This window comes from Acidovorax sp. BL-A-41-H1 (assembly GCF_051942715.1).
In genome coordinates this window covers 55,426-111,813 of record NZ_JBPVJQ010000008.1, presented here as the reverse complement: position 1 = coordinate 111,813, position 56,388 = coordinate 55,426, and the positions used below count along the sequence as shown (strand labels likewise).

Annotated in this window: 50 protein-coding genes, 2 pseudogenes and 1 riboswitch (2 of these 53 cut by a window edge); of the genes and pseudogenes, 30 read left to right on the top strand and 22 right to left on the bottom strand. The window is 64.2% G+C overall.

Going from position 1 to position 56,388, the window contains the following annotated elements:
• From ACTPOI_RS22725 to ACTPOI_RS22715, 3 genes are all read right to left on the bottom strand, one after another.
• On the bottom strand, positions 1-685 hold the start of the coding sequence (locus ACTPOI_RS22725) for an NYN domain-containing protein (protein ID WP_440113125.1). The gene continues 824 nt to the left of window position 1, outside the view; the window shows 685 of its 1,509 coding nt (coding positions 1-685); it begins with the start codon at positions 683-685; its stop codon lies beyond the left edge, outside the window.
• A gap of 72 nt (positions 686-757) precedes the next feature.
• On the bottom strand, positions 758-1,720 hold the full coding sequence (locus ACTPOI_RS22720; protein ID WP_252661117.1) for a Bug family tripartite tricarboxylate transporter substrate binding protein: 963 nt from the start codon (positions 1,718-1,720) through the stop codon (positions 758-760).
• A 111-nt stretch (positions 1,721-1,831) separates the two neighbouring features.
• Entirely contained in the window at positions 1,832-2,263 is a 432-nt protein-coding gene (locus ACTPOI_RS22715) for an Lrp/AsnC family transcriptional regulator (protein WP_015015737.1), read from the bottom strand.
• A gap of 209 nt (positions 2,264-2,472) precedes the next feature.
• Here ACTPOI_RS22715 and ACTPOI_RS22710 point away from each other — a divergent pair, with 209 nt between their 5' ends.
• Entirely contained in the window at positions 2,473-3,552 is a 1,080-nt protein-coding gene (locus tag ACTPOI_RS22710; protein ID WP_440113121.1) for an IS630 family transposase, read from the top strand.
• 60 nt (positions 3,553-3,612) lie between these two features.
• Positions 3,613-3,828 (top strand): annotated as a pseudogene (locus ACTPOI_RS22705) (IS3 family transposase); the annotation flags it as partial.
• A gap of 52 nt (positions 3,829-3,880) precedes the next feature.
• Here the strand turns inward: ACTPOI_RS22705 and ACTPOI_RS22700 are convergent.
• The 7 genes from ACTPOI_RS22700 to ACTPOI_RS22670 form a co-directional block, all read right to left on the bottom strand.
• The gene (locus ACTPOI_RS22700; RefSeq protein ID WP_440113118.1) at positions 3,881-4,663 is read right to left on the bottom strand and encodes an HAD-IIB family hydrolase; all 783 of its coding nucleotides are present in this window, start codon (positions 4,661-4,663) and stop codon (positions 3,881-3,883) included.
• A 2-nt stretch (positions 4,664-4,665) separates the two neighbouring features.
• Positions 4,666-6,543, bottom strand: coding sequence for a beta-galactosidase (locus ACTPOI_RS22695; protein WP_440113115.1), 1,878 nt, complete (start codon positions 6,541-6,543; stop codon positions 4,666-4,668).
• A 29-nt stretch (positions 6,544-6,572) separates the two neighbouring features.
• Positions 6,573-7,559 carry a glycosyltransferase family 2 protein gene (locus ACTPOI_RS22690; RefSeq protein WP_440113112.1) on the bottom strand — a complete coding sequence of 329 codons (987 nt, stop codon included), beginning with the start codon at positions 7,557-7,559 and terminating at the stop codon, positions 6,573-6,575.
• Positions 7,560-7,950: 391 nt separating this feature from the next.
• Entirely contained in the window at positions 7,951-9,966 is a 2,016-nt protein-coding gene (locus tag ACTPOI_RS22685; RefSeq protein WP_440113109.1) for a hypothetical protein, read from the bottom strand.
• A gap of 3 nt (positions 9,967-9,969) precedes the next feature.
• A complete protein-coding gene (locus ACTPOI_RS22680) occupies positions 9,970-12,504 on the bottom strand; it encodes a DUF7657 domain-containing protein (protein WP_440113106.1) in 2,535 nt (844 codons plus the stop codon).
• 3 nt (positions 12,505-12,507) lie between these two features.
• Positions 12,508-14,133, bottom strand: a complete 1,626-nt coding sequence (locus ACTPOI_RS22675) for a peptide chain release factor 3 (protein ID WP_440113103.1) — start codon at positions 14,131-14,133, stop codon at positions 12,508-12,510.
• A gap of 123 nt (positions 14,134-14,256) precedes the next feature.
• Entirely contained in the window at positions 14,257-15,033 is a 777-nt protein-coding gene (locus tag ACTPOI_RS22670; protein WP_440113100.1) for an SDR family oxidoreductase, read from the bottom strand.
• 188 nt (positions 15,034-15,221) lie between these two features.
• Positions 15,222-15,301: riboswitch (S-adenosyl-L-homocysteine riboswitch) on the top strand.
• Positions 15,302-15,369: 68 nt separating this feature from the next.
• On the opposite strand from ACTPOI_RS22670, the gene ahcY reads away from it, so the two are divergent.
• The 4 genes from ahcY (at position 15,370) to ACTPOI_RS22650 (ending at position 19,392) form a co-directional block, all read left to right on the top strand.
• Positions 15,370-16,806, top strand: coding sequence for an adenosylhomocysteinase (ahcY, locus tag ACTPOI_RS22665; protein WP_440113098.1), 1,437 nt, complete (start codon positions 15,370-15,372; stop codon positions 16,804-16,806).
• A 167-nt stretch (positions 16,807-16,973) separates the two neighbouring features.
• Complete coding sequence (locus ACTPOI_RS22660; RefSeq protein ID WP_440113095.1) at positions 16,974-17,972, top strand: TlyA family RNA methyltransferase; 999 nt, start codon at positions 16,974-16,976, stop codon at positions 17,970-17,972.
• Positions 17,969-18,820: a methylenetetrahydrofolate reductase [NAD(P)H] gene (gene metF / locus ACTPOI_RS22655; RefSeq protein WP_094291648.1), complete on the top strand. Its 852-nt coding sequence runs from the start codon at positions 17,969-17,971 to the stop codon at positions 18,818-18,820. Before ACTPOI_RS22660 ends, metF begins: the two co-directional genes overlap by 4 nt.
• A gap of 95 nt (positions 18,821-18,915) precedes the next feature.
• Positions 18,916-19,392 (top strand): septal ring lytic transglycosylase RlpA family protein, encoded by a 477-nt coding sequence (locus ACTPOI_RS22650; RefSeq protein WP_440113212.1) that lies wholly within the window; start codon positions 18,916-18,918, stop codon positions 19,390-19,392.
• A gap of 74 nt (positions 19,393-19,466) precedes the next feature.
• Here ACTPOI_RS22650 and ACTPOI_RS22645 read toward each other — a convergent pair whose 3' ends face one another.
• Positions 19,467-20,354 (bottom strand): 23S rRNA (adenine(2030)-N(6))-methyltransferase RlmJ, encoded by an 888-nt coding sequence (locus ACTPOI_RS22645; RefSeq protein ID WP_252659824.1) that lies wholly within the window; start codon positions 20,352-20,354, stop codon positions 19,467-19,469.
• A gap of 287 nt (positions 20,355-20,641) precedes the next feature.
• On the opposite strand from ACTPOI_RS22645, the gene ACTPOI_RS22640 reads away from it, so the two are divergent.
• The 6 genes from ACTPOI_RS22640 (at position 20,642) to erpA (ending at position 25,522) form a co-directional block, all read left to right on the top strand.
• Positions 20,642-22,597: a serine/threonine protein kinase gene (locus ACTPOI_RS22640; RefSeq protein ID WP_440113090.1), complete on the top strand. Its 1,956-nt coding sequence runs from the start codon at positions 20,642-20,644 to the stop codon at positions 22,595-22,597.
• A 204-nt stretch (positions 22,598-22,801) separates the two neighbouring features.
• Positions 22,802-23,233: a 50S ribosomal protein L13 gene (gene rplM / locus ACTPOI_RS22635; RefSeq protein WP_026437700.1), complete on the top strand. Its 432-nt coding sequence runs from the start codon at positions 22,802-22,804 to the stop codon at positions 23,231-23,233.
• 11 nt (positions 23,234-23,244) lie between these two features.
• Positions 23,245-23,637, top strand: coding sequence for a 30S ribosomal protein S9 (gene rpsI, locus ACTPOI_RS22630; protein WP_011804080.1), 393 nt, complete (start codon positions 23,245-23,247; stop codon positions 23,635-23,637).
• 155 nt (positions 23,638-23,792) lie between these two features.
• Complete coding sequence (locus tag ACTPOI_RS22625; RefSeq protein WP_063461957.1) at positions 23,793-24,503, top strand: DUF6776 family protein; 711 nt, start codon at positions 23,793-23,795, stop codon at positions 24,501-24,503.
• 194 nt (positions 24,504-24,697) lie between these two features.
• On the top strand, positions 24,698-25,096 hold the full coding sequence (locus ACTPOI_RS22620; protein ID WP_094291643.1) for a bactofilin family protein: 399 nt from the start codon (positions 24,698-24,700) through the stop codon (positions 25,094-25,096).
• 60 nt (positions 25,097-25,156) lie between these two features.
• A complete protein-coding gene (gene erpA / locus ACTPOI_RS22615) occupies positions 25,157-25,522 on the top strand; it encodes an iron-sulfur cluster insertion protein ErpA (protein ID WP_056414289.1) in 366 nt (121 codons plus the stop codon).
• Positions 25,523-25,622: 100 nt separating this feature from the next.
• Here the strand turns inward: erpA and ACTPOI_RS22610 are convergent, their stop codons facing one another.
• Positions 25,623-26,732, bottom strand: a complete 1,110-nt coding sequence (locus tag ACTPOI_RS22610) for an anhydro-N-acetylmuramic acid kinase (RefSeq protein WP_440113083.1) — start codon at positions 26,730-26,732, stop codon at positions 25,623-25,625.
• A 37-nt stretch (positions 26,733-26,769) separates the two neighbouring features.
• Complete coding sequence (locus tag ACTPOI_RS22605) at positions 26,770-28,140, bottom strand: peptidoglycan DD-metalloendopeptidase family protein (RefSeq protein ID WP_440113080.1); 1,371 nt, start codon at positions 28,138-28,140, stop codon at positions 26,770-26,772.
• 203 nt (positions 28,141-28,343) lie between these two features.
• Here ACTPOI_RS22605 and tyrS point away from each other — a divergent pair, with 203 nt between their 5' ends.
• A complete protein-coding gene (gene tyrS / locus ACTPOI_RS22600) occupies positions 28,344-29,576 on the top strand; it encodes a tyrosine--tRNA ligase (protein ID WP_440113077.1) in 1,233 nt (410 codons plus the stop codon).
• 104 nt (positions 29,577-29,680) lie between these two features.
• Here tyrS and ACTPOI_RS22595 read toward each other — a convergent pair whose 3' ends face one another.
• A complete protein-coding gene (locus ACTPOI_RS22595) occupies positions 29,681-30,682 on the bottom strand; it encodes a LysR substrate-binding domain-containing protein (RefSeq protein WP_094291639.1) in 1,002 nt (333 codons plus the stop codon).
• Positions 30,683-30,818: 136 nt separating this feature from the next.
• Here ACTPOI_RS22595 and ACTPOI_RS22590 point away from each other — a divergent pair, with 136 nt between their 5' ends.
• Both ACTPOI_RS22590 and ACTPOI_RS22585 read left to right on the top strand, forming a co-directional pair.
• Positions 30,819-31,394 carry a DUF2917 domain-containing protein gene (locus tag ACTPOI_RS22590; protein WP_440113074.1) on the top strand — a complete coding sequence of 192 codons (576 nt, stop codon included), beginning with the start codon at positions 30,819-30,821 and terminating at the stop codon, positions 31,392-31,394.
• A gap of 105 nt (positions 31,395-31,499) precedes the next feature.
• Positions 31,500-31,892, top strand: a complete 393-nt coding sequence (locus tag ACTPOI_RS22585) for a DUF2917 domain-containing protein (RefSeq protein ID WP_440113071.1) — start codon at positions 31,500-31,502, stop codon at positions 31,890-31,892.
• Between the two features lie 153 nt (positions 31,893-32,045).
• Here the strand turns inward: ACTPOI_RS22585 and ACTPOI_RS22580 are convergent, their stop codons facing one another.
• The 3 genes from ACTPOI_RS22580 to ACTPOI_RS22570 form a co-directional block, all read right to left on the bottom strand.
• Entirely contained in the window at positions 32,046-32,360 is a 315-nt protein-coding gene (locus ACTPOI_RS22580; RefSeq protein WP_440113068.1) for a hypothetical protein, read from the bottom strand.
• 569 nt (positions 32,361-32,929) lie between these two features.
• Entirely contained in the window at positions 32,930-33,415 is a 486-nt protein-coding gene (locus ACTPOI_RS22575; protein ID WP_440113065.1) for a hypothetical protein, read from the bottom strand.
• 42 nt (positions 33,416-33,457) lie between these two features.
• Positions 33,458-35,380 carry an IPTL-CTERM sorting domain-containing protein gene (locus tag ACTPOI_RS22570; RefSeq protein ID WP_440113062.1) on the bottom strand — a complete coding sequence of 641 codons (1,923 nt, stop codon included), beginning with the start codon at positions 35,378-35,380 and terminating at the stop codon, positions 33,458-33,460.
• Positions 35,381-35,977: 597 nt separating this feature from the next.
• Here ACTPOI_RS22570 and ACTPOI_RS22565 point away from each other — a divergent pair.
• A complete protein-coding gene (locus ACTPOI_RS22565) occupies positions 35,978-36,358 on the top strand; it encodes a hypothetical protein (RefSeq protein WP_440113209.1) in 381 nt (126 codons plus the stop codon).
• Between the two features lies 1 nt (position 36,359).
• Here the strand turns inward: ACTPOI_RS22565 and ACTPOI_RS22560 are convergent.
• Positions 36,360-36,482 (bottom strand): annotated as a pseudogene (locus ACTPOI_RS22560) (TetR family transcriptional regulator); the annotation flags it as partial.
• 251 nt (positions 36,483-36,733) lie between these two features.
• Between ACTPOI_RS22560 and fabF the strand changes: the two are divergent.
• The gene (gene fabF / locus ACTPOI_RS22555) at positions 36,734-38,014 is read left to right on the top strand and encodes a beta-ketoacyl-ACP synthase II (protein ID WP_440113059.1); all 1,281 of its coding nucleotides are present in this window, start codon (positions 36,734-36,736) and stop codon (positions 38,012-38,014) included.
• 28 nt (positions 38,015-38,042) lie between these two features.
• Here the strand turns inward: fabF and ACTPOI_RS22550 are convergent, their stop codons facing one another.
• A complete protein-coding gene (locus tag ACTPOI_RS22550; RefSeq protein ID WP_440113056.1) occupies positions 38,043-38,441 on the bottom strand; it encodes a BLUF domain-containing protein in 399 nt (132 codons plus the stop codon).
• 138 nt (positions 38,442-38,579) lie between these two features.
• On the opposite strand from ACTPOI_RS22550, the gene ACTPOI_RS22545 reads away from it, so the two are divergent.
• The 3 genes from ACTPOI_RS22545 to ACTPOI_RS22535 all read left to right on the top strand — a co-directional run bounded on the left by ACTPOI_RS22545 (position 38,580) and on the right by ACTPOI_RS22535 (position 41,885).
• On the top strand, positions 38,580-39,335 hold the full coding sequence (locus ACTPOI_RS22545) for a Crp/Fnr family transcriptional regulator (protein ID WP_440113053.1): 756 nt from the start codon (positions 38,580-38,582) through the stop codon (positions 39,333-39,335).
• Positions 39,336-39,502: 167 nt separating this feature from the next.
• Positions 39,503-40,921 (top strand): bifunctional UDP-N-acetylglucosamine diphosphorylase/glucosamine-1-phosphate N-acetyltransferase GlmU, encoded by a 1,419-nt coding sequence (gene glmU, locus ACTPOI_RS22540; RefSeq protein WP_440113050.1) that lies wholly within the window; start codon positions 39,503-39,505, stop codon positions 40,919-40,921.
• Positions 40,922-41,102: 181 nt separating this feature from the next.
• On the top strand, positions 41,103-41,885 hold the full coding sequence (locus ACTPOI_RS22535; protein ID WP_440113047.1) for a sensor histidine kinase: 783 nt from the start codon (positions 41,103-41,105) through the stop codon (positions 41,883-41,885).
• Positions 41,886-41,911: 26 nt separating this feature from the next.
• Here the strand turns inward: ACTPOI_RS22535 and ACTPOI_RS22530 are convergent, their stop codons facing one another.
• On the bottom strand, positions 41,912-42,964 hold the full coding sequence (locus tag ACTPOI_RS22530) for a sensor domain-containing diguanylate cyclase (RefSeq protein ID WP_094291630.1): 1,053 nt from the start codon (positions 42,962-42,964) through the stop codon (positions 41,912-41,914).
• Positions 42,965-43,114: 150 nt separating this feature from the next.
• A complete protein-coding gene (locus ACTPOI_RS22525; RefSeq protein WP_440113205.1) occupies positions 43,115-43,612 on the bottom strand; it encodes an Lrp/AsnC family transcriptional regulator in 498 nt (165 codons plus the stop codon).
• Between the two features lie 129 nt (positions 43,613-43,741).
• Between ACTPOI_RS22525 and glmS the strand changes: the two genes are divergently transcribed.
• Complete coding sequence (gene glmS / locus ACTPOI_RS22520) at positions 43,742-45,667, top strand: glutamine--fructose-6-phosphate transaminase (isomerizing) (RefSeq protein WP_440113043.1); 1,926 nt, start codon at positions 43,742-43,744, stop codon at positions 45,665-45,667.
• A 3-nt stretch (positions 45,668-45,670) separates the two neighbouring features.
• Here glmS and ACTPOI_RS22515 read toward each other — a convergent pair whose 3' ends face one another.
• The gene (locus tag ACTPOI_RS22515; RefSeq protein ID WP_440113040.1) at positions 45,671-46,582 is read right to left on the bottom strand and encodes a LysR family transcriptional regulator; all 912 of its coding nucleotides are present in this window, start codon (positions 46,580-46,582) and stop codon (positions 45,671-45,673) included.
• 154 nt (positions 46,583-46,736) lie between these two features.
• Between ACTPOI_RS22515 and ACTPOI_RS22510 the strand changes: the two genes are divergently transcribed.
• The 9 genes in view from ACTPOI_RS22510 to ACTPOI_RS22470 are tightly spaced (at most 46 nt apart) and all read left to right on the top strand, a layout consistent with a single transcriptional unit that may run on beyond the window.
• Positions 46,737-48,401: a DUF1302 domain-containing protein gene (locus ACTPOI_RS22510; RefSeq protein ID WP_440113037.1), complete on the top strand. Its 1,665-nt coding sequence runs from the start codon at positions 46,737-46,739 to the stop codon at positions 48,399-48,401.
• Between the two features lie 14 nt (positions 48,402-48,415).
• Positions 48,416-49,768, top strand: coding sequence for a DUF1329 domain-containing protein (locus ACTPOI_RS22505; protein ID WP_440113034.1), 1,353 nt, complete (start codon positions 48,416-48,418; stop codon positions 49,766-49,768).
• Positions 49,769-49,781: 13 nt separating this feature from the next.
• On the top strand, positions 49,782-50,816 hold the full coding sequence (locus ACTPOI_RS22500) for a WD40/YVTN/BNR-like repeat-containing protein (RefSeq protein ID WP_440113031.1): 1,035 nt from the start codon (positions 49,782-49,784) through the stop codon (positions 50,814-50,816).
• Complete coding sequence (locus tag ACTPOI_RS22495) at positions 50,813-53,212, top strand: efflux RND transporter permease subunit (protein WP_440113028.1); 2,400 nt, start codon at positions 50,813-50,815, stop codon at positions 53,210-53,212. The genes ACTPOI_RS22500 and ACTPOI_RS22495 overlap by 4 nt, the downstream gene beginning before the upstream one ends.
• Positions 53,213-53,231: 19 nt before the next feature.
• Entirely contained in the window at positions 53,232-53,729 is a 498-nt protein-coding gene (locus ACTPOI_RS22490) for a nuclear transport factor 2 family protein (RefSeq protein ID WP_431150927.1), read from the top strand.
• 4 nt (positions 53,730-53,733) lie between these two features.
• Positions 53,734-54,897 carry an alpha/beta hydrolase family protein gene (locus ACTPOI_RS22485; protein ID WP_440113023.1) on the top strand — a complete coding sequence of 388 codons (1,164 nt, stop codon included), beginning with the start codon at positions 53,734-53,736 and terminating at the stop codon, positions 54,895-54,897.
• A 46-nt stretch (positions 54,898-54,943) separates the two neighbouring features.
• Positions 54,944-55,885: a VOC family protein gene (locus ACTPOI_RS22480; RefSeq protein WP_121421369.1), complete on the top strand. Its 942-nt coding sequence runs from the start codon at positions 54,944-54,946 to the stop codon at positions 55,883-55,885.
• Between the two features lie 9 nt (positions 55,886-55,894).
• Entirely contained in the window at positions 55,895-56,245 is a 351-nt protein-coding gene (locus ACTPOI_RS22475; protein ID WP_440113020.1) for a Rieske (2Fe-2S) protein, read from the top strand.
• A protein-coding gene (locus ACTPOI_RS22470) for an FAD-dependent oxidoreductase (protein ID WP_440113017.1) crosses the window boundary here: on the top strand, positions 56,242-56,388 show its 5' portion. It continues 984 nt past the right edge of the window; only the first 147 of its 1,131 coding nucleotides appear in the window; the start codon lies at positions 56,242-56,244; its stop codon lies off the right edge, out of view. The genes ACTPOI_RS22475 and ACTPOI_RS22470 overlap by 4 nt, the downstream gene beginning before the upstream one ends.

The following is a 56,388-nucleotide window of genomic DNA, read 5'->3' as shown; positions in this document are numbered from 1 at the left end:
TGGCCTCCTTGAGCACCGAGGCCCAGATCTTGCCGGTGTCGCCGCGCTCGGACAGCAGGGCCTCGAAGGTCTCGGCCGCCAGCTCCACGCCCTGGGCGCGGCGTGCGTCCTGGCTTTCCTTGCGGCTGCGCTCCTCCTCGGGGCTGCGGCGGGGTGCGGGTGGCGGGTTGCTGCCCGGGCTCTGGCGGCGGGCCTGGGCGCGCTGGTTTTCGCGCACCAGGTCGTCATAGAAGATGAACTCGTCGCAGTTGGCGATCAGCAGGTCGGACGTGGACTGCTTCACGCCCACGCCGATCACCTGCTTGTTGTTCTCGCGCAGCTTGGACACCAGCGGGGAGAAGTCCGAGTCGCCGCTGATGATGACGAAGGTGTTGACGTGCGACTTGGTGTAGCAGAGGTCCAGCGCGTCCACCACCAGGCGGATGTCGGCCGAATTTTTGCCCGACTGCCGTACATGCGGGATTTCGATCAGCTCGAAGTTCGCCTCGTGCATGGTGGCCTTGAAGCCCTTGTAGCGCTCCCAGTCGCAATAGGCCTTCTTGACCACGATGGAGCCCTTGAGCAGCAGGCGCTCCAGAATGGGCTTGATGTCGAACTTTTCGTACTGCGCATCGCGCACGCCCAGGGCGACGTTTTCAAAGTCGCAGAACAGAGCCATGCTGATGCTGTCGGAGGGGGATGCCATATCGTGTGTGAGTTCCGTTCAATGCTGCGGATCATCACACGGAACGCATTGCCCCCTCCGAAGGGAGTGGCCTCAGGTGGGTTTGGCCAAGCCCAATTTCTCTACCAGCGCCTTCTCGCGGGTGAAGGTGTCCTGCGCAAACTTCTTGTACGCCGACGTGCTCATGTACATGGGCACCATGTCGTAGCGGGCCAGTGCGGTCTTGTAGCTGTCCTGCTCCATGGCCTGCTTGAACGCATCGTGCAGGCGCTTGACCACTGCATCGGGCGTGCCCTTGGGTGCGCCGATGCCAAAGGGCGAGTTCTGCACCAGATTCAGGCCCAGCTCCTTGAGCGTGGGCGCGTCGGGGAACTTGGCCAGGCGCTCGGCGCCCCAGGTGTTGAGCACGCGCAGCTTGCCGGCTTCGACCTGCGGTGCAAAACCGGTGGAGTCGGCAGCCGCCATGATCTGCCCGCCCAGGATGGATTGCATGAGGTCAGCGCTGCCCTTGTAGGGAACGTGCAGCAGCTCCAGGCCCAGCTGCTGGGCGATGAGCTCCATGGTCAGGTGCGGGCTGGTCATGGTGCCGGTGGAGCCGTAGCTGAGCTTGCCGGGGTTGGCCTTGGCCCAGGCCACGAAGTGCGTCCAGGTCTTGAGTGGCGAGTCGGCGGGCACCACCAGGCCAAACGCGTAGCCAGTGACATTCAGCACGTAGCTGATGTCTTTGACCGGGTCCCAGTTGATCTTGGTGGTGTAAGGGAGGCGGAACACGCCCAGCGGAATCTGCGCGACGGTGTAACCGTCAGCAGGCGACGTCTGCAGCGCCTGGGCAGGCAAGGTGCCGCCCGCGCCGGGCTTGTTTTCCACAATCACGGTCTGCCCGAGGATCTTGCTGGCGTTGTCAGCCAGCGCGCGCATGGTGATGTCGGTGGGGCCGCCGGCCGGGAAGGCGATGACCAGCTTGATGGGTTTGTTGGGAAAGCTCTGGGCCTGTGCCAGGAATGCGGGGGCAGCCAGGCTGGCGGCTCCCCATTGGATGATCTGGCGACGTTGCATGGCGGGGCTCCTGAAAAGCAAAAACAAAGACTTCGCCATTGAACTGCAGCCCTTGCTGCGAGGGCATGCGGAAACCCCCTAGCCCATGTCGCCAAGGCGCCACCGGGATGGTCACGCCTTGTAGGTCGAGAGCAGGATGCTGGTCTCGGTGTTGGCAATGCCCGGCGTGAGGCGGATGCGGCCCAGGGCTGCGTCAAATGCTTCCAGGCTCTCGGCGCGCACCTCGGCCACGATGTCCCAGCGGCCGTTGGTGGTGTGCAGCGTGCCCACCGTGGGCTCGCCGCGCAGAGCGCGGATCACGGCGGGGGCGGCATTGCCTTCGACCGCAATGCTCATCCAGGCGCGGATGCGCTGGGGTTCGGAATCGGGCCGCAGGCGCACGGTGTAGCCGGTGATGACGCCGCTCTCCTCCATCTTGTGCAGCCGGTTCTGCACCGTGCCGCGCGACACGCGCAGCTTTTGCGCCAACGTGGCCACGGGGGTGCGCGCGTCGGCACGCAGGATGCTGATGATTTCGCGGTCGGTGTCGTCGAGTTTGGTCATGGTGGGTCTTGCAACTGTCAGATCGGCAATTTTCAGCGCATTTTGAACAATCATGATGCTATTGAATAGCATGAGCTGTTCAGAAAATGGTGCCTTCTTTGCTGGGGTTGCGGGCGAAAACTTGAACTACTAGTGTGGTGTCTCAGAAGTAATTGGAATTATTTCCGCGAGTGTTGATCCCAGGAGTTTCCTTGGAGGAGACTACGCCGATGGCCCACACTGGACGCCCCGCCACGAAGCTGCAGATCACCGATGCCGAGCGCCAAGAGCTCCAGGCGCGCTTGCGCGTACGCAAGGCGCCAGCAGACGAGAAGCTGCGCATGCGAATTGTGCTGGGCTGCGCGGATGGAGAGTCGGGCGCTGTGATTGCCCCGCGCTTGGGAACGACGGTGCAAACCGTCTCCAAGTGGCGGCGGCGCTACCAGGCGTACCGCCTGGCGGGTTTGACCGATGCACCGCGCACGGGCCGCCCCCGCAGTGTGGGAGATGAGCGGGTTCAGCACATCGTGGACAAGGTTCGTCACAGCAGGCCTACCAACGCCACGCACTGGAGCGTGCGCCAGATGAGCCGAGAGGCGGGCGTATCACCGGCGACGGTGCAACGCATCTGGCATGCGTTTGGTCTGAAGCCGCATTTGCAGGAGACCTTCAAGCTGTCCACTGATCCTCATTTCGTGGACAAGGTGCGCGATGTGGTGGGGCTGTATATGGCACCACCTGATCGCGCCTTGGTGCTGTGCGTAGACGAGAAGAGCCAGATCCAGGCCCTGGATCGCACCCAGCCAGGGTTGCCACTGACGTTTGGCAAACCCAGCACGCGCACGCACGACTACAAGCGTCACAGCACAACGTCGCTGTTCGCAGCGCTGGATGTGGCCACTGGCAAAGTCATCGGACAGCTCAAGCGCCGTCACCGCAGCCTGGAATTCCTGCAGTTCCTCAAAGCCATTGATGCACAGGTGCCGGGCGACCAAGACATCCACCTGATCATGGACAACTACGGCACGCACAAGACGCAGGCCGTGCGGGCGTGGCTAGCAGCCCATCCCCGCTATCACGTTCACTTCACGCCAACTTCCGCGTCCTGGCTCAATCTGGTCGAGCGCTTCTTCAGCCAGCTCAGCGAGCAGTGGATCAAGCGCAGCGCCCACACCAGTGTCGCTCAGCTGGAGCAAGCCATCCAGGCATACATCGACCGTCACAACGAAGACCCCAAGCCGTTCGTGTGGCGCAAAAGCGCCGACACCATCCTGGCCTCTGTCGCTCGCGCTGCTGGTTCGATTATTTGATACTTATTTCTGAGACGCCACACTAGTTCAGCCGAGGCGATTCACCCGCTCGATGTCCCCAAGGTCTGCTCGCCGGACAACGCGGCGTGCTAGGGCTTCTTCGGTAGGCTGAAGAATGAGCTGTTCTATCCTCGGGACTGGAAGAGCGTCACGATCGAACAGTTCATTGAAGTGGTCGACTCGTACATCCGTTGGTACAACGAGAAGCGGATCAAGATCTCTCTTGGCTCTTTCAGCCCCATCGAATACCGGGTGAGCCTTGGACTTGCGGCATAAAACCAGTCCGAGTTTTCTTCCGCCCCCGAGTGGTAAAGGCCCGCCTGTCGCCTTACCGGCCCGCGAGGATCGCCCGCGCCACTTCGGCAAACCCCGCGCCCCGTTCGCCCTGCGTCACATAACGCGGCAGGTGTGTGAGCTGCGGCACAAACCGCGCGATGTTGGCTACGCCCACGCTGTGCGGAAAATGCTTGAACATGAGCTGGTCGTTTGTAGAGTCGCCCACGTAGACCCACCGGTCGATCTCTGCATCAAGGTCACGCCCGAACAGCTCGCGTACGATCCATCGTGCCCCCTCCAGCTTGTTGTGCGTGCCATACCAGCCATTGATGTGAATGCTGCTCACTGTGGCGTTCATTCCGGCCGCTTGCATCAACGCTACGCAACGGTCGATGTCAGTCTGAGGCATTTGGGTGAACTCGCTGTGGTCGATGGCGATATCGCACTCGCGGCCTCCAGAGTCGGTGGCGCGAGACGCGCCTGGGACTCGACGTTCGATCTGCTTCAGCACTTCTTGCATGCGGACGAAGTTGGCTGTGCGAGTAGCCGCATCTTGCTGGTGGAGCTTCTTAAGAGCGCCCTCGGGTCGCTGGACCAGTGCAACAGCACCGTTCTCCGCCACGATGGCGTCAACGGGCCATGCCAATGCGAAAGGCTCGCTCCAACCGACGGGGCGGCCTGTGATAGGGATGACACGCAGATCATGGTTCGAGAGGTCATGGAGAGCTCTCAAGGCCTCTTCTGTTATGGAGCCTTCCGTCGTCAGCGTATCGTCGATGTCTGTGAGAACGCCGACTATGCCGGAGCGTTTAGGCCATGAGGAAAGTGGTTGCATTGCTACTGTGCCGCGAACTCAATGATGGCTCTATAGAAGCGGTCAGAGCCGTCTGCCGTATTGTCTGGCCTGAGTTCCATGCGATTGACCCCTTGTTCCGGTCCTTTGAAGCGCGCAGGAACCACGGAAAAGTAGTATGGGCTGATAAAGCGCGCCCCTGCTTTCAAATGGGATTGCATGGCCGCGAGGTGTACGCCTTCGCGTTTCCATTGCTGCGGGTTGAATTCAGGCACGCCATAACCCCTGATTCCACGCTGAGCCATGAAGTCGCGCAGCCATGCACTGTCGGTCGCTCCGCCGTACATGTTCAACCCATGGTTCCACGGAGCGTTTCCTTCCAGCGTTTTGCCCACTGCAAATAGCTGCGGATTCCATGAAGAGTTGACGTTCGGCACGATTTGGTGTGAGAACAACTTGCTGGCAGGAAGTCCTGCCTTAAGGGCCTGCTCGCGAAAATATTTCAAGAACTGAAAAACCTGAAATTCCCTGAACAGGTTCCACTCACGCGCCAAAGGGTTGTAGTACACATCCTGAAGTGGTCTCGGCTGATCCAGCCACGAACGAACACCCGATAGGGTAGCGGCAGCCTTGAGTGAGGCAATCTTTTTGGGCTTTGCAGACGGTGGCGCTGCTTGGTCACGAGCGACCACTACAAATTCGACCTCTGCTACTTGGTACGGAGTGCCTTGCGATTTCGCGATGACCTGAGCTATGTGTCTGCCGGGTTTGATACGGGTGAAGTCGAGGTCATATCGGAAACCCGTGCTCGGTGTGGTGATGGACGCTTCTGCTCGGTACACATCCAATCTGTTGAATCCGTAAGCTATCGGGCCGACGTATTCGCTATCGACGTGCAACTCCAACTGCTGGATTTTTTGCAAAGGATCCCAAAGCCACCCCGCGATAGGCAGCGTGCCATCTGCGAATGCATCGTAGTGTTCTCCAAAGCTGCCTAGTTTTTCCTTACGTATGTCTTTCGAAGGGGCGGGTACCTCCTCGAACTTGGCGTAAGTCGACCCCATAGTGGCGTTCAAACTATCTACGCTCTTGTACTTCGCAGCGAGCCACTTGCGAAAGTCAGTGATGGATGATGGACTGTAGTCTGTGACTTGAATGCCTTGATAAGCACCCATTCCGTTTTCGAAATCGGGAAACATCTGATGCAGTTCCCCCGCCAACGTGTAGGCTACTACTCGGTCCTGCACGGACTTCGGCAGCGCTTTGATTTTCTCGGCTACATAGCCGAGCGCTTGGAATCGGTAATGATTGACGGGGATTGCAGGGTTGGTGGACAACGTGTACGGCTTGATTTGGTAGCCAAAGTAATTCAGCTCCAGAGGCTTTCCATCGCGTAGTTGCAGCATGTTCTGCGAATCCTTGCTCAACTCTTCGGAAATAGGACCGAGAGAGTCAAAATGGTCGGCAGCAAGGTACACAACAACGGGACGCTGAACTTTGCGCAAGATGCTTAGAAAATCATCTACTCGGGTCGGATCGATCTCCCAGCCACGCGGCGTCTTCTGATACAACGCGAGCAATTGCAGCGTGGCTGTGTAGCCGACCTGAACGGCCCCTTTTGGTCCACCCGGCTCCAATGTGTTTAGCAGGCGATTGACGGCACTCGCCCCATCCAGTTTCGATTTACGGCACAACGCGTAGGCGTCGGCAAGTGATGTGATGCTTTTGTTCGACGCGGCTTCGTCACACAGATGGATGCCTTCCACAATCGGTGCGATGACGAGCGGCTCCTTTCGTAGTTCCTGGCCCGCAGACTCAGCGACTGCTGTAAAGCCTGACAGGGCTGCGATCAGAAGAATGGCGGCACGTTTACAGGGATTATACCGGTATACGCCTGTTCGGAATTCACGAAAAAAAAACATGGGATTGGCTGAGCCTGGACGTAAGGTCGCTACGGAGATGTGGAGCCGAGGGCTCCTTGTACTGAGGCTTCTAGGGCTTGACTTACTGGTTCGGTCGGCACATTACTGACGTCATAGTGCAAGAAAGCAATAAGAAATTGAATGCCGATAAGTATTGGTAGGGCGGCTAGCATAACGGTCCCACTGGTAGCTGGATAACTGGAGTGCGTACTGTTGAGCCAGTGAACGGTTCCGAACACTGTTCCAGAAACGAGGAGAAGAGATCCGAAAAGACTGTAGAGAGTCCCAATGTTGAAGTCTCGAATCAGATAGTTGTAGAAATATCGTCTCCAAAGTCTCGACAAATGTTTGCGCAGAAACTCAGGAAGTACTTTGCTTATCTTTAGATTAGATTCTTCATCGGCATAGACGGAATCCATCGGGACGTCCTTAACAACCGCTCGGACAGTATTCAATCGAAAGAGCATGTCCGTCTCAAAAAAGTAGCGACGCTCAAGTTTGTCCAAGGGTAGTTCTGCCAAAACGCAAGTGCGGACGGCCGTATAGCCGTTGGTGGGGTCCATGACGTTCCAATACCCGCAACTAAGCTTGGTGAGGAATGACAGCACAGCGTTTCCGAACAGCCTTATTGGAGGCATCCCTTGAACTGACTCAGGGCGGTAGAAACGATTCCCCTTGGAGTAATCCGCTTGGCCTCGTTGCAAAGGCCTTACGAACAAGGGGAGCAATCGCGGGTCCATTTGTCCGTCGCCATCAATTTTGACAACGATATCGAAGCCTTCCGACATGGCGGCTTGATATCCCGTCACGACCGCCCCTCCCACGCCTCGGTTTTCGGGGTTATAGAGCACGCGTACACGTGGATCATGGTTGTGTTGTTCGACGAAGCGGCCGCTACCCTCCGGACAGGCGTCGTCGACCGCATAAATTCTTTCGACTTCAGGTCCTATGTCGGCAATTACGCCCAGAACATGTTGAGTGACTTTGTAGCAGGGGATCACGACAGCAATACGCACGGGGTGGACCTTTCAGGATGCTTGGGCGGCGACGGCGATGCCTGCAAGTATCAAACCGCCTCCAACAAGGGTAGCCCAGCGAATGGGTTCGCCTAAGAACAGCCAGCCAAGCGTTGGGACGATGAGAAACGCGAGTCCCATGAAGGGATATGCCAAGTGCAAGGGGGCATGCCTCAGCACCCAGATCCATGCTAGCGTAGTGGCTCCGTATAAAGCCAATGCAGTTATGAGCCAACCGTTGAAAACCCAATGCTGCCATGTGGCAACTTCGGGAATGGTTAGTGCCGCTTTTTTGAAAAGCATCTGCCCCAGAGATATCCCGAGGACACAAACGATGGTGATGCATGCGAGGACTGGAGTCATTTTCTAGGGCTGTTTATATTGGTTAGATCTACTGCGGCTCGTTCAGCCGGTAAGAATTTATCGCTCTGCCGTGGTGGATGTACTGGTACGCAGCCTCCGCAAGCGTGGACCGGAGCAGTTCCGCACTTTCCCAAATCACATAGGTTCCTTTTGGGCAGTGGAACGTGAGTGTCAGTTCCCCTGGGCCCGCTGGACGCAACTCTGCATTTCCGGAAATTGCATATGTTTGCGGCACTCCATTTGCTTTCAGTTGGAGTGCCGCATCCGGTCGATACCACTCCTGCAATGTGTAAGCGTTGGAAAGGCTCAAGGTAGCCTTGCGGCAGTCACCATCCTGAGTCAGCGGCTCATCCGGCGGTTCTATGGCAAAACGAAAGCGCCATATCGCATCCAGCGTGTGGTCTGGGCTCAGCGCAGGGACATCAGAAGGGTGTAGCGGAATATGCAATTGAAACGGAGTTTCCTCAATTCGCCAGCGCAGTCCGTCGGTGTTACTACCACGTTGCGCTCGCGCGGCTCCCATGGATTTGCTGTCTAAAATTACTTCCGTTGGACCTGGGCGGTAAGGGTCCATGGCCCAATTTTCATTTTCCAATGAGTATTTTGTGAGGGCTAGGGGTAATGCAATAAGCGCTGCAGCCAATCCGATCCGTGAAATAAACCACTGCCAAGTAAATTTGTCGTCTCCTCCACCGAGAGATTTTTCAGATCTACTCAGTAATATGGCGACACTCTGTCCCGCCAAAAGTATGAGCCACGGCTCCATAAAGAAGAGGTTGTAGCGACCGTTGTATAGAACAGGTGTGAGCTGCAGCGCCATGGAGAGCGCGCCGGTCAGCAATAGCGCGAAGACAACGAGCGTTCGTGGCGTTTGGCCGCATGTGGCGATCCATTGGCTACTTGTTCCACTTCGAATTTTGCGCAGAGCCCGACCGCAAAGGAGGAAGGCCGCTGCACTGATCACTATCCATTCGAAAGTACGCAACGTACGCAACTTGGGTGTTATCCGAAGTTCTGGGGTGCTGTAAAGAAGCCAGGATTTCAGCTTGAACGCAAAGAATTTTAAATTGTCGCTCAAGGAGGTATTTTCGATGATGTTGATGGCAACACGTCGATTGATTGAGTCGGAAAGTTGTTTGAGAGGGTTGCCCAGCGTCTCCGGCGCAACCGCGCGGGGTGTATGGCCAGCGTCATAACTGAACCCTGAGAAAACTGGTTCGAGCCCCATTTTGAAAGGACTGACACCGTAGTAGAGCCCCGTACCTGCGCCGGTGGAGATACCCCAAAACCCAAAGCACACACCGTTTTTCAGTACGATGGTCCCTGGCAACAGCAAGGCTGCCAGTAATGCTACGCATAGGTGTTTGTTGATGACGTCTCGTACGCTCTGTATGGAGATCGTTTGGTGCGTAGTCTTTCGGAGACACCAGCACGCAGCAGTGACCAGTATCAATGCACATACGGCGAAAAATTGCAGCACGGGGCGAGCCAACAAGGTGATTGTAAGTCCCGTTCCACCCCAAAACAGCCAAAAGAAACGTCGATGGTTACCAGTTATGTACTCGATGCTTGACGTTATCCAGAGCATCAATCCAAACAGGAAAATTGATTCCGTGAGGACTTGCGGAATGTAGCGGCGAAACTCCGGGTAGTACGCTAACAGCGCAGTGGAAACGATCCCGGCCCACATCCCGCCTAAGCGGGTGGCGCTGCGCCACATGAGCACAATGCACGCAAGAAATAGCACGCAGTTCACGAGTTGGATGGTGGCCACATCGGCCCCCCACAAGGCTGGCCATATATAGCCTAAAGGTGCGACATGCAGGCTCGATGGATCTTTCGTCAGGAAACCCCATGGATCGTCCATCAACAGCCGAGCGTTAGGGAGATACACCCAACGAGCATCTCCGTTCAGAGGCGCATCAGGTGCTGGAAAGAAGCGAATAAGTTGCTTGACGGCGACCAACAGTGTCCACGCAAGCCAGATCAAAGGGGCATGCTGAATTATGTGTAGCGAAGATGGGATGGAAAAGTACTTTGGCATCAGTCAACGAGTGCGTATGGCGAACCAAAACACGCCTCCATACTGCCCCTGTTCTTTGAGGTAAGGGCTGCCTCGCAGCAACTTGGCGTCAGGCTCCAAAGCTGCTAAGCGTTGCGCTCCGGTCTGGGTGAAGTCAAAACGCTGAGGGTCAATCTTGATATCAACAGAGTCCAATTGATTTGTTCGAACTTCGAATGTGCGTTCGCCTGGAAGCGCGCCGAGTTCAATGCCCAAATGCTGGTAACGGTTAACGGTATTCCATTCCGCGGCAGGCAGGCCCAATCCTTCCCAGAAACTACGCTGTGGGTAATAGAGAACACCATTGATAGTAGGGACTCCTACCGCTGCAAATGTCATTGGCCCTACTCCCCAACCACCAATGACGAGTGTGCGAAGGGGTTTTGAGGTTGGCGGGTCTATAGCCATTGGCATAGCACCAGAACTTAGATTGACCGACCTTGGAGCTCGTGACACCGGGTTGAACGCAATAGTTGAAATCACGTTCAATATGAGGATCATGCAAACCGCTGTGCGCACTTTTCCACGCATCATCCACCACGAAACGAAAAAACCAGCGAGCACTAGCGACCACAAAAACGGTGGACTATTATTGGCAAAGAGCTCCTTTGGAAAAAATTGCAATCCAATAAAAACCAGCAGTGCACTACCGCAAGCAATAGCGAAGTCCATACAGGTGCGGATGCCCGATACACGCACTGTCGGCGAGTCCGGCCGGGCGTTGGGCGTGAGGATTGCGAGAAGCGCTGTGCACGCTAATCCGATCGCTAAATCTAGGCGGCCAGACGGTACACGGCTCCAGAACGTCGCTTCTGCGAGCCACAAAGGAATGCCGAGGAAGCGAAAAACCGTCCATGCTGCAGCGAAAGCGAGGCAGGCGAACAACGCCCAGCGGGCGTTGATTGAACGCCTGCAGTAGATCAGCGCTAAGACGAGGAGGGGAAGTGGAAACAGTAGGTAAGAGCCGATTTCACTCTGGTTGGAATGAGGGCCTGCCCCAAAGGTCAGTGTCTCCGGGTTGGTGTAGCCGCGTAGTGCCCACAGCCAACTGATCTCACCCCCCTGCAGGGCTTTCCGTGCGCCGGGATAGGCAGTGGACCGAATTTTCTCGACTGCATCCGCTGTATCTATCCACCAACTTCCTAAGAGTGTGGCAACTACCAGTAAAGCAACGCTGAAACTGAGCCATTGGGCTTTGCGAAACTGTAATTCTTGTCGATGGTCCAGCAGCCAGCCGATAGCCAATAGCACAAAAAAAGTGCCCACCGTAATCTGCCATGGTGGGTACAGGACCAATACCCATCCAGCCCCAAGCACGCCCGTGACCGCGCCCAGGACAAGTGCTTTTGCCAAGGATTTGTTCCTAAGTGCTGACGCAGTAGTAACGAATAGCGCCAATGGGAAAAGCGCTGCGTAGAGTGGCCAATGAGACCAGCCTGCAGCATAGGGAGCGGTACAAAACGCAGTGGAAAGTGCGAGGTTGAAGCCATAGTTCCCAGGGCGTAGCAAGTTGAGCGCTTGCCATAGAAAAAAAAGACAGGCGAAGATAGGAAACTGCCAATGCCAGCTCAATGCTTGTCGCAGCGGCAGCAGAAAATAGCCCCAAGTTGCTGGACGCGCCAATGCAGCCGGCTGGCTGATTGGTACGCCGGTCATACCCACCACCCCCATATTCTGGCCTTCGATACCGATATTGGAGTTGACTATCGGGAAGCGCGGCGAATGGTTCCATTGAGCGAGCGTGTTTGCGGCAAGGACGCCCCATTCGTCTGAACGTATATCGCGCAACTTGAATAGTCTTGCGTCGCTCCCGTTGAATTCCATCACGCCCAAGCCGAATGGACCCTGCGGGCCTTTGCGCAGAAGTTGAAGCGAGCTTCCGGTGATGCCAAAGGCAACCAAGAGTACGAAGACGGTGCCAATAGCAATTCCCGTTCTCTGCGGGTGCCGGCCAACCCAGTGCTCCAATCCTTTTCCCCATCGGCGAAGTGGTGGAGCGTACGAAAGTGCTATCGCAGCGAGTACGAGCGCCAAGAGGATCCAGTGTCGGCTCTGCGGTTTGTCCACCTGAACTCGCGGCGTTTCGCCACCCCAGGCTGGAAGTTTGATGGCGCGGCCCTGGTCAAAGATCGCACTGACCTCGACGAGATGCGTGCCACTTGGCAATGACCCTTGCAGGGGGATGTCCGTCGAAAAACCGGTCATTGCACCTGGAACGCCAAGCGCTGCTTGCACGTCTTTTCTCTCGGATAACGACAGGATCTCTACTTCGTAGTGGCGGCCGTGGATGAAAACCTGTAACTTCTCGGGCGCACGCCGAGTGACTGAATCCCAACCCCAGCCCTCAATGTGCAATTGGTTGAGCGAACGGTCATAGCGCGTAGCGTCAATTGTTCCTTGAAATTCGTGACCGGCCTTGTCACTTGCGACCGCCAAACCACAAATCGATAGAAAACAGAAGAACAACGGAATGAGATACCGGAGGGCGAAAAGACTCCTTTCGTGCACGATACGTCGCATCCCCTATGCACCCTGCAAAGCCAACCCCGCATGCTCCCGCAGCGGATGGAAATGGATCTTCGGAAACCGCTCCTGCGCCAGCCGCACGTCGTAAGGTGAGGTGCACAGGTAGGCCAACGTATCCGCCGCATCGTGCGCCAGGCGCAGCGGGTAGGCATCGGTGAATGCACGCAGGTCGGCCGCGTTGTCGGCGGTGATCCAGCGGGCGCCCGTGTACTGGCAGCCTTCCAGGCGCACATCAGCGTCGTATTCGGCCTTCAGGCGGTGCTGTACCACTTCAAACTGCAGCTGGCCCACGGCGCCCAGCAGCATGTTGCCGCCGGCATCGGGCTTGAAGACCTGGATCGCGCCTTCCTCGCCCAGCTGGGCCAGGCCCTGCTGCAGCTGTTTGGTGCGCAGCGGGTTCTTGAGCACCACGGTCATGAACATCTCGGGCGCGAAGAAGGGCAGGCCGGTGAACTGCAGGTTGGCACCGTCGGTGATGGTGTCGCCCAGCTGCACGCCGCCGTGCGTGGTGAAGCCGATGATGTCGCCCGCGTAGGCTTCTTCGACCGCTTCTCGGCGCTGGGACATGAAGGTCACGACCGAGGTGGGCCGCAGCTCCTTGCCGGTGCGTTGCACCTTGAGCTTCATGCCCGGCGTGTATTTGCCCGAGGCCACACGCACGAAGGCGATGCGGTCGCGGTGGTTGGCGTCCATGTTGGCCTGCACCTTGAACACCACGCCCGAGAAACCTTCGTCTTCGGGCTGGATGGTCTTGACAACGGGCTGCTTGTTGACTTCGAGCGTACTCACGCGCGGGCCAGGGGGCGGGGCCATGTCCACCAGGGCGTCCAACACCTCCATCACCCCGAAGTTGTTCACGCCGGAGCCGAAGAACACGGGGGTGAGCTTGCCGGCCAGGAAGGCCTCATGGTCCCAGGCGGGGGATGCGCCGGTGGCCAGCTCCATGCTGTCCATGGCGGCGTCGAATTCGGCACCAAAGCGGGCGCGCAGCGTGTCCACGTCGGTGAGCGGGATGGACTCGAAATCCTGCGGGCGGCGTTCGCTGCCGGACTCGAACACGGTCATCGTCTTGGTGCGCAGGTTGATGATGCCGCCGAAGCTTTTGCCCTGGCCCACGGGCCAGGTCATGGGGCAGCAGGGCATGCCCAGTTCGCGCTCCACCTCGTCCATGATGTCCAGCGGGTCGCGCACTTCGCGGTCCATCTTGTTCACGAAGGTGATGATGGGCGTGTCGCGCTGGCGGCAGACCTCGATCAGGCGGCGGGTTTGTGCTTCCACACCGTTGGCTGCGTCGATCACCATCAGCGCCGAGTCCACGGCGGTGAGCACGCGGTAGGTGTCTTCCGAGAAGTCCTTGTGGCCGGGCGTGTCGAGCAGGTTGATCACATGTTCGCGGTACAGCATCTGCATCACCGAGCTGGCTACCGAGATGCCGCGCTGCTTTTCGATTTCCATCCAGTCGGATGTGGCGTGGCGGCTGGCCTTGCGGCCCTTGACGGCACCGGCGATCTGGATCGCGCCCGAGAACAGCAGCAGCTTTTCCGTCAGCGTCGTTTTACCGGCGTCGGGGTGGGAAATGATGGCAAAGGTGCGGCGGCGCCGGGTTTCGGGGGCGTGGGACACAGGGGGATTCCAAGAGGGCTAGGGCCCGCTGCGGCAAGGGCTGCGGCAGTGGGCGCGACAGGCGCGGTGCGCCGAATCGCGGGATTTTACCGGGCGGGCATTCTGGATTCCCCGGGGCGGGTCTCAGCCAGTGGGGGCCTGCGTGTGGCGGGCGTACATCTTCTGCATGCCGCCGATCCAGCGCTCGTAATCCTGCCCCTTGTTGCGGAAGTACTGCGCCACCTCGGGGTGGGGCAGTACCAGAAAGCGCCCGTCCAGCATGGCGGCCAGCACGTCGCCCGCCACCTGCTCAGGGGGGAGGATGCCGTCGTGCGAGGCCGATCCGCCGTCGCCCGTGACCATGGCCGTCTGCACCGATTGCGGGCACAGGCAGGCCACGCCCACGCCCTTGCGGCCGTAGGCGATGCGCAGCCACTCGGCAAAGGCCACGGCCGCGTGTTTGGTCACAGCATAGGGGGCCGACTCGACGATGGTCAGCAGCCCGGCGGCCGAGGCTGTGACGAGGAAGAAGCCCTCGCCGCGCTCCACCATCTCGGGCACCACGGCGCGCGCTGCCCACACATGGGCCATGCCGTGGATGTTCCACATTGCGTCCCACAGCGGGTCTTCGAGTTCGATGCCGCCCGGGCGGCCCAGGATGCCCGCGTTGGAGATGTAGGCGTCCACGCGGCCATAGCGTTCGCGCGTGGTGGCCACCAGGGCCTGGATGTCGGCCTCTTTGGAGACATCGCAGCGCACGGCCAGGCCCCCGATCTCGTCGGCCACGGCCTGGGCGGGTTCCAGGTGCAGGTCGGCCACGACGACGGCGCGTGCGCCCTCCTGTGCAAAACGCCGCGCGATGCTGCGGCCGATGCCGCTGGCGCCGCCGGTGACGATGACGACCTTGTCCTTGGGGTCCATGCTGTGCTCCTTGATGGCGCTTTTGAAAGAGCATCAGTGTCAGGGGCTCCGCCAACCCCGGCAGCCGCACAGGTGACATGGGTGGTTGGCATGTTGCCGGCGTGAAAGAGCAAGGGCGAGTGAGAGCGGGGCGGCCCCACCCGCAGCCGGGGATGTTTCCCCGCCGGGCACTTGCTTTTATAATCCGCCGATCCGAGGAGCGTTGCAGCGCCCCCAGCACAGGCGGGGCGTGAGGCTCGGAGTCACCCAGCAACGACGCTCATCCACTTCTCGTGTGGTGAGCCTTGTCACTCCCCCGACCAGTGGTTTTTCAAACATGCTTTGGAGCACACCACCATGAACGCACGCGTCAACGCCCCGGTCAACACCGACTGCATCATTGCCGACATCGGCCTGGCCGATTGGGGCCGCAAAGAGATCCGCATCGCCGAAACGGAGATGCCCGGCCTGATGGCCATCCGCGAGGAGTTCGCGGCCAAGCAGTCGCTCAAGGGCGCCCGCATCACCGGCAGCCTGCACATGACGATCCAGACCGCCGTGCTGATCGAAACGCTGCAAGCTCTGGGCGCCGATGTGCGCTGGGCCTCGTGCAACATCTTCTCCACGCAGGACCATGCCGCCGCCGCTATCGCTGCCACCGGCACGCCCGTGTTTGCCGTCAAGGGCGAGACCCTGGCCGAATACTGGGACTACACCCACCGCATTTTTGACTTTGGCCCCAAGGGCACCGCAGGCGAAGGCCCCAACCTGATCCTGGACGACGGCGGCGATGCCACGCTGCTGATGCACCTGGGCAAGAAGGCCGAGAAGGATGCGTCCGTGCTGGCCAACCCCGGCAGCGAAGAAGAGCGCATCCTGTTCGCCGCCATCAAGGCCAAGCTGGCCGAAGACAGCACCTGGTACAGCCGCAAGAGCGCCGAGATCATCGGCGTGACTGAAGAGACCACCACCGGCGTGCACCGCCTCAAGGAAATGTCGGCCAAGGGCTCGCTGATGTTCCGCGCGATCAACGTGAACGACTCGGTGACCAAGTCCAAGTTCGACAACCTGTACGGCTGCCGTGAGTCGCTGGTGGACGGCATCAAGCGCGCTACCGACGTGATGATCGCCGGCAAGGTGGCCGTGGTGGCCGGCTACGGCGACGTGGGCAAGGGCAGTGCCCAGGCCTTGCGCGCCCTGAGCGCCCAGGTGTGGGTGACCGAGATCGACCCCATCAACGCGCTGCAGGCCGCGATGGAAGGCTTCAAGGTTGTGACCATGGAATGGGCGGCCGACAAGGCCGACATCTTCGTGACCACCACCGGCAACCGCGACGTGATCACCTATGAGCACATGGCTGCGATGAAGGACCAGTCCATCGTCTGCAACATCGGCCACTTCGACAACGAGATCCAGGTCGCCAAGCTCGAAGAACACTGCCAGTGGGAGGAAATCAAGCCCCAGGTGGACCATGTGATCTTCCCGGATGGCAAGCGCATCATCCTGCTTGCCAAGGGCCGTCTGGTGAACCTGGGCTGCGGCACGGGCCACCCCAGCTTCGTGATGTCCAACTCGTTCGCCAACCAGACCATCGCCCAGATCGAGCTGTTCACCCACAGCGACTACTACGAAAACGGCAAGGTCTACGTGTTGCCCAAGCACCTGGACGAGAAGGTGGCGCGCCTGCACCTGAAGAAGGTGGGCGCCATGTTGACCGAGCTGAGCGACGACCAGGCCGCCTACATCGGCGTGCCCAAGCAAGGCCCTTACAAGCCCGATACGTACCGGTATTGATGGGCGGACCAAAGGGGCGCAGCCCCTTTCGGTTTGGTTCTGACGCTTCTGTTATCGCAGCCTCTGCGGTAGTGTGTCGCTGCTCGTTGGTGCTATATAAATGATAGCTTATGGCGCTTGATGGTATTGCGCTAGAGGCTGTTTTTAATCATAAAAGGATGGGCGCCATGCGCGCAGATGTGTTTTTGGTGGAGCGAGGGCATGCCGCCACACGCTCGCAGGCCCAGCGCCTGATTGCGTCGGGTGTCGAATGGCGCCTGTCGCCGCTCGCGCCCTGGCAGAAGGTGGCCAAGAATGGCGACGACATCCCGGCCATTGCCGAGGTGCAGTTGCTCGACGGTGCCGAGGCCAAGTACATCTCGCGCGGCGGGCTCAAGCTCGAAGGCGCGCTCGATGCCCTGGGTCTGAAGGTCCAGGGGCTGCGCTGCCTGGACGTGGGGCAGAGCACCGGCGGCTTCACCGATTGCCTGCTGCAGCGCGGTGCCGCGCAGGTGATCGGCGTGGATGTGGGCCATGACCAGCTGCACGAGCGGCTGAGGAACGACCCGCGGGTGGTGTGTGTCGAGGGCGTGAACGCCCGCTCGCTGACGGCCGAAGCGCTGCAGCAGGCCTGCGATCTGGCGCTCTCGGAAGTCATCGAGCTGGAAGAGGACAACGAGACCCAGCCCGAGGCCCCCTACAGCTGGATGCGCAACGGCGGCCAGGTGGACGAGGACTATGACGACAGCGACGATGCCAAGGAAAAGGACATCGAAGCCTTCAAGGCCGAACGCGCCGAGCTGGCCAAGGCGCGCGCACAGGGCACGCTGCCGGTGGAGCGCCGCCGCCGCGCCGACCGGGAAGATGTCGATATCACGCCCGAATTTGGCCTGGTGACGGGCGACCTGTCGTTCATCTCGCTCACACTGGTGCTGCCCGCGCTGGTGCCGCTGCTGGCGCCACAGGGCGACCTGGTCATGCTGGTCAAGCCGCAGTTCGAGCTGCAGCCCGGCCAGGTGGGCAAGGGCGGTATCGTGCGCGACGAGGCTCTGTACGCCGTGGTCGAACAACGCATCCGCGATTGCTGCGCCACCGTGGGCCTGGCCGTGCTGGCGTGGCTGGACAGCCCCATCCAGGGCGGCGACGGCAACCGTGAATTTTTTATCCATGCTAGGAGGGCTGCATGAATGCTGCCAATGCACAGGGCACCGGTTTCCCTGTGAGTTTTGAGTTCTTCCCGCCCAAGACGCCCGAAGGCGCCGACAAGCTGCGCGTGGCCCGCCAGCAGCTGTATGCGCTGCACCCGGATTTCTGCTCGGTGACCTACGGCGCCGGGGGCTCCACGCAAGAAGGCACCTTTGGCACCGTGCGCGAAATCCTGGCCGAAGGCGTGGGCGCCGCGTCGCACTTCTCCTGCATCGGCGCCACGCGCCAATCGGTGCGCGAGCAGCTCGCCACGCTCAAGGCCATGGGCGTCAAGCGCCTGGTGGCGCTTCGCGGCGACCTGCCCAGCGGCTATGGTGCGGGTGGCGAGTTCCAGTACGCGAGCGACCTGGTGGCCTTCATCCGCGCCGAGACAGGGCGCGACTTCCACATCGAGGTGGCGGCCTACCCCGAGGTGCACCCCCAGGCGCGCTCGCCCGAGGCCGACCTCAAGGCCTATGTGGCCAAGGTGCAGGCCGGGGCGGATTCGGCCATCACCCAGTATTTCTACAACAGCGACGCGTACTTCCGTTTTGTCGAAGACACGCAGCGCCTGGGCGCGGACGTGCCTGTGGTGCCGGGCATCATGCCGATTGGCAGCTCCACACAGCTCATGCGCTTTTCCGACGCGTGTGGCGCCGAGATCCCGCGCTGGATCCGCCTGCGCCTGCAGGGGTTTGGCGATGACACGGCCAGCATCAAGGCCTTTGGCCTGGATGTGGTGACCGACCTGTGCGACCAGCTGCGCAGCGCGGGCGTGCCCGCCTTGCACTTCTACACCATGAACCAAAGCGCCGCGACGCTGGAGATCTGTCGCCGCCTGGGGATCTGATGGGTTGGGGTGGCCTGCCGCTGCCCGCCCGCTGTGGGTCCCTGCAGGGGCTTGCCGGGCATGCGGCGTGTGTGGGGTTGTTGTGGGCCCTGGTGATGGCCCCCGCGCTGGCCCAGGGGCTGTCGGCCGAGGCCGATGCGCTGGCCCCCCACCTCCTGACGGTGCCGGGCGAGGCGATGCTGATCGACCCCCCGCCGCCACCGCCGCTCCCGCTCCCGGGGGCAGATGCCTCGTCCCTCGGGCTGGTTACGGCCGACGAGGTGGGTCTGGCCTCGTGGTACGGCGCGCAGTTCCACCGGCGGCGCACAGCCAGCGGGGAGCGTTTTGACATGCGTGCGCTCACGGCGGCGCATCCCACGCTGCCGTTTGGCTCGCGGGTCTGCGTGCGCAGCCAGGCCACGGGGCGCACGGTGGTGGTGCGCATCAACGACCGGGGCCCCCATGTCCGCAACCGGGTGATCGACCTCAGCCGTGGCGCAGCCGAGGCCCTGGGCATGATCGGCCTGGGGCTCAAGCCGGTGGAGCTGTTTGCGCTGGACGAGGATGAAAAGGACTGCCCGGCGGCGCCTTGAGGAGGGCATTCTGGCCCGCGTGTTCACGGCCCATGGCTGGCGCCGGGCGGCGCAGCACCGCAGGGTGGGGCGCCTCAGCCGCCGGATTCGAGCGTGTGCGTGGCGTGTTTGTCCTGCGCCAGCAGCTCGGTCATCTGCGGCAGCGCGGCCTTCAGGGCCGCCTTGAGCGTGTAGGGCGGGTTGATCAGGAACATGCCGCTGGCGGGCAGGCCGGGGCGCTTGGTGTCGCCGGTGACCGTTTCGGTGATCTTGCTGGACTTGACGGTCAGCGTGGCGTGCAGCCAGCTTTTGCCCGCCTTGGTGGCCAGGGTCTTGAGGCGCCGGGGCAGATCATGGGCCTCGGGGCGCGGGATGATCGGGTACCAGAACGCATAGGTGCCCGTGGCAAAACGCTTGAGCGAATCGGCCGCCATGTCGAGCACCTTGGCATAGTCGCTCTTGATTTCATAGCTAGGATCGCACAGTACAAGCGCGCGGCGGGCCGGTGGGGGCAAGAATTTCTTGATGCCTTCAAACCCGTCTTCGTGCAGCACGGCCACCTGGCGGCCTGCCTCCAGCTGGGCGACATTGCCCGCCAGGGAGCGCAGGTCGGTGGGGTGCAGCTCGAACAGCTTGAGCTTGTCGTGGCTGCGCAGCAGGCGCTGGGTGATGAAGGGCGAGCCGGGGTAGACCCGCAGGGTGTTGCCCTGGTTGAAGGCGTTCACCATGTCCACATAGGCCTGCAGGGCCGGGGCGAGGGCGGGGGTGGTGGGGGCAAACAGGCGGGCGATGCCGTCGGCGGCTTCGCCGCTGGTGCTGGCGTAGTCCCCGTCCAGCCGGTACAGGCCTGCGCCTGCGTGGGTGTCCAGCACGGTCAGGGCCGCGTCTTTCTCGGTGAGGTGTTGCAAGGCGGCAATCAAAACCGTGTGCTTGAGCACATCGGCATGGTTGCCCGCGTGGAAGGCGTGGCGATAACTGAACATGGCCCAATGGTAACGAGTGCGCCCCTTGGTGCGCCTTTTTTGTGGTGCCACCCGCCCAGGCGGGGTGCCCTGGGGGCTGCTTGGGTGTATCTTTCCAGGCCACGGCACAATCCGAACCGCCGGTTGGCCACGAGCGTGATGTTTTTGGCAGACAGGTCGGCATTTGTTAGCCATTTGTTTCGAAATCGCCCCCTGCCATGCCGCATGATCGCGCCTGCGGCGGTGCTGGCGCTCCGTTGCGCTCTTGAACCGCCTTCGACACCGCAAGCACGCCACGTCCTTTGACCATGACCGAAAGCCTCCGCCAAGCCCCTGCCACTGGAGTCAGCCATGTCGATGCGCTGCCCCCCGGCTCCCGGCTGGCCGAATTCGAGATCCTGGCGCTCCTCGGGGTGGGGGGGTTTGGCATGGTCTACAAGGCGTTCGACCACTCCTTGCACCGGGCGGTGGCCATCAAGGAATACATGCCCTCGGCCCTGGCCGGGCGCTCCGAAGGGCAGTCGCTGTGGGTGCGGTCCTCGTCCGACCAGCAGACTTTCCAAGCCGGCCTTGCCTCGTTTGTGGGCGAAGCGCGCCTGCTGGCCCAGTTTGACCACCCGTCGCTGGTCAAGGTGTTCCGGTTTTGGGAGGCCAACAACACAGCCTATATGGTGATGCCGCTCTACAGTGGCATGACCTTCAAGCAGGCACGGGCGCAGATGCGCACGCCCCCGCCCGAAGCCTGGCTGCGCAAGCTGCTGTGGTCGGTGCTGGACGCTCTGCGGGTGCTGCACGACGGGAACACGCTGCACCGCGATATATCGCCTGACAACATCTTTTTGCAGGACAACGGCCCGCCGGTGCTGCTGGACCTGGGCGCGGCCCGGCACGCGATCAATGACCAGGACCGCAAACACACGGCCGTGCTCAAGGTGAACTACGCACCGATCGAGCAGTATTCCGACGGCGACGAGGAGCTGCGCCAGGGGCCGTGGAGTGACCTTTATTCGCTGGCGGCCGTGATGCACGGCTGCCTGGCCAACGACACCCCGCTGCCTGCCACGCTGCGCTCCATCCGCGACCGCATGGTGTCGTTCCCCCGCATCGCCAAGACCGTCAAGCGGCAGTTTGGCGTGGAGTATTCGGCGCCATTTGTGGCCGCGATTGCGCAAGCACTGGCACTGCGGCCCGAAGACCGGCCGCAGAGCATTGACGCTTTTCTCCAGGCCATGGAGATGACTTCGCCGCCGGACGATGTCCAGCATTTTGATTTCCGCGCCGAACTGGGCGACATCTGGGTGGAGCCTGCCGACCAGCCCGGCCCCGGCTTGCTCACGCCCACGGTGGATGTGACCTCAGCACCGCGCATCGTGGCCGAGATGCAGGCCCAGGCGAAACGCGCAGAGACCTCCGAAGCGGCGGCCCCCGTAGTGGTGGACAGCGGCGTGGGCCGTCCCGCGACGGATCCGGGCGCCGACACGGTCATGCTGGGCGGCCCCGACACCGTGTTTGCCGACCCGGGGGACACGGTGTTCATCGACGCAGGCGACACCGTGGCGGCCGATGATTCGCGCCATGAGGGTGCAGCCCACCACCGCCGACATGGGGGCGAGCCGCGTGCCCTGCCGCTGGAGCGCGACACTGTGCGCGCTGCGGGCAAAACCGCCAGATCCAAGCGGCGGTCACCCCTGGTCGCGGGGCTGGTGGTGGCCGTGCTGGTGGTGGTGGCCTCTGCGGCCGGCCTGCGGTGGATGCAGGGCAACAAGGCGCCCCACGACGACATCATTACCGAGATGGCCGAGCCGCCCGCACCGCCTGCGGCGCCCGCTTCGGCAGAGGTTGTTCTCACAGAAACTGCCGCCGCTGCCATGGAAGGGGCTTCCAGTCCGGCCGGCCTGGCGGCGGCAGGTGCGGCTGCAGCGGCGTCTGCTGCATCCCCCGCCTCTGCCGCGGCATCGGCGCCCCGGGGGGCACCCCGCACAGCCAAGCGCACCGCGCCGGAGCCCGTGCCGACGCCCATCGTGGTGCGCGAGGAGCCTGAGCCACCGCCGCCGCCGCCCGTGGTGGCCGAGCCCAAGCCCAGGCCACCGCCGCCACGCGTTCCATCGCCCCAGGAGGCCTGTGCCGACGCCAACTTCCTGTCGCGCCCCATGTGCATCCACCAGGAATGCCAGAAGCCGTCGCAGGCCGGGCAGCCCATCTGCGTGGAAAACCGCCGCCGCTACGAAGCCGAGGAACAGCGTCGCCGCCAGACGCCCAATTGACTGGGCTTGGCGGGTTTTTGGCGGGTGTCCGGGTCACCCCGGGCCCGTCGCTTGCGCTCACAAGAGACTAATTCGTATAATCGAGGGCTTCGCAGCGCTTTTGTGGTCCCGCGGCGAAGATCAAGCGCCACCTAAGAGGCTTCCGAAAGAGGAGCACCGACCGTGGAAAAGGACCCGCCAAACCCTCTTTCCAAGAGAAAACTCATGACAACTACTTTCAGCGCAAAGCCCGCTGAGGTCGTGCACGAGTGGTTTGTGATTGACGCGACCGACAAGGTCCTCGGACGAGTAGCCAGCGAAGTTGCTCTCCGTTTGCGCGGCAAACACAAGGCCATTTACACGCCTCACGTCGATACCGGTGACTTCATCGTCATCATCAACGCAGCCAAGCTCAAGGTCACCGGCACCAAGTCCCTGGACAAGGTGTACTACCGCCATTCGGGTTACCCCGGCGGCATCACGGCCACGAACTTCCGCGACCTGCAAGCCAAGCACCCCGGCCGCGCGCTGGAAAAGGCTGTCAAGGGCATGCTGCCCAAGGGCCCCCTTGGTTACGCAATGATCAAGAAACTCAAGGTGTACGGTGGTGCAGAGCATCCCCACACCGCCCAGCAGCCCAAGGCTCTGGAAATCTAAGGAGCCTTGAGATGATTGGTGAATGGAACAATGGCACCGGCCGTCGCAAGTCCAGCGTCGCCCGCGTGTTTCTGAAGAAGGGTTCCGGCAAGATCACTGTGAATGGCAAAGACATTCAGCAGTATTTCGGCCGCGAAACCTCGATCATGATTGCCAAGCAACCGCTGGCGTTGACCAACCATGTCGAAACCTTCGACATCCAGATCAACGTGCACGGTGGCGGTGAATCCGGCCAGGCTGGCGCTGCCCGCCACGGTATCACCCGTGCCCTGATCGACTACGACGCAACGCTCAAGCCCGCACTGAGCCAAGCTGGCTTCGTGACCCGCGACGCCCGTGAAGTCGAACGTAAGAAGGTCGGTCTGCACTCTGCACGCCGCGCCAAGCAGTTCTCCAAGCGTTAAACCTTGGCCCTGCCGGGATGCCGCCCTGTGCGGCATCTGCTGCAAAGCATCCCCGGGGTGCTTTACAGAGAAAAACCGCCTTCGGGCGGTTTTTTCGTTTATGGTGCGCTCTTTTCTTTTGGGGGCTGTATGTCCAAGACACGCCTGTTGACCCTATGCGCTTTCGCCTGCTGCGCCGTCGGCTGACCATCAGTGCCCCCCGGGTGGCCATCCGCAGCGCCTTGCCCTGGCCCTTTCGCTGGCTGGCGCTGGCGGTGGTGCTGGGCTTTTGTGCGGCAGTCGCGCTTTGGGCGTTCGAGTTCGGCAAATCCATCGCCGGGCTGGACACCGTATCGCGTGATGAGGTGCACCAGATGAAGGCCGAAATCACCCGCCTGCGCGATGAGGGCCAGGAGCGGCAAACGGTGGCATTGACCGCCGAGAGCCTGCTGGCCACCGAACGCGCCGCCAAAGAGAGCCTGATGGCCCAGGTGCGCCAGCTGGAGGCTGACAACCGGACGCTGCGTGAGGATTTGGGTTTTTTTGAAAAACTGATCCCGGCAGCCAAGACCGATGGCCTGGCGATCCGTGCCCTGCAGGCCGAGGTGCTGGGCGGGATGCAGCTGCGCTGGCAGGTGCTGGTCATCCAGGCGGCCCGCAATGCGCCCGAGTTCAATGGCCGCCTGGAGCTGGTGCTGGCAGGCACCCAGGATGGGAAGCCCTGGACCCAGACCCTGCCGCCCCAGGGGCAGCCCTTGCAGGTCAAGCAGTACCGCCGCATGGAGGGTGTCCTCGATCTGCCGCCCCATGCCGTGGTAAAAACCGTGACCGCGCGCGTGCTGGATGGCGCCACCGTCCGCACCACGCAGACCATGGCCATCGAGTAAGAGACAAAGGGTGGCGGCCTTCGCCGGTGGCCCCGCGCCACTGTCGCAACCGGTGGGGCCCGCCGTGCTCCCGCCTCAGGTGTGCCAGTGACCCTGTGCAGGGTGCGTAGGGTGGTGCCAGCCAATAGCTTCGGTTTTCTCGTTCATCCGCATGTGGGCCGTCCGGCCTGCGCGCTTTTTCAGGAGTCCTGCCCATGTTTTCGCGTAAGAAGCAGCCCCCCATCAAGAGCCTGGTTGCGCAGGGCACCAAAATCGAAGGCAATGTGCTGTTTGCCGAGGGCATGCGCATTGACGGTGAAGTGGTGGGCGACATCCGTGCGGGGGCAGAGCAGCCCAGCATCTTGGTGATTTCGGAAACCGCGCGGGTGGAGGGGGCTGTGCATGCCGACCACGTGATCATCAACGGCCAGGTGCTGGGTCCCGTGCATGCGGGTGAGCTGCTGGAGCTGCAGCCCAAGGCGCAGATCACTGGCAACGTGCACTACAGGGCGCTAGAGATGCACCAGGGCGCTGTGATTGCCGGGCAGTTGTTCCCGACGGCCGTGCTGGTCGAGGAAAAGCCCCCACTGAAGTTGGCGTCAAACAATCCGTGATCTGAATTCCCGAGCGGTTTGCAGTAGTATTAACCCCAAATACCGAACCCGGAGTACCCCATGAGCGCCGTTGCCGACAACATCCAGACCGAAATGCCCGCCCCGATCCTCTTCACCGACAGTGCTGCGGCCAAGGTGGCGGACCTGATTGCCGAAGAAGGCAACCCTGACCTGAAGCTGCGCGTGTTTGTGCAGGGTGGTGGTTGCTCCGGCTTCCAGTACGGCTTCACGTTTGACGAAATCACCAACGAAGACGATACCACCATGACCAAGAATGGCGTGTCGCTGCTGATCGATGCGATGAGCTACCAGTACCTGGTCGGTGCCGAGATCGACTACAAGGAAGACCTGCAGGGCGCCCAGTTTGTGATCAAGAACCCCAACGCCACCACCACCTGCGGGTGCGGCTCCAGCTTCTCGGCCTGATAGGCCTTAGGGCGGGCTGGGAGGCCGATGCCCTGGATGCACCAAAGACAAAAACCGCCTTCGGGCGGTTTTTTCATGGTGGGGGGCTTCGCTGCTGCGCTCAGGCCGGGTACACCGCGCCCAGCACGCGTGCGCCCGCTGCGCCGGTCACGCTGGGCAGGTTGCCAGGGGCCTGGTGCATTGCCTGGCGCGCCAGCCAGGCAAAGGCGGCGGCTTCGACCTGCAGCGCGGGCAGCCCCAGGGCATCGGTGGCCACGACCTGCAGCGTAGGGCACAGGGCCTGCAGGCGGCGCATCAGCTGGGCGTTGAGCGCACCACCCCCACACACCGCCAGGATTTCGCTATCTATTTTGTAGCTATCAACGCATGCTGAGCAGGCGGTAGCAGTGAATTCTGTCAATGTGGCCTGCACGTCGGCGGGATTGGCGTGCCCGAAGGGCTCCAGGTGGGTGGCCAGCCAGGGGGGGTTGAACAGGTCGCGCCCCGTGCTTTTGGGTGGCGGCTTGTGCAGAAAAGGCTCCTGCATCAGCGATGTCAGCAGGCCGGGCAGCACCTGCCCGGTGGCGGCCCAGGCGCCGTCCCTGTCGAAAGGCTGGCCAGTGTGCAGCTGGCACCAATGGTCCATCAGCGCATTGCCAGGGCCGCAATCAAACCCCAGCACGCAGCCGTCCGCGCCGAGCACGCTGAGGTTGGAGATGCCGCCAATGTTCAGCACCAGCACTGTTTCGTCCGGGCGCCCGAAGATGCCCTGGTGGAAGGCGGGCACCAGCGGCGCACCCTGGCCGCCCGCTGCCACGTCGCGGCTGCGCAGGTCGGCCACCACGGTGATGCCGGTCCGCTCGGCGAGCAGGGCGGGGTTGAGCAACTGCAGGGTGTAGCCCGTGCCGTCGAATTCCTGGGGGCGGTGGCGCACGGTTTGCCCGTGGGCGCCGATGGCGCGGATGGCATGGGCAGGCAGGCCGCTGCGCTGCAGCAGTGCCTGCACCACCTCGGCATAGGCGCGCGACAGCGCGTTGCCAGCAAGGGCCGCCCGGTGCAGTTCATTGTCGCCGGGGGTGTTCAGGGCCAGCAACTCGGCGCGCAATGCGGGTGCAAAGGCGGCGCTAGCGTGGTGCGTCACCCGCATGCGCAGGCCAGAGAAGTCGGCCAGCACCCCGTCGATGCCATCGAGCGAGGTGCCCGACATCAGGCCGATGTACAGATCGGACATGGCCTGACGGGTGGAGTGCGTCGTTGGTAAGTCGGGATCAGTCTGCGCTGGCCTGCTCGATGAGCGCAGCGGCGTTCAGCTGAACACGCATGTTGGCCGCGAGGCGATCAAACGCAGGGCGTGCGGCGGCAGACACCGGTGCTGCGGCTTCGCTCTGGGCCACGATGGTCATGGGGTCCTGGTGCACACCATTGACGCGGAACTCGAAGTGCAGGTGCGGGCCGGTGGCCCAGCCGGTGGCGCCCACGGCGCCCAGGGTCTGGCCCTGCTCGACCGACTGGCCCTGGCGCACGTCGATGCGGCTCAGGTGGGCGTACACCGTGACATGCTGGTTGCGGTGCTTGATGAACACCACGTTGCCGTAACCGTTCTGCACGCCCGCAAATTCCACCACGCCATCGCCCACCGTGCGCACGGCGGTGCCCGTGGGGGCTGCAAAGTCGGTGCCCAGGTGGGCGCGCCAGGTTTGCAGGATGGGGTGCAGGCGCATCTTGAAGCCGCTGGTCACGCGCGAGAACTCGACGGGCGAGGCCAGATAGGCGCGGCGCATGCTTTCGCCGTCCAGCGTGTAGTAAGCGCCCTTGGTGGCGCCGGGCTCCTGGAACCACACAGCCTGGTGGGTCTTGCCGTTGTTGACGAACTCGGCGCTCAGCACGCGGCCGCTGGACAGGGGTTCGCCGTCGGCTTCCAGGGTTTCATACACCACCGAGAAGCGGTCGCCCTTGCGCAGCGAGCGACGGAAATCGATGTTGCCCGAGAACAGTTCGGCCACCTGTACAGCCACGGCGTCGGGGATGTTCGACGCGTCGGTGGCGGCGAACAGCGAGCTGTGGATGATGCCGCCCGCCAGCCGGCTGTTGGTCGTCATCTTGGCGGTTTCGATGCGCGTCGCAAACTTGTTGTCGCCTGTGCGCTCGACGATCAGGCGGCGGAAGTTGCCGCTGTCGTCCGGCACCCAGCGCACGGTCAGGCGCACCAGGCGGTGGTCGTCGGTGGTCTCGGCCGACACGCTGCGGCCGGTGCGGCCCAGCACGTTCTGGCGCACGGGGGTATCGCCACGCATGAAGGCGGCGGCGGCCGGGTCGGCCACGCCCAGGCGCTGCAGCAGGGATTCGGGGGTGTCGCTGGAGCGCACCTGCTCGGAGCGGAACAGCGAGAAGCCCGGGGCGTCCAGCTCGCCCAGCACCAGGTTCTCGGCCAGCGATTCGACGGGGTAGCTCACCATGCGCACGGGCAGCTCGGCCGGATCGGGCGCGAAGGAAGCCACAGCGAAGGCGCCACCACCACCCGTCAGCAGGACGGCGGCAACGGCGGCGGTGATGCGTTTGGGGTGTTGTTGGATCGTGCGGGACAGTCGGTCAAGCAAAGCGGTGCTGGCGGTGCGGACCGTGGTGAGGCCGTGAATCAAAGGTCTATCCCCAGGGTGATTGCGGATCCATGGCACACCCCCGGTGCGAATACGGGGCAGGGCCAGGAGCACAGACTGTCAGGCTGCAGCCATCCGACAGGTTGATAAAAACAGGTCGAAACGGCGGGCCCACTAGAATCCGCCTCTGCAATGTGGGCTGAAGTATAGCGGCGCATGCTGTCTAGACATCCCAAAAAACCCTTATGAATCAATCTGCTGTTACAACAACCCCGGTCTCCGATGGTGTAGGACGGGCCCTCGAAATCTCGCTGCGCGGCGTGCAAGAACTGCTGCCACAGGACGAATGGGTCAAGAAGCTGGCGCGCTCGGAGGCCACGGGCCAGCCGCTGCGCATCAAGCTGGGTCTGGACCCCACGGCCCCCGACATCCACATCGGCCACACGGTGGTGCTGAACAAGATGCGGCAATTGCAAGATCTGGGCCACCAGGTCATCTTCTTGATCGGCGACTTCACCAGCCTGATCGGCGACCCCTCGGGCCGCAACAGCACGCGCCCGCCGCTCACGCCCGAGCAGATCAAGGTGAATGCCGAGACCTACTACAAGCAGGCCAGCCTGGTGCTGGACCCGGCCCGCACCGAGATCCGCTACAACAGCGAATGGAGCGAACCCCTGGGCGCCACCGGGATGATCCAGCTGGCCGCCAAGTACACAGTGGCACGCATGATGGAGCGCGACGACTTCCACAAGCGCTTCACCACCGGCCAGTCCATTTCAGTGCACGAATTCTTGTACCCGCTGATGCAGGGTTACGACTCGGTGGCTTTGAAGAGCGACCTGGAGCTGGGCGGCACGGACCAGAAGTTCAACCTGCTCATGGGTCGCCACCTGCAGCAGGAATACGGCCAGGAGCCGCAGTGTGTGCTCACCATGCCGCTGCTGGTGGGGCTCGATGGCGTGGACAAGATGTCCAAGTCCAAGAACAACTACATCGGCATTGCCGAAGACGCGAACACCATGTTTGCCAAGGTGCTGTCGATCAGCGACACCCTGATGTGGGACTGGTTCACCCTGCTGTCGTTCAAGAGCCTGGCCGAGATCGCCGCGCTCAAGGCCGAGGTGGAGGGCGGGCGCAACCCCAAGGACGCCAAGGTGATGCTGGCCAAGGAAATCACCACGCGCTTCCACAGCGCGGCCGCCGCCGACGCTGCTGAGCAGGACTTCATCAACCGCAGCAAGGGCGGCGTGCCCGATGAAATCCCCGAGGTGAGCCTGTCCGGCGCACCACTGGGCATTGGCGCTCTGCTCAAGCAGGCCAACCTGGCGCCCTCGGGCAGCGAGGCCAACCGCCTGATCGACGGCGGCGGTGTGCGTGTGGATGGCAGTGTGGTCAGCGACAAGGGCCTGAAGCTGGCCGCTGGCACCTACGTGGTGCAAGTGGGCAAACGCAAGTTCGCACGGGTCACATTGGCCTGATTTATTGAGCTGAATGGGCCTTCGCCGCCCGCTGGATAAGTGATAATTGCTATAAAAATAGAAGCAAAAGCGCCGAGCCTGTACAGGCCGGCGCTTTTTTCTTTTCAGGCCCCGTCCAGGTTGTCGTTCAAATCCGGGTCGGGCACATCACCAATCGCCTGGCGGGTGGCCTCGGCCTGCACCTGCAGCCAGGCGCAGAAGGCCTTGATCTCTGGCCGATTGACGCTGCGCGGCCCCACCATCAGCCAATAGGACAGTGGCGAGTCGATGCGGTGGCCGGGCAGCACTTCCACCAGGTCGCCCGCAGCCAGGGCATCGGCAATCAGCGGCATGCGGGCCAGTGCCAGCCCCTGGCCCGCCAGCGCGGCCTGCACGATCTGGTGGGCGTAGTTGAAGTAGAGCCAGCGCTCAGGCTGCAGTTTGGTCAGGTCGCGGGTGTCGAACCAGCGGCGCCAGCTCAGATATTCCAGATAGTGTGTGCGATGGGCGTCGCCCGCCTCGATCAGGGTGAACTGCGCTACATCGGCGGGGGTGCGCAGCGGTTTGCCGCTCTTGAGCAGCCAGGGGCTGGCCACCACGGCCAGTTGCTCGCCAAACAGGCGGATGCCGCCCTGCGTGGCCCCGGCGGGCATGGCATAGCGCAATGCCAGGTCCACGTCCGAGGTTTCCAGATCGACCTGCACGTCGCTCGCATCAATGCGGATGTCGATACCCGGGTTGTCGCGCTGGAACTCCTCCATGCGCGGAATCAGCCACATCGACGCAAAGCTGGCCCAGGTGGTGATGGCCACGCTGCGGCGCCCGGCCGTCTGGCGCACCAGGCGCACGGCAGCGTCCATGCGCTCCAGCGCCGGGCCCACCGCGCGCTGCAGTTGCGCGCCCGCGCTGGTCAGCTCCACCGCGCGCGTGTGGCGCAGGAACAGGGGCACGCCCACTTCTTCTTCCAGCGCCTGGATCTGGCGGCTCACGGCCGACTGGGTGAGCGCCAGCTCGTCGGCCGCAGCGCGGAAGTTCAGGTGCCGCGCCACGGCCAGAAAGGCGCGCCAGTGGCCCATGGCCACCGGACGGGTGCGCAGGACAGCGGGGGAGTATTCGGCTGAGGCCATGGCAGGGCTCCCGGAGAGTATTGATTCATGCGTTGATGGAATGAATAGCGTACCGCGTTTTCATTGGACTGTGTGTGGCGAAAGGATCACTATTCATGCTCCAAAACACCTGTTTTCCCACTCTAAGGAGCCTGTCATGTCTGCCCGCAACGTTCTGGAATCGCAACAATCCGTGCAAGCCGCCGTGGCTGGCCGTTCTGCGGCCGGTTGCTGGAAACTGACCCCCGGCCGCGCCCTGTCGCTGCACCCGCGCGAGCGCAGCGTGCTGGAGATTGCCCGGGGCCGGGTCTGGCTCACGCTGAGCGGGGCCTTGCCCCGCCACCAGCCGGCCGACATGCCCGCAGATTTGTTCCTTGGCGTGGCCGACCACCTGCTGCAAGCCGGTGACCGCCTCGACATCGCAGCGGGCCAGCATGTGGTGATGGAGGTCTGGACCCCGGCGGGCTCGCCCGGCGAGGACGTGGCTTTCCATTGGCATGGCGCCCCTGCCCCGGTGCCCGCGCAAGGCCGGTGTGCCCTGCGGCCCGGTGCCGAATGGGAATGTGGCGTGGTCCAGCCCCTGCGCGACCTGGTGCAGGCACTCGCCCAGGGTGGGCGCGCCGTGGGGCTGGCGGGGGGCCAGGCGATCGGCGCCGGAGGGCGTCTGGTGCTCGGAATCGCCCGCTTTGCTCTCATTCGGATAGCGGCACCACGCGAAAGCAAGCCCGCTTGAGACCGACATGCAAGAAGAGCATCAATTGGTGCATTCCTTTTCATTGGACGCTGCGGCTAGCACAGAGCACCATAGAGTCCATCAAGGGTAAACCCGGAGATTCATATGACCACCTCGCAGATTTTCAAGTTCTTTTCCACCGCTGCCACGGCTGCTGCCGCCCACGGTGTCAGCACCTTGCTGCCAGGCAAGGCCCTCAGCCTCACACCCCGCGCGCCCATGGCCCTGCGCATTGCCGAAGGCCAGGCCTGGGTCACGCTGGATGCGGGCCCCTACGGCACCGGCGCCGAAGCTGGCGACGTGTTCCTGCACGCCGGCCAGACTTTGTGGGTGGCCGCCGGCCAACACGCCGTGGTCGAGCCCGTGGGCCAGCAGCGCCTGCAATACCGCTTCACGCGCACGCCGGTGGACGTGGCCAGCACCGCCACCCCCTGGTGGCGCCGCGCGGCTTTTGGCAGCCCGTCGGTGGCGGTGGCCAGCGACGCCTGCTGCGCCTGAGTCTTTGTGAAAAGGGGGCGATCAGCGATGGGCTGGTGGCCCTGGCCGTTTCTTGCAGCCTCTTTCAGAAAGAGCTCAGCGCCTGGGACATCACCCCACCAGCGCTGCAAGCTCTGGGGGCCACTCCAAGCCCCCGCAATCTTTTCGTGCAGTTCAGCGAAAGAGTGAGAAGCAGACACTGAGGTTTTCGCCCGAGGCAATGTTGCTTGCAACATCCACGGTCACCAGCAGGTCGATGATGTTGTCGCGTTTGACGGTGGCTGCCATGCTCCGGCCCGGGCTGCTTCGGATGTCCAACAGCACGGTGGAGTCCAAGCCTCCCGGCGGCTGGTCGAAGAAAATAAAGTACGACCGCGTCTGTCCCCCTCCATACGCCGACGTCACGGTGTAGCCGTTGCCGCTGATCCGTGTGGCGGGCGCCAGGGTGTTCGAGAGCGGGTCTGTGACTGAAAAGCAGCCGTGGCGCATGACAGATACACCCGCCACAGCGCCCTGCGGCCCCGCCGGACCTGTGGCTCCTGTCGGGCCAGCCGGGCCAGAGGGCCCTGCTGGGCCTACAGGGCCTGCTGGACCCGTGGCACCTGCCGGGCCCGTCGGGCCTGTAGCACCGGTTGCCCCTGTCGAGCCGGTGGCTCCTGCGGGGCCTGCTGATCCGGCGGAGCCTGTGGCACCGACTGGACCGGCGGGGCCCGTCGCTCCGGTATCTCCCTTGTCCCCCTTTTCCCCGGGGTCACCTTTGTCACCTTTCGGCCCCTGGGATGCCAGCGGGTTGCAGCGGCCCAGGGCGCCTGTGGCGTCGTGGCACACCATGGTGGTGCCGATGGCGGGGGTTGCTGGCAGGTTGGGCAAGCGCACCTCGCCTCCTGGCAGCACCTGCAGCGCGGGCGTTCCGGGTGCGGAGTGGATGACCACACGGCTCCCGGCGGCGGGCGTGAGGGTCATGTCGGCTGCGCCAGCGTGCGTGGCCACGATGCCAAGGCAAAGGACAAGAGAGCGGGAGAGTTGTCGAAGCATGGAATCGATGAATCTCGGTAAGGTCAATGTTGTGCGGGTTTCCTGCGCCGCCGGGTTGCCAGTGCGAGCACGGCTGGCGTGAGCAAAGCCAGCGTCCAGGGGCCCAGCATGGGCACCGGAACGGGCGCAACTGCGCTGCCGCCCAGCGGGATAGGGCCCGCAGGGCCGGCCAAAAGGCAGCCAGGGCTGGCAGTGCGCAGTACCTGGCCGCCGCTGGCATGTGTGGGGTTGGCCCATGTCCACTGTCCAGCCAGTTCCACCCGGCCCCCATTCAGGGACAGCGACGCCCCGGCCGATGCGGAGACATCGCGCGCTGCCAAAAGCGCACCACTGGCGCCCAAGGCCAGCGAGCCGCCATTCACGGCAACGTCCGTGCAACCCAGGTATACCGTGCCGCCGCCCAGGTCGGCCGCAGTGCCGGGAGGCAGGGCCCAGTCGGCCCTGGTGGGTGCAGCGGTGGTGAGAAGCAAGGCGGCGATGGCGCCCGCATGCAATAGGGATTTGTGCATGAAATGGGGCTCTAGGGCTTATGTAGAAAGCGTAAGACGCTCTTAATTGAGGAGTGACTCCCGCAGTCGGCGCGAGGCCGTGCCCGCTGCGAGCAACGACAGCAGTACCAGCGCCCAAGGGCCGAGAGCAGGGATGGCCTGCGCACCCGTTGGGGCGGCTGCCAGCAGGGCGGGCAAACCTGGGTCGGCGATCTGGCCGTCGGCGTTGCCGTCGCTGTCGCCTGCGCCGCCATCGGTCAGGGTGAAGGTCACGCTCAGGCCATCGGGTGCGATTGCCGCGCCTGGCAGTGCATACCAGTGCGCCGCCGCGCAGGCCGCAGCACCAGTGCAACCCAGGCCTTCTGGGCTGGCGCCGTACTTCAGGTAGACGGCGCCTGGCGGCACCGGCTGGGTGTAGCGCACGGTGACATTGGCGCTGGCGCCCGGTGTGCCGCCTGCCAAGGTGAGTGCGAGCGGGGCAAAGTCCGAGCGAGCACCCGCAGGCAAAGGCGCAGGCAGACTGCCGCCGAAAGCGGCAGACTGGACCTGCCAGCCGCCCGAACCCGCTACTTGCACGCTGCCCTTGCCCGTGCCAACAGCGGCCCAGGGAGCGCTGCACAGGCCAGAGTCGCTGCCGCCGTGGGTGCCTGCGCAGGTCCAGGTGTATCCCCCGGCGGCCGATTGCACCGTGCTGGCCGAGCCCGCGCTGCAAAAATCTGTGCTGGGAGTGGTGATGCTGGGGCGACCGGCCGCAGCGCCGCAGGTGCCGTTCACCGACTGTATGAAGCTGAAACCCATGTGCTGTGCAGTGCCGTGTGGCGTGATGACCTCCACGGTGGCCGCGCCTGCCGCATGGGCAGGGGTGGTGGCGGTGATCTGCGTTGCACTGTCCACCGTGAAGCGTGCGGCTGCCACATCACCGAATGTGACCGCCGTCGCCCCACTGAAGGCGTGGCCGGTCAACCTGACCTGATCGCCCCCGTTGCTGCCCGCACTGGCAGGGTTGGCATGGGTGATGAACGGCAGCAGCGACGGCGCTGTGCATTGTGGCGAGGTGGTGCCGCCATAAAGGCCAGCACAGGTCCACTGGTAGATCGTCCGGTCGCCGGGCGGCAGCAGCACGCTGCTGGCTTGGCCCGCGCTGCACAGGTTGGCTGAGGGGGCTGCGGATGTTGGCTGCCCCTGGGCGCTGCCGCAGGCACCATCCACGGGGGCGACGAAGGCGAAGCCTGCGTCCAGCGTGGCGGTGCCATCGGGCGTGGTGACCTCGATGGCCACCGGGCCCACCGCGTGAGCGGGGGTGACGGCTGTGATGCGGGTGTCGCTGTCCACCCGAAAGCTGGCTGCTGGGGTGCCGCCAAAGGCCACGGCCGTGGCGCCGGTGAGCCGGGCGCCTTCGATGCTCACCGTGAGTCCCCCATTGAACAGGCCCGTGGCGGGGCTGGCGCTGCTGGCAATGGGCAAGAGCGTGCCTTGCAGCTGCATCACCCAGGACTGGGGATAACACCGCCACCCCATGTAGTCGCGGCAGAGGTGTCCGCCGGTGCTGCTGCGGTTGACCTGCCGATAGCCCCTGCCCGCAGGTCCGTTGGGATCCGCAAAGATCACCCAGACCTGGCTCGAAGCCCGAGCGGTGTAGCTGCCGGTGAAGGTGGTGGGCCCTGGTGACGGCGCCATGGCCGTGGCGGTGAACGGCTGGCAGTCGTTCGCGGGCGCCCCATCGCCCGGGGCGCTGCCGCAGACCTCCATGGTGAAGGGTGTATCGGGGTTGTGGGCGTTCACCATGTCCAGCGCCACCTGGGTGATGCGGGCTGGAGCCGGGCCCACCGGCACCCGGTTGGCCCAGCGCATCGGAACCTGTACCGTGTAGCCAACGTTGTCGCCCGTGCCCAGGTTGTCGAAAAGTACTTCGGCGCGAACGGCGCCGGCGTCGGCGCTGGCGAGGGCCACGAGCAGCAGAATGCGCGACCTGAAGAAAGAAGCCATGTGTTTTTTGTGAGAAGGCCTCCGGCGCTTCGCCATAAAGCGCAAGAAGCTATGCTTTTGAGAGCATCAGGTTGTGTGCCTGACGTACCCGTCGGATCGTCGCGGCAGACGGCTCCAGCGGCTTGACTGGGCGTTTGCCCGGTTCTTGACTGGGCGTCTCATTCGGGGGCCAGCAGCTGCAATCAGCGGGTGCAGTGGGTAAGGTGTGCGCGGACTTGGCGTGGGGGTTTTGAAGAAAGCAAGGCGCGGTCGGCACTGCCGCAAGCAGCTGCGTCGCAGCCGCTGTGATGGGGCGGGGGCTTGTGTGGCGCTGTCTGCGCTTGAGCGATGGTCTGCACCCCGGTGGGAGCGCTCACCGCGCAGGGGCTTCTCGCGCCAGCCCCATTGGCAGCACAAGAAGCTCTTTGATGGCAATGGACCTGGTCTGGGCCCCGGTGTCTCAGGTGCTTGGCGTGTCCAGCAGGCGGATCAGCTGATCCTGCAGGGTAATCAGAATCTCCTCAGACAACCCCGGCTGCGCGGCCGCCGTGGCGCGGGCCAGCACCAGGCCGCCGACCATGGTGGCCAGCACCTGCATGGCGTGCGCGCGGTGGGTGGCTGCAGTGGCGGCTACCGTCGTTTTGTCGGCATCCTGCGGCGCGGTGCCAGTGGGTATGGCGGGCTCGGCAGGCGTGGCAGGCGCACTGTCGGCCAGCAGCTGCGCAAAGCGCTGGATGTTGCGCTCGATGCCTTCGGCAAACACCTGCGACAACTCGCCGCCCGCGCGTGCTGCGTCCACTGCCAGCGCGGCGGCGGGGCAGCCGCTGCCGGGGGCGTCGCGGTGCTGGGGCGAGAGGTAGCTTTGGATGCGGTCGGCCACGCTGGCGTTGGGCGTGTGGCCGTCCAGCGGCGCAATCGACCAGTCGAACGCACGGGCGCAGGCTTCGCGCACCAGGGCGTCCTTGGACTCGAAATGCCGGTACAGCCCGCCGTGGGTGAGCCCCGCGTCGCGTGTGATGTCGGCCACCCCCACGCCCGTGAGGCCGCGCTCGCGGTAGAGCCGGGCGGCGGCGTCCAGGATGCCCTGGCGGTTTTCGGCGGCCTGTGCCTTGGAGACTTTCATGGGGTGGGTCTTCTATTGATTGCGATCGTACGCAAAGCGGTGTTTTGTGTTTATGATGACGGTCCTAATCATAAATGCCCGATCCTTCTGTGGCGGTGTGACCGCGTGGCCCGCCACCGGGCAGCCGCTGGCCCCGTCAACCCCGGGGCCGCAGAGGCGCCGGGCGGCAACCAGCGAGGTGATTCCATGACCCCCACCCCTCTTTCCCACCGCAGCGCCCTGGCGCCCGCCGCACACGGAGCGGCCCGCTGATGCGCCGCGTCGTCATCACCGGCATGGGCCTGGTGTCGCCCCTGGGTTGCCAGGTGGAACTGGCCTGGCGACGCCTGCTGGCGGGCCGCTCGGGCATCACCGTGCTGCCCGAGGCCGTGACCGAAGGCGTGCCCGCCAAGGTGGCCGGGCGGGTGCTGGCGCTGTCCGAGGACCCAGAGGGCGGCTGGGATGTGGATGCCATCGTCTCGGCCAAGGACCAGCGCAAGATGGACCGCTTCATCCCCTTTGCGCTGGGCGCTGCCGACCAGGCGCTGGCCCAGGCGGGCTGGCCGGTGGTGGGGGGGGACGAGTCGGCGCTCGCGCGCACGGCCACGGTCATCGCCTCGGGCATTGGCGGCTTTGGCGCGATTGCCGACGCGGTGCGCACCACCGAAACGCGCGGGCCGCAGCGGCTGTCGCCGTTCACCGTGCCGTCGTTCCTGGTCAACCTGGCAGCGGGGCAGGTGTCGATCCGCCACGGGCTCAAGGGGCCGCTGGGTGCGCCGGTCACGGCCTGCGCGGCCAGCGTGCAGGCGCTGGGCGACGCGGCCCGGCTGATCCGCGCGGGCGAGGCCGATATCGCCGTGTGTGGTGGCAGCGAGGCCGCCATTGACCGTGTGAGCCTGGGCGGCTTTGCGGCGGCCAAGACCTTGTCCACCGGCTTCAACGCCGCGCCTGCCCAGGCCTCGCGCCCGTTCGACGCGGAGCGCGACGGTTTTGTGATGGGCGAAGGCGCGGGCATGCTGGTGATCGAGGCGCTGGAGCATGCGCTGGCACGCGGCGCCCAGCCGCTGGCCGAACTGGTGGGCTATGGCACATCGGCCGACGCGCACCACATCACCTCGGGCCCCGAGGATGGCGACGGCGCGGCGCGCAGCATGGCCGCCGCGCTGGCGCAGGCGGGGCTGCGGGCCGACGAGGTGCAGCACCTCAATGCCCATGCCACCTCCACCCCGGTGGGCGACCGGGGCGAACTCGCCGCCATCCGCCGCGTGTTCGGCACGGGGGCAAGGCCCGCCATCGTCTCCACCAAGTCGGCCACGGGCCACCTGCTGGGCGCGGCGGGTGCGGTGGCCACCATCTTCACCACGCTGGCGCTGCGCGACCAGGTGGTGCCTGGCGCGCTGAACCTGCACACGCCCGATGCGTTGGCCGAGGGGCTGGACCTGGTGGCGCTGCGCCCCCGACCCATGGCGCTCACGCACGCCATGGTCAATGGCTTTGGTTTTGGCGGCGTCAATGCCACGCTGATCCTGCGGCGTTGGACCGAAACTGCGTGATGCCTGGAAGGAAGCGCGAGGCGGCGGGTCAGAGCACCAGCTCGCCCCGCACGACCTCGAACGCGGCCATGGCCGCATCCCCGTCCAGCAGTTCCATGCGGGCCAGCGCCTCCACATCTTCCACGGTGCTGAACGCCAGGCTGAAGTGCTGAAAGCGCCGCCCCGCCAGCGGGCCGTGGTGCAGCACCTCGATGTTGATGTGGCGGGGGTCGTTGCGGATGCGCTCGATCAGCTTGAGCACGGCTTTTTGCGGGCCTTCCAGCTGCTGGCAAAAGCGCTGTCCGTCAAAAATCAGCAGGCCCGTCACGTCAAGCTCCACGTTGACCTGGCGCGCGCGCCCGGCAATCTCGGCGACCACGCTCAGTGGTTGCTCGGGGGCGATGGTGCTTACGTAGAGGACCTCGTAAAGGGCGGGGGATAGGTGCATAGGTGCAGCCCAATGTAGGGGGCTCAAGGTGTCCGCGCAATGTCAAAAGACATAGGGGCGGCAGCGGCGCTGCCAGGCGTGCAGCTTTGTTGCAACCAGCGGTTGTCGCGTGATTTCCGTCCCTAGAATCGATTCCCCATGAACGTCACCTTGCCCGCCAATGTCTGCCCCCCGGCCTGCAGCAATTGCCGGTTGCGCAAGACCGGCGCTTTCACAGCGGTGAAGCCTGAGGTGCTGGACTTCATCCAGGGCTTTCGCAGCGAGAGCCTCGCCGTGGAAGCCGGCGGCGCCCTGGTGCGCGAGAACCAAACCAACGCCAAGCTGTTCACGCTGTATTCGGGCTGGGCGTTCCGCTACAAGACGCTGAGCGACGGGCGCCGCCAGATCCTCAACTTCTTGCTGCCCGGCGACCTTGTGGGGCTGCAGCAGGAGTTTGGCGAGGTATCGGCCCACGGTATCGAGGCGCTGACCGACTGCTCGCTGTGCGTGTTCCAGAACGACAGCCTGTGGGCGCTGTTCCGCGAGCATCCGCGCCTGGGCTACGACATCACCTGGCTGTCGGCGCATGAAGAGGGCCATGTGGACGACAACCTGCTCACCGCCGGTCGCCGCAACGCCACCGAGCGCGTGGCCATGCTGCTGATGCACCTGTACCGGCGCCTGGACCGCATCGGGCTGGTGGAAGACGGCTCGGTGGCGTTCCCGCTCAACCAGCAGCACATTGCCGACGCGCTCGGGCTGTCGCTGGTGCACACCAACAAGACGCTGCGGCGGCTGTCGCTGCTGGGCCTGCACGAGCTGAAAAACGGGCGGCTGCGCCTGCTCAACACCCGCGCACTGGCGCGCATTGCCGAGTACTACGACACGCCGCCCCGGCTGATGCCGCTGCTGTAGGCAGCGCCGGTGCTGGCGGTGAGGGGCGTGAATGGCTGGATGTGCCGCTGGACCATGCCGGGCTTGCCATGGATGGGATAACGTTTTGCCGGGGCCGTGCCGCCGTCGATAATCCACGGCAAACCTGTGCGCAGCTGCCTGCCGCGCCTTATTTCCACTTTTTTTCCATGACCCCAATCGACATCCTCATCATGGCGGCCGGCAAGGGCACGCGCATGAAAAGCCGCCTCCCCAAAGTGCTGCAGCGCCTGGCCGGACGCCCGCTGCTGCACCATGTGCTGGACCAGGCGGACCACCTGCAGGCGCGCAGCGCCACCGTCATCACGGGCCATGGTGCTATAGAAGTAGAAGCAGCTTGCGCAGGTGCAGCGCGCGCAGACGGCAGTTTTGACCTGAAATTTGTGCGCCAGGAACCCCAGCTGGGCACGGGCCACGCCGTGTTGCAGGCCGTGCCCCACCTGCGCGATGACGGCACGGCCGTGGTGCTGTCGGGCGATGTGCCGCTGACCCAGGCCGACACGCTGCGCGCGCTGGTGGCGGCCAGTGGCGGCGAGCAGTTGGCGCTGCTCACGGTGACCCTGCCCGACCCCACGGGCTATGGCCGCATCCTGCGCAATGCCGATGGCGCCGTGCAGGGCATCGTCGAACACAAGGACGCGAATGACGCCCAGCGCGCCATCACCGAGATCTACAGCGGCATCATGGCCGTGCCCGCGCGCCTGCTGCGTGGCTGGCTGGCGCGGCTGACCAATGACAACGCCCAGGGCGAGTACTACCTCACCGACATCGTCGCCATGGCCGTGGCCGATGGCGTGCCGGTGGTAGCCCACCGCATCAGCGACGCGCTGCAGGTGGCAGGTGTCAACAGCCCGCTGCAACTGGCCGAGCTGGAGCGCGCCCACCAGCTGCGCCAGGCCCGTGCGTTGATGGAGCAGGGCGTGCGCCTGGCCGACCCGGCGCGCTTTGATCTGCGCGACGACACCCGCACCGGCGTGCGCGGCGAGCTGGTCTGCGGCCAGGATGTGGAGATCGATGTGAACTGCGTCTTCACCGGCCGCGTGGAACTGGGCGAGGGCGTGAGCATTGGCGCGAATTGCTGCATCGCCAACGCACGCATCGCTGCAGGCGCGGTGATCCATCCCTACACCCACATCGACGGCGAAAAGGCCGGAGCCACCGTGGGCGAAGGCGCGCTGATCGGCCCCTTTGCCCGCCTGCGCCCGGGCGCGCAGCTGGGCCGCGAGGTGCACATCGGCAACTTTGTGGAAGTGAAGAACTCGACGATGGCCGACGGCGCCAAGGCCAACCATCTGGCCTACCTGGGCGACGCCACCGTGGGCGAGCGCGTGAACTACGGCGCGGGCAGCATCACCGCCAACTACGACGGTGCCAACAAGCACCGCACGGTGATCGAGGCCGACGTACACATCGGCAGCAACTGCGTGCTGGTGGCGCCCGTGACCATTGGCGCAGGCGGCACGGTGGGCGGTGGCAGCACCATCACCAAGAGCACGGCGCCTGGCGCGCTGAGCGTGGCGCGGGGCAAGCAGGTGAGCATTGCCAACTGGTCCCGCCCGAAAAAATGAAGCACCCCCTGAGTCGCTTCGCGCCTTCCCCCTCCAGGGGGACGACAGCCTTTGCTGCGGGGCGGCCCTTGCTGGCTGTCCTCGCCTGCGTCTTCGTCTTCGTGCATAGCGCGTTGGCGCCTCGTTGTGCCATGCACGCTTCTGTGACCTGCGGCGGGAGATGAAAGTGGCTGGTGCAGACATGACCCCCGAACAGCTGCGCGCCGAGCTGGCCCGCAGCCAGCAGCAGGTGGCCGACATGGCGGCTGCGCAGGAGGAGTTCTTGCGCGCCGTCTCGCACGACCTGCGCGCGCCGCTGCGGCATGTAACGTCGTACGGCACGCTGGTGCGCGAGGTTTTGGGCGACTTGCCGCCCGAAGTGGTGCAGGGCGCCGAGGTGCAGGAGGCCCTGGGTTTCCTCGCCACCATGGACCAGTCCGCCCGGCGCATGGGGCTCATGATCGACGGCCTGCAAGCCCTGGTGCGCGCCAGCAGCGCCCCGCTGCGCCTGCAGCCTGTGCCGTTGGCCGATGCGATGGCCCAGGCGCGCGCCACGCTGGCCCCTGCCGAGGCGGGGCGTGTCGTGGAATGGCGCGTGGATGCCGACCTGCCTACGCTGCACGCCGACCCGGTGTTGCTGCAGGAGTTGCTGGTGCAGCTGCTGGGCAATGCGCTCAGGTTCACACGCCCCGTGGCCCAGCCCTGCATCACCGTGCGGGCTGATGCGGCACCGGCAGGCAGCGTGGCCTTCACGCTGCAGGACAACGGCGTGGGTTTTGACCCGGCGCGTGCGGGCACCCTGTTCGGCGTGTTCCAGCGCCTGCACCGTGAGACCGAGTTTGACGGCGTGGGCACGGGGCTGGCGCTGTGCCGCGCGATTGCCCAGCGCCATGGCGCCACGCTCGCCGCCACGGCGGCGCCGGGGGCGGGCTGCACGGTGCGGGTGGCGTGGCCTGAGGCCACAGCGGCTGCAGCCGCTGTGTAAGAGCCGGGGTCTTTCGGAAAACGCGTTTACACCGCTGGCGCCAGCGCAGGCTCCATGTAGCCCGAAACGCGGTTGCGCCCCTCGTGCTTGGCGACATACAGCGCCGCGTCGGCCGCATCGATCCAGGCGCGCAGGTTGCTGTGGCGGTGGTCGGCCGGGGCCACGCCGATGCTGCTGGTGATGCGCAGATCGGGCAGGTGGCGCAGCCGCACGCATTCGGTCTGCTCGCGGATACGCTGGGCAATCGCCAGGGCGTCGCGGGCGTGCATGCCGGGCAGCACGATGGCAAATTCATCGCCGCCAAAGCGCCCCGCGCAGTCGCCCGCGCGCACATGGCCGCGCACCACATGGGCCAGGGCCCGGATCACCTCGTCCCCCACGGTGTGGCCGTGCAGGTCGTTGATGCTTTTGAAATGGTCGATGTCCAGCATCAGCATGCAGGCGGGCTCGTCGGTGGTGTGGTGGCGGCGCAGCGCGGCTTCGGCCTGTTCCTGCCAGTGGCCACGGCCGAACAGGCCGGTGAGCGCGTCCACGCGCCGCAGCTCGTCGAGCATCAGGTTGCTGTGCGTGGCCTTGCGGATCAGCTGGTAGCTCACGATGCTGACGGACAGCGTGTGCAGCACCATCACGGGCAGGCAGGCCACCATCACCCGCATGGAGGTCTCGGGAGCCCAGTGCATGCCGGTGAGCAGGGTGCTGGCGGCGCCTGCCACCAGCATCGCCACCAGGGCGCGCGCCCACAGCCCCCGGATGCCGGTGGTGATCTTGTCCACCATGGTCAGGGTGAGCAGCAGCACGCTGGGCAGCAGGTTGAAATGCATGAGCGGCACCAACGCAGCGGTCAGGGCCGAGTCGATGAGCAGGTTGCGGGTTTCAGTGCGGTAGGGGTCGGCGCTGCGCTGGGTGAGCAGGTAGGCCACATGGGGCCAGGCAAAGCAGGGCAGCGCCATGCACAGCCAAGCCAGGGCGGAAGCCTGGCGCTCCCATAGCACCACGCCCACCACCATGCCGCCCAGCCCCATGCCCAGTATGCGCAGTGGATAGATGCGGCGGGGCATCTGGCGTCGGGAGGTTGGCATCGGTCTGTGGGAGCGCCCGCACGGGCAAAGGTCAAGGATGCGCGGGAGCTTACAGCGCACATCCAGACGATGCCAGCAAGAAATGACCATCTGGCGCTAGGCGCTCTGGCAGGGGTTTGGGCTATCAAATTTGATAGCTAGAAGCGCTTGTCAGCCGCGCGCAAGAGGCACTTTTGTGTCAAATTTTGCGCGCCGGGTGGCGAAGAAGGCCTTCACATTGCGCACATTGGCGTCACCCGTGAACAGCCGCTGCGACAGCGCCAGGTACCCCGGCATGTCGCGCGTGTGCACCACCAGCACAAAGTCCGGGCCGGGCGACACGCGCCAGCATTGCTGCACGGCGTCGTCGGCCACGGCGCGGGCTTCGAACGCGTCGAGCTGTTCGGCGCCCTGGCGGTCCAGCGACACCTCGACGATGCAGGCCAGTCCGTGGCCCTGCAGCGCGGCCAGCCGGTCGGGCTGCAGGATGGCCACCTGGCGCTCGATCAACCCCGCATCCTGCAGGCGCTTGACGCGGCGCAGGCAGGTGGGGGGCGACACATGCACCTGCTCGGCCAGCGCCTGGTTGCTTTGTGCGGCGTCGGTTTGCAGCAGGTTGAGCAGCTGCAGGTCGGTGGCATCAAGTGTGATTTGTTCCGTCATCATCATTATTTTGAACTTAAATTTCATCAATGGGTTGCGGTGAAATTTAAGTTCAAATTCATTTGAATATCAACCAAACATTTCTTGTGTGGCTGCCTACCATCGCTCCATCGTTTTCCAACCAAGGCATTCACCATGTGCGGCATCGTCGGCGCAGTCTCCACGCGCAACATCGTTCCTATCCTCGTGCAGGGCCTCCAGCGGCTGGAGTACCGGGGTTATGACTCCTGCGGCGTGGCCGTGCACGGCGCCAGCATCGACGCCTCGCGCCACGGCACCGCACGTGGCGGCTTGCAGCGTGCCCGCAGCACGGCCCGCGTGGCCGAGCTGCTGGAGCAGGTGCAGGCCGAACATGTCGATGGCGCCACCGGCATCGCCCACACGCGCTGGGCCACCCACGGCGCCCCGGCCGTGCACAACGCCCACCCGCACTTCAGCCACGGCCTGGGCGTTGACGCTGCTACCCAGCAGGCGGGCCGCGTGGCGCTGGTGCACAACGGCATCATCGAAAACCACGAAGAACTGCGCCGCAGCCTGCAGGCACGCGGCTACGTGTTTGCCAGCCAGACCGACACCGAGGTCATCGCCCACCTGGTGGACAGCCACTACAGCGGCGACCTGTTCGAAGCCGTGCGGGCCACAGTGGCCGAGCTGCACGGCGCCTACGCCATTGCGGTGATCCACAAGGACGAACCCCACCGCGTGGTGGGCGCGCGTGCGGGCTCGCCGCTGATCCTGGGGGTTGGAAACGCAGGGGCGGAGCATTTCCTGGCCAGCGACGCGATGGCCCTGGCAGGCGTGACGGACCAGATCGTCTACCTGGAAGAGGGCGACCTGGTGGACTTGCAACTGGGCCGCTACTGGATCGTGGGCAAGGACGGCGCCGCGTTGACCCCCGCGCAGCGCCCCGTGCGCACCGTGCAGGCCCACAGCGGTGCGGCCGAGCTGGGCCCCTACCGCCACTACATGCAAAAGGAAATCTTCGAGCAGCCGCGCGCGATTGCCGACACGCTCGAAGGTGTGGAGGGCATCGTGCCCGAGCTGTTCGACGGCGCGGGCCAGCACGGCCAGCCCGGCGCGGCCGCCTGGCGCGTGTTCAAGGAAATCGACAACGTGCTCATCCTGGCCTGCGGCACCAGTTACTACAGCGGTTGCGCGGCCAAATACTGGCTCGAAGAAATCGCCGGCATCCCCACCCAGGTCGAAGTGGCCAGCGAATACCGCTACCGCACCAGCGTGCCCAACCCGCGCACCCTGGTGGTCACCATCACCCAGAGCGGTGAAACCGCCGACACGCTGGCCGCGCTGCGCCACGCGCAGAGTCTGGGCATGCAGCACACGCTGACCATCTGCAACGTGGCCACCAGCGCCATGGTGCGCGAATGCAAGCTGGCCTACATCACGCGCGCTGGCGTCGAGATCGGCGTGGCCAGCACCAAGGCCTTCACCACGCAGCTGGCGGGCCTGTTCTTGCTGACGCTCGCGCTGGCGCAAAGCAAGGGCCGCCTGAGCGAAGAACAGGAAGCCGCCCACCTCAAGGCCATGCGCCACCTGCCCGTGGCCCTGCAGGCCGTGCTGGCGCTGGAACCCCAGCTCATCAGCTGGGCCGAAGACTTTGCCCGCATGGAAAACGCACTCTTCCTGGGCCGGGGCCTGCACTACCCCATCGCGCTGGAAGGCGCATTGAAGCTCAAGGAAATCAGCTACATCCACGCCGAGGCCTATCCGGCCGGTGAACTCAAGCACGGCCCCCTGGCTTTGGTGACCAGCGCCATGCCGGTGGTGACGGTGGCGCCCAACGACGCGCTGCTCGAAAAGCTCAAGAGCAACATGCAGGAAGTGCGCGCCCGCGCCGGCGTGCTGTATGTGCTGGCCGACGGCGACACCCATATCGAAAGCAGCGAAGGCATCCACGTGATTCGCATGCCGGAACACTACGGTCCGCTGAGCCCGCTGCTGCACGTGGTGCCGCTGCAGCTGCTGGCGTACCACACGGCATGTGCGCGGGGAACGGATGTCGATAAGCCCCGCAACCTGGCCAAAAGCGTCACAGTGGAGTGAGCGTCAGATAGTGGCTGCGACTTCCACAGCCCGTTCGCGCAGCCATTGCAAAGCCAGATCCTTGTCACGGTGGCGGTGCCATTGCAAGGTCTGGCGCATGACGGGAATCTCCAGTGGGGGCTCCCACACCTGAATGGGCAGCCCGTACTGCAGTGCGCGCTGGGCAAGGCGCTTGTGCACGGTGGCAATGCGTGCCGTGCCGATCACCAGGCTGGGCAGGGATGCGAGGGTGGGCGCGGTGACTTCGATGCGGCGCTTGACGCCGAAGCGCTCCAGAAACCAGCCATCGAACGCGGGGATCTGCCGCGCGCCGGAGTAGTCGGCCACCACATGTCCCGCCGCCAGGTAGTCGTCAAAGCTGAGCTGGCCTTGGATGTGCGGGTTGCCTGTCCAGGTGACGCACATGTATGTCTCCTCGAACAGCGTCATGCTCGGGTGTTTGGCCGACACATATTGCTCGGGGATGATGAGCATGTCGGCCCCGTACTCCTCCAGCTGTTCCACGGGGCGAGCGTTTTGCGCCCGCAGATGCACCTGCACCCCGGGCGCTTCGTGAAACAGCCTCTCGATCAGCGGCTGCATGAACACGGTGGTGGTGAAGTCTGACACCAGCAGCGTGAAGCTCCGGGTGTCGGTAGAGGGGTCAAAGCGGGGCTTCTCAGCGATGGTGCTGTCGATGCGCATCAGCACTTCACGCACCGGGTCCAGAAGCGCCTCCGCGCGGGGCGTGAGCACCATCTGACGGCCCTGCGGCACCAGCAATTCATCGTCGAAATACGCACGCAGCCGCGCCAGCGCATTGCTGGTGGCGGGCTGGCTCAGGTGGATGCGCTCGCCTGCGCGGCTGATGTTGCGTTCGGTCAGCAGCGCGTCCAGCGCCACCAGCAGGTTCAGGTCGAGTTTGTTGAATCGCATGGGCTACGGGTAAACGTTGATATCCGCGATATCAATTGATGGAATCTGAAAAATCCATTTTTCGAATGTGAGCTTACTCCCTACAGTAACCACCGAACCGATGTCCAGCCCCTTTGGTCATCAGATTCCCAAATAAACAGAACGGAGACAAATGATGAAACACTGCCCATCAGGCGCAGTGCGGCGGGGTGCTGCCCAAAGCCGCAGAAGCCGCCTCACGCTGGCCCTTGCCACTCTGGCTGTTACCCCCTGTGTTTCTGCCATCGAGCTGGACACTGGCAACCCCGACTGGAAGCTGCGCTGGGACAACACCGTCAAATACAGCCTCACCGGACGCCTCAACACGGCCTTGCCTGAGTTGTCTTCCGTGTTGCCCGTGACGGCCAACCAGAACGATGGCAACAACAATTTCAAGCGCGGCGTGGTGTCCAATCGTGTGGACCTGCTCAGCGAGCTGGATCTGACCGGCCCTCGCTACGGTGCGCGCCTGAGTGCGGCGGCCTGGTACGACCAGGCCTACAACAGCCATACGGACAACACCAGCCTCACGTCCAACCACAGCCCTGCGAGCGAGTTTCCGGCGGAGACCCGCAAGCTCATGGGGCGCAAGGCCGAGCTGCTGGACGCCTTTGTGTACGGGCGCTTTGATGTGGCCGACAAGCCCGCCACGGTGCGCCTGGGCCGCCACACCCTGTTGTGGGGAGAGAGCCTGTTCTTTGGCGCCAACGGCATCGCGGGCGGCCAGGCCCCGCTGGACCTGATCAAGCTGCTGTCGGTACCCAACTCCACCTTCAAGGAAGTGGCCCGGCCGACCGGCAAGGTCTCGGGGCAGGTGCAGCTGTCGTCCGACGTGACGGTGGGCGCGTATGTGAACTACGAGTGGGAGAAGACCCGGCTGATGCCCGTGGGGGCCTACCTCTCGACCAGTGATTCGCTGGGCCCGGGTGCAGAGCGCATCAATGCGGGGCCCACGGGCACGTTCATCCGGCAGGCGGACCTGGAGGCCAAGAACTCGGGGCAGGGCGGCTTGCAGCTGCGCTGGCGGGTCGAGTCCATCGACACCGATCTGGGTTTCTATGCCATCCGCTACCACGCCACCACCCCCAGCAACATCAACAACGTGCTGGTAGGCCTGCCCCCCGCGCTGAGGGCCAGCAGCTACCGCTGGATGTACCACGAGGGAGTGCGCGCCTATGGCGCCAGCTTCTCCAAAACGATTGATAACTGGGGACTGGCTGGGGAAGTCTCGGTGCGCCACAACGCACCCCTGGCCAGCTCCGGGCAGTCCACCCTGGCCACTGTTGGCGTGAATGCGGGCCTCAACAACAACAGCAACCCAGGATATGCGGTGGGCGAGACGACACATGCGCAAGTGTCCTGGATCGCATCGCTGGGCCCCTCGTGGATATCGCGCGAAGCGTCGTTTGTGGGCGAGGTGGCCTGGAACCAGCGCACCAAGGTCACACGCAATGCGCAGATGCTCAACCCCAATGCCGACAAATCGGCCACTGGCGTGCGCATGGTGTATTCGCCCAGCTACCGGCAGGTGCTGCCGGGTCTGGATCTCACCCCCTCCATCGGCATGGGCTACACGTTCGGCGCCTCGTCAGCCGTCGGCCCGGGGTTTGGGGTGGACAAGGGCGGTGACATCAACCTCGGCCTGGCCGGGGTGTACCTGGGCACATGGAACGTGTCGCTGAACTATGTGCATTACCTGGGCAAGGCCGCGCCCACGCTCAATGCCGCCAACAACGCGCAATACAAGCAAGCGCTCAAAGACCGCAACTCGCTGACGCTCTCGGTCCGCACCACTTTCTGATCTGGAACTCTGTCATGAAGCACTACCTGCACATCGCGGGCGCCTGCCTGCTGTCGTCTGTGGCCCTGGGCGCTGCACACGCCGCCGTGAGCGCCGAGGAAGCCGCCAAACTCAAAACCGAGCTGACCCCCCTGGGGGCCGAGCGCGCTGGCAACAAGGAGGGGACCATTCCGGCATGGAGTGGTGGCTATACCACCCCCATCGCGGGGTTTCAGAATGGCGGGCGCCGGGGCGATCCGTTTGCGGGCGAAAAGCCGCTGTACAGCGTCACCGCCGCCAACATGGCCGAACATGCGAGCAAGCTGACCGAAGGCACGCAGGCGCTGCTCAAGAAGTACCCGCAGACCTTCCGGGTGGATGTGTACAAGACGCATCGCACTGCCGCCGCGCCGCAGTGGGTGTATGACTACACGGCCAAGAATGCCGTGCAGGCCAAGCTTGATGGCGAGAAGGTCACAGGTGCTTATGGTGGCATTCCGTTTCCCATCCCCAAGACCGGCGAGGAGATCATGGCCAACCATGAACTGCACTGGCGTGGCGAGGCCTGGCAAGCCGACTTCCGGGGCTATCTGGGCACGGCCAACGGCCAGCGCGTGCTGTCGGTAGAAGGGCGCGGAGACTTTCAGATGCCCTACTACGCCCAGGGACAGCAAGACAAGTTCACGGGCGAGTACTGGACCATCCGCCTGGTCAACAGCGGCCCACCGGTGCGTGCGGGCGAGGCCATTACGGGCCGGTCGCACCTGGACCAGGACAAGAGCGCATCGTGGGTGTACCTGACGGGGCAGCGCCGCGTGCGCAAGCTGCCCAATGCCTGCTGCGACACGCCCACGCCCGCCACGGCCGGTGTGGCAAGTTTCGACGAAATCGACGTCTTTGCTGGGCGCAACGACCGCTTCGACTGGAAGGTCGTGGGCAAGCAGGAGATGCTGATCCCCTACAACAGCAACCGCCTGCATACACCCGCCAAGGACAGCGATGTGCTGTTGGCCAATCACCTGAACCCCGACCACGTGCGCTGGGAGCTGCACCGCGTGTGGGTGGTGGAGGCCACCCTCAAGCCCGGCCAGCGCCACCAGGCACCCAAGAGCCGCTACTACGTGGACGAAGACACCTGGGTGGCCGTGCTGGGCGACCGCTGGGATGCCAAGGGCCAGCTGTGGAAGACCATCTGGTCCCACCCGGTGGTGATGCCTGACCTTCCTGCCACCACGCCGCAGCAGCAGTGGGGCTTCAACGATCTGATCTCCGGTGCCTGGTATGCCAGCGGCGTGGTCAACGAGCGGAACCAGCACTACAAGATCGTGCCGCGCCGCCCGGACAGCTTCTTCTCGCCCGATGCCATGGCAGGCGAGGGCGTCCGCTGAGCGGGACGAAACCATGCGTATTGCGATCTGTGTAGCTGCAGCCATCGCTGCGGCGGGGGCGGGCTGCGCCTTCGCACAGGTGGGGGATGCTCTCCAGCGCCCTGCACTGAGTGTGAAGGCACCTCAGCGTGCCGTGTTGCTGGCGGCGGCCACTGCGGGGCAGCGGCTGGTGGCGGTGGGCGAGCGCGGGGTGGTCGTGCTGTCCGACGACCGGGGCGCGACCTGGCGCCAGGCGGCCTGCCCGGTCAGCGTCAGCCTGACGATGGTGCGTTTTGCGGACGAGCGCCACGGTGTGGCCGTGGGCCATGGCGGCACGGTGCTGACCACGTCCGATGCCGGCGCCAGTTGGGCGCTGCGGCTGGACGGCCGCCGTCTGGCCTTGCTGGCCAAGGCGGAAGCAACAACGCCCCAGGCGCGGCAGGATGCAGAGCGCCTGGTGGCCGATGGCCCGGACAAGCCTTTCATGGATGTGGTGGTGTGGGACGCCCAGCGCATGCTGGCGGTGGGCGCCTATGGCTTGGCCTTCTACACCGCCGATGGCGGACAGACCTGGGCGCCCTGGATGGGCAGGTTGCCCAATCCCAAGGCCCTGCACTGGTATGTGGCGCGGCGCCAGGGCAATACCCTGCTGCTGGCGGGGGAGCAGGGGCTGCTTGCCCGCTCCAGCGACGGCGGCGATACGTTTGAGGCATTGCCATCGCCTTACAAGGGCAGCTGGTTTGCGGGCGATCTGAACGCCAACGGGCGTGTGGTCCTGGCGGGCCTGCGGGGCAACGCCTGGCGCTCGGACGACGCGGGCAACACCTGGTCGCAGCTAGCATCGCCCACCCAGAGCACGATCACCGCGGCTGCCGACGATGGCAAGGGCGGACTGTGGTTTGCCACACAGGCGGGCGCAGTGCTGCGCCAGCAGGGCGAGGCACTGGTGCCCCTGAACGCGGCACCCGTACCCGTGCCGTCCGCGCTGCTGCCGCAGCGCGAGGGCCCCTTGCTCGCACTGGGCGTGGCCGGTGTGGTGCCCGTGGTGGCACAGAAGGCACGGCCATGAGCGCGCCCTCCTTCGATACCCGCTCGGGCTCGTTGATCGAGCGCGCGCTGTTCAACCACCGAGCCGTAGTCGTGTTGCTGTGCGCCCTGGTCACAGCCCTGCTGGGTTGGCAGGCCACGCGGCTTCAGCTCAATGCCAGCTTTGAAAAGACTATTCCCACGAGCCACCCCTACATCCAGAATTTTCTGGCCTACCAGTCGGAACTCAGTGGCCTGGGCAATGCGGTGCGCGTGGCCGTTGCCCGCCCCCAGGGCAACATCTATGACGCGCAGTACCTGGACACCTTGCGCCGCCTGTCCGATGAGGTCTTCTTGCTGCCGGGTGTGGACCGTGCGCGGATGAAGTCGCTGTGGACCCCCACCACACGCTGGGTGGGTGTCACCGAAGATGGGCTGGAAGGCGGGCCGGTCATCCCCGATGGTTTTGATGGATCGTCAGCCAAGCTGCAGCAACTGGCGGCGAACGTGGCACGCTCCGGAGAGATCGGCCAGACGGTGGCGCGCGATGCCGCATCGACCGTGATCTTTGTGCCCCTGCTGGCCAAGGATGCCCAGGGCCAGTCGCTCGACTACGCCCTGCTGTCGCGGCAGCTGGAGACGTTGCGTGGCAAGTACGAGGCCGAAGGCGTGGCGATCCACATCACCGGCTTTGCCAAGATCGTGGGCGACCTGATTGATGGTGTGCGTGCCGTGCTGGTGTTCTTTGCCATGGCGGTGGCCATCGCCACGGCCATGGTGTTCTGGTACACGCGCTGCATCCGTTCCACGCTGCTGGTGGTGCTGGCATCGCTGGTGGCCGTGGTGTGGCAGCTGGGCCTGCTGCCTTTGCTGGGGTATGCACTCGACCCGTATTCCATCCTGGTGCCGTTTCTGGTGTTTGCCATTGGCATGAGCCATGGCGCGCAAAAGATGAACGGCATCATGCAGGACGTGGGACGGGGCGTGGACAAACTGGTGGCGGCGCGGTTCACCTTCCGGCGCCTGTTCTTGGCGGGCTTGACGGCCCTGCTGGCAGACGCGGTGGGGTTTGCCGTGCTGCTGGTCATCGACATCAAGGTGATCCGCGAACTGGCGATCGCCGCGTCCATCGGCGTGGCGGTGCTGATCTTCACCAACCTGATCCTGTTGCCTATTTTGTTGAGCTACACCGGCGTCAGTGCGGTGGCTGCCGAGCGCAGCCTGCGCGCCGAGCAGGCCGATGCGGCAGGCGCTGCCAAACACCCGCTGTGGGCTCTGCTCGACCGCTTCACCCAGCGCCCCTGGGCCACGGTGGCCGTGGCCGCCGGGCTGGTCATGGGGGTGGGGGGCTTTCTTGTCAGCACGCAGCTCAAGATTGGCGACCTGGACCCGGGGGCGCCCGAGTTGCGCGCAGACAGCCGCTACAACCGCGATGTGGGATTCATGAACGCAGCCTATGGCGCAGGCAGTGACGTGCTGGCGGTGATGGTCAAGACGCCTGAGGGCCAGTGCTCCCACTTCGATGCGCTGAACAAGGTCGATGCGCTCGAATGGGAGCTGCGCCAGATCGACGGCGTCGAGAGCACCAACTCGCTCTCCCTGCTCAACCGCCGGGTGCTGTCGGGCCTCAACGAAGGCAACCCACGGTGGTACGAGTTCTTGCCCAACCAGGACATGCTCAACACCGTGACGGCCAGCGCACCCCGTGGGCTCTACAACGATGCCTGTGGGTTGTTGACGGTGTACGTCTATCTGCGCGACCACAAGGCCGACACCCTGGCGCGCGTCGTGGGCCACATCGAGGCCTTTGCCCAGCGCAACAACACGGCAGACACCAAGTTTCTGCTGGCCGCCGGGTCTGCGGGCATTGAGGCGGCCACCAACATCGTGGTCAAGGACGCGTGGCGAACCATGCTGCTCATGGTGTACGGGGCGGTGGTCGTGCTGTGTTTTGTGACCTTCCGCTCGTGGAAGGCGGTGGTGGTGGCCGTGCTGCCGCTGGTGGTCACGTCCTTCCTGGCCGAAGCGTTGATGGTGGCGTTGGGCATGGGCGTAAAGGTCGCCACGCTGCCGGTGATTGCGCTGGGCGTGGGCATCGGCGTGGACTACGCGCTCTACATCCTGTCCATCACGCTGTCGCAACTGCGCGAAGGCAAGAGCCTCTCTGAGGCGTACTACCGCGCCCTGCTGTTCACCGGCAAGGTCGTGATGCTGACGGGCGTCACGCTGGCTGTGGGTGTGATCACCTGGGTGGCGAGCCCGATCAAGTTCCAGGCCGACATGGGCTTGCTGCTGGCGTTCATGTTCCTCTGGAACATGCTGGGAGCCCTGGTGTTGTTGCCCGCGCTGGCCCACTTTTTACTGAAGCCCGCGACGCCCATCGCCAACGTCCACGCGACTGGGCGCGGTGTGCACGGGGTGCCGCAGGGCGCTCATTGACTGACAACGAGGACGAACCATGACCACGACCCACACGATGTGCGTTGCTGCCGGTATGTTGCTGGCATGCGTCAACGCACAGGCCCAGCCCAGCCCCCAACCGGCCGCAGTGCTGGATAGCTACATCGCCGCAGTCCACGCGGGTGACATGGCCGCCGTGCGCGCGCTCATCGCGCCGGAGGTGGAGCGATCGGATTTTCCCGGCTGCACTCCGGCCATGGACAACCCCAGCTGCCTGGCGCACTACATCGACGCCACGGTGGTTCGACCGCAGGCCCGCTTGTCTGTGCTGAGCACCGAGGTGGATGGGGACCGGGTGTCTGCGCTGCTGGAGGTGCGCAGCGAGCTGTATCGCCGTGCCGGTGTGGAACGCATCGTGGGCCGCGATGTGCTCCGTGTGACCGATGGGCGGATCCAGTCCTTCCGCTTTGTCCCCGACTTTTCCGACGCGCCCACGGCCGTCTTTTTTGGCACGCTGGGCATTGGCCCGCGTGCCTCCCAAGCCCCCGCAAAGTGATCCTATGTTCAAGTACTTTCCTACCAACTACGTCTGGAACCTCTCGGTCGATCTGGCCATCGAGATGGGCGCACGCATCGGTGAAATCGAGGAGATGTGCGCTCCGCTGCAAGAGGCCGCCAAGGCGCCCGATGCCGCTGGCACGCAGGCCTTCCGTGAAACCTGGGTGCGCATGGCGGACAAGCTCTGCGGCTTGGCCGAAGAAGATGAAGCGCGCGGCTGGCTGTATTCCGCTGGCGAGAAATACCGCCGCGCCTCCAGCTATCTCATCACCGCAGAGCGCCTGCAGGCGCACAGCGCTCCGGGCCGACTGGCCCTTTACGAGCGCGAGCTGGAGCTGTTCCTCAAGGGCTCACGCCTGCTGGGCGACCGGGTGCAGCGTATGGAGATTCCCTATGAGGGCAAGCACCTGTCGGCGCTGTACTACCCGGCCCATGGCCTTAAATCGGGGGAGCGGGCGCCCTTGCTCGTGCAGCTAAACGGCCTGGATTCGACCAAGGAAATGAAGTATCTGGTTGGGTTGCCAGCATGGCTGGCCCAACGCGGCGTGTCCTCTCTGGTGGTGGACCAGCCAGGCACCGGTGAGGCGCTGCGGCTGCAGGGGTTGACGGCGCGGTACGACACCGAACACTGGGCCAGCCGCGTGGTGGACTGGCTGGAGCAGCACCCCGACGTGGACCCGAAGCGCATCGGCTGCGAGGGCGTATCGCTGGGCGGCTACTACTGCCCACGCGCCGTGGCCATGGAGCCGCGTTTTGCCTGTGGCGTAGCCTGGGGCGCCAACCACGACTGGCGTGATGTGCAAAAGCGCCGGTTGGAGAAGGAAGGCGACTTCCCCGTGCCGCACTACTGGGCTCACGTGTGCTGGGTCTGGGGCGCCAAGGACGTGGACGAATTCATGCACATCGCGGAAAACGTGCACCTCGATGGCGTGGTCGAGAAGATCAAGGTGCCTTTCCTGGTCACGCACGGCGAGCGCGACTCGCAGATCCCGCTCAAGTGGGCGCACCGCACCTACGAGCAGCTGGTCAACAGCCCCCAGCGCGAACTCAAGGTGTTCACCGACCGCGAAGGTGGATCGCAGCACGCCAGCTTTGACAACAGCATCAACGCCGGCCACTACATCGCTGACTGGGTGGCCCAGACCCTGGGTGGTCATACCGCCTGAGAGCCCCGCACCTGCCCTGACAACCTCTACAACCAAGGATCAACAGATGAACATCATTGGACCCGACGCGCTCGTTTTTGGCGTGGACGACGTCGCTGCCTGCGCCCAGTACCTCACCGACTACGGACTCACTCCCGTGGGCGTCACCGCTGCTGGTGGGCGCTTTGAAGCGCTGGACGGCACATGCGTGGAGATCCGCTCCCAGGGCGACCCTTCTCTGCCACCCGCGCTGGGCACTGCCAGCATGTTGCGCGAAACGGTCTACGGGGTCGCAGATGCGGCCACGCTCGACGCCATCGAAGCCGAGCTGGCGCGCGACCGAGCCGTGGTGCGCCAGGGCGGCGTGCTGCGCACCACCGATGACTTGGGCTTTGCCCTCGCTTTCCAGGTCACGGTGCGCAAGCCGCTGGCATTGCCTGCCGAGGCCGTGAACGCGCCCGGTGCCGTCCCGCAGCGTGGGCCCAACGCCCTGGGCCTGTCGCCCGACATGGCGGCGCGGCCCCGTTCGCTGTCGCATGTGGTGTATTTCGTGCCCGACGCGGCCAAGGCTGAGGCGTTCTACGTCCGACTGGGCTTTGTGTGCACCGATCGCTTCACGGGTGTGGGACCGTTTTTGCGCCCTGCGGGCACGCAAGACCACCACACCTTGTTCATGATCCAGACACCGCCGTTCATGAAGGGCTGCGAACACTTCACCTTCCACATGGGTGGCCCTACCGATGTGTTGCTGGCGGGCACCCGCTTTGTCGAGAAGGGCTACCAGAGCTTCTGGGGGCCGGGGCGCCACAAGTTTGGCAGCAACTGGTTCTGGTACTTCAACTCGCCCCTGGGTTGCCATGTGGAGTACGACGCCGACATGGACCAGCATGACGACACCTGGGCCGCGCGCGAGGTGCCGATGAGTGCCGATGCTTCGCAGCTCTTCCTCTTTCAACACCGCGAGAAGTGGGCGCCTTCGGGCCCGCCACCTGCGGGTGCACCGCACTGAGAGCCGACCATGAAGCTCTGCCACTGGAACGATCTGCCCGATGGCGAGTCGCGGGGCTTTGACCCCGCAGGCCGTGGGCAGGACACGGTGCTCATCGTGCGCCAGGGCGAGCGGCTGTACGCCTATGCCGATCTGTGCCCCCACCTGGACACCCCCATGGCATGGCGCAAGGACAAGTACCTGAATGCAGCAGGTGATCGCATCGTCTGCGCGGCCCACGGCGCGCTGTTTGACATCATCAATGGGCTGTGTACCTTGGGCCCGTGCCTGGGCGACGCCTTGGTGCCCGTGCCATTGACAGTACAAGTGAACGGCGAGATCCACATCGCCCCTACCAATCACAAGGAGACAAACCCATGAGCCTTTCTCACCAACGCATTTTGATCATCGGCGGGGGCTTTTCCGGCATGGCAGCCGCCATCGAACTGCGCAAGCAGGGTGCCCAGGTGGACCTGGTAGAGATCGACCCCGGCTGGCGCAGCTACGGTGCGGGCATCAGCCTG

Excerpts from the sequence above, each read along its gene's own strand:
- ACTPOI_RS22480 (WP_121421369.1), top strand. The coding sequence starts at position 54,944 with ATGAACATCATTGGACCCGACGCGCTCGTTTTTGGCGTGGACGACGTC.
- ACTPOI_RS22510 (WP_440113037.1), top strand. The coding sequence starts at position 46,737 with ATGAAACACTGCCCATCAGGCGCAGTGCGGCGGGGTGCTGCCCAAAGC.
- ACTPOI_RS22660 (WP_440113095.1), top strand. The coding sequence starts at position 16,974 with ATGCGCGCAGATGTGTTTTTGGTGGAGCGAGGGCATGCCGCCACACGC.
- ACTPOI_RS22475 (WP_440113020.1), top strand. The coding sequence starts at position 55,895 with ATGAAGCTCTGCCACTGGAACGATCTGCCCGATGGCGAGTCGCGGGGC.
- ACTPOI_RS22580 (WP_440113068.1), bottom strand. The coding sequence starts at position 32,360 with ATGCGCCACGGCTGCTTTTCAGTCACAGACCCGCTCTCGAACACCCTG.
- erpA (WP_056414289.1), top strand. The coding sequence starts at position 25,157 with ATGAGCGCCGTTGCCGACAACATCCAGACCGAAATGCCCGCCCCGATC.
- ACTPOI_RS22610 (WP_440113083.1), bottom strand. The coding sequence starts at position 26,732 with ATGTCCGATCTGTACATCGGCCTGATGTCGGGCACCTCGCTCGATGGC.
- ACTPOI_RS22720 (WP_252661117.1), bottom strand. The coding sequence starts at position 1,720 with ATGCAACGTCGCCAGATCATCCAATGGGGAGCCGCCAGCCTGGCTGCC.
- ACTPOI_RS22650 (WP_440113212.1), top strand. The coding sequence starts at position 18,916 with ATGGCCCCCGCGCTGGCCCAGGGGCTGTCGGCCGAGGCCGATGCGCTG.
- tyrS (WP_440113077.1), top strand. The coding sequence starts at position 28,344 with ATGAATCAATCTGCTGTTACAACAACCCCGGTCTCCGATGGTGTAGGA.
- ACTPOI_RS22525 (WP_440113205.1), bottom strand. The coding sequence starts at position 43,612 with ATGATGATGACGGAACAAATCACACTTGATGCCACCGACCTGCAGCTG.
- ACTPOI_RS22485 (WP_440113023.1), top strand. The coding sequence starts at position 53,734 with ATGTTCAAGTACTTTCCTACCAACTACGTCTGGAACCTCTCGGTCGAT.
- ACTPOI_RS22550 (WP_440113056.1), bottom strand. The coding sequence starts at position 38,441 with ATGCACCTATCCCCCGCCCTTTACGAGGTCCTCTACGTAAGCACCATC.
- ahcY (WP_440113098.1), top strand. The coding sequence starts at position 15,370 with ATGAACGCACGCGTCAACGCCCCGGTCAACACCGACTGCATCATTGCC.
- ACTPOI_RS22685 (WP_440113109.1), bottom strand. The coding sequence starts at position 9,966 with ATGCCAAAGTACTTTTCCATCCCATCTTCGCTACACATAATTCAGCAT.
- ACTPOI_RS22490 (WP_431150927.1), top strand. The coding sequence starts at position 53,232 with ATGACCACGACCCACACGATGTGCGTTGCTGCCGGTATGTTGCTGGCA.
- glmU (WP_440113050.1), top strand. The coding sequence starts at position 39,503 with ATGACCCCAATCGACATCCTCATCATGGCGGCCGGCAAGGGCACGCGC.
- ACTPOI_RS22570 (WP_440113062.1), bottom strand. The coding sequence starts at position 35,380 with ATGGCTTCTTTCTTCAGGTCGCGCATTCTGCTGCTCGTGGCCCTCGCC.
- metF (WP_094291648.1), top strand. The coding sequence starts at position 17,969 with ATGAATGCTGCCAATGCACAGGGCACCGGTTTCCCTGTGAGTTTTGAG.
- glmS (WP_440113043.1), top strand. The coding sequence starts at position 43,742 with ATGTGCGGCATCGTCGGCGCAGTCTCCACGCGCAACATCGTTCCTATC.
- ACTPOI_RS22595 (WP_094291639.1), bottom strand. The coding sequence starts at position 30,682 with ATGGCCTCAGCCGAATACTCCCCCGCTGTCCTGCGCACCCGTCCGGTG.
- ACTPOI_RS22590 (WP_440113074.1), top strand. The coding sequence starts at position 30,819 with ATGTCTGCCCGCAACGTTCTGGAATCGCAACAATCCGTGCAAGCCGCC.
- fabF (WP_440113059.1), top strand. The coding sequence starts at position 36,734 with ATGCGCCGCGTCGTCATCACCGGCATGGGCCTGGTGTCGCCCCTGGGT.
- ACTPOI_RS22715 (WP_015015737.1), bottom strand. The coding sequence starts at position 2,263 with ATGACCAAACTCGACGACACCGACCGCGAAATCATCAGCATCCTGCGT.
- ACTPOI_RS22645 (WP_252659824.1), bottom strand. The coding sequence starts at position 20,354 with ATGTTCAGTTATCGCCACGCCTTCCACGCGGGCAACCATGCCGATGTG.
- ACTPOI_RS22530 (WP_094291630.1), bottom strand. The coding sequence starts at position 42,964 with ATGCCAACCTCCCGACGCCAGATGCCCCGCCGCATCTATCCACTGCGC.
- ACTPOI_RS22505 (WP_440113034.1), top strand. The coding sequence starts at position 48,416 with ATGAAGCACTACCTGCACATCGCGGGCGCCTGCCTGCTGTCGTCTGTG.
- ACTPOI_RS22545 (WP_440113053.1), top strand. The coding sequence starts at position 38,580 with ATGAACGTCACCTTGCCCGCCAATGTCTGCCCCCCGGCCTGCAGCAAT.
- ACTPOI_RS22515 (WP_440113040.1), bottom strand. The coding sequence starts at position 46,582 with ATGCGATTCAACAAACTCGACCTGAACCTGCTGGTGGCGCTGGACGCG.
- ACTPOI_RS22680 (WP_440113106.1), bottom strand. The coding sequence starts at position 12,504 with ATGCGACGTATCGTGCACGAAAGGAGTCTTTTCGCCCTCCGGTATCTC.
- ACTPOI_RS22700 (WP_440113118.1), bottom strand. The coding sequence starts at position 4,663 with ATGCAACCACTTTCCTCATGGCCTAAACGCTCCGGCATAGTCGGCGTT.
- ACTPOI_RS22695 (WP_440113115.1), bottom strand. The coding sequence starts at position 6,543 with ATGTTTTTTTTTCGTGAATTCCGAACAGGCGTATACCGGTATAATCCC.
- ACTPOI_RS22500 (WP_440113031.1), top strand. The coding sequence starts at position 49,782 with ATGCGTATTGCGATCTGTGTAGCTGCAGCCATCGCTGCGGCGGGGGCG.
- ACTPOI_RS22535 (WP_440113047.1), top strand. The coding sequence starts at position 41,103 with ATGACCCCCGAACAGCTGCGCGCCGAGCTGGCCCGCAGCCAGCAGCAG.
- ACTPOI_RS22710 (WP_440113121.1), top strand. The coding sequence starts at position 2,473 with ATGGCCCACACTGGACGCCCCGCCACGAAGCTGCAGATCACCGATGCC.
- ACTPOI_RS22620 (WP_094291643.1), top strand. The coding sequence starts at position 24,698 with ATGTTTTCGCGTAAGAAGCAGCCCCCCATCAAGAGCCTGGTTGCGCAG.
- rplM (WP_026437700.1), top strand. The coding sequence starts at position 22,802 with ATGACAACTACTTTCAGCGCAAAGCCCGCTGAGGTCGTGCACGAGTGG.
- rpsI (WP_011804080.1), top strand. The coding sequence starts at position 23,245 with ATGATTGGTGAATGGAACAATGGCACCGGCCGTCGCAAGTCCAGCGTC.
- ACTPOI_RS22670 (WP_440113100.1), bottom strand. The coding sequence starts at position 15,033 with ATGGACCCCAAGGACAAGGTCGTCATCGTCACCGGCGGCGCCAGCGGC.
- ACTPOI_RS22640 (WP_440113090.1), top strand. The coding sequence starts at position 20,642 with ATGACCGAAAGCCTCCGCCAAGCCCCTGCCACTGGAGTCAGCCATGTC.
- ACTPOI_RS22585 (WP_440113071.1), top strand. The coding sequence starts at position 31,500 with ATGACCACCTCGCAGATTTTCAAGTTCTTTTCCACCGCTGCCACGGCT.
- ACTPOI_RS22625 (WP_063461957.1), top strand. The coding sequence starts at position 23,793 with ATGCGCTTTCGCCTGCTGCGCCGTCGGCTGACCATCAGTGCCCCCCGG.
- ACTPOI_RS22575 (WP_440113065.1), bottom strand. The coding sequence starts at position 33,415 with ATGCACAAATCCCTATTGCATGCGGGCGCCATCGCCGCCTTGCTTCTC.
- ACTPOI_RS22495 (WP_440113028.1), top strand. The coding sequence starts at position 50,813 with ATGAGCGCGCCCTCCTTCGATACCCGCTCGGGCTCGTTGATCGAGCGC.